Origin of the sequence: Mycobacterium mantenii, assembly GCF_001667865.1 — a bacterium.
Taxonomy (GTDB): Bacteria; Actinomycetota; Actinomycetes; order Mycobacteriales; family Mycobacteriaceae; genus Mycobacterium; species Mycobacterium mantenii_A.
Window position 1 is genome coordinate 1 of record NZ_LZJP01000026.1, and the last position, 57,671, is coordinate 57,671.

The window sequence follows — 57,671 nt, forward strand, 5'->3', positions numbered from 1 at the left end:
GTCGAGCACCGCGCCGTGGAACACCTCGAGCGTGGTGCCGGCGGGATCCTCGAAGGTGATCACCTCTTCGACGCGGCGGGCCTCGGCCTCGTCGGGGGACAGCTGTTTGTACGCCACGCCGGCCCCGTCGAGCGCGGCCTGCACGCGCTGCAGGGCCGGGTGGTCGCGCACTTCCCAGCCGACGGTCAGCACCCGGTCGGTGTCACCGGGCACCACGATGAGGCGGGCCGCGTCGAAGAGGTGATCACCTTCGAGGATCCCGCCGGCACCACGCTCGAGGTGTTCCACGGCGCGGTGCTCGACCACAGCCCGGTCATCACTCCGTTCGGCGCGAGGTTTGTCACCGGCGATCAGGGCATGGGCCACGTGGTGGTGCCGGCCACCGACCCCAACGGCCTGTTCGACTTCTACACCGAAGTGCTGGGGTTCCGCGCCCGCGGCGCCTTCCGGGTGCCGCTGCCGAAAGAGTTTGGGCCCGTTAGGGTTCGGTTCCTGGGCATCAACGAGCGACACCACAGCATGGCGATCGTTCCGGCCGCACACCAGCGCGACCCGCGCCTGGTCCACATCATGGTCGAGGTCGACACCCTGGACGCCGTGGGGCAGGCGCTGGACCGGGTGAACGCCGAGGGATTCCAGCTGTCGTCCACCCTCGGGCGGCACACCAACGACAAGATGGTCTCGTTCTACGTCCGCGCGCCCGGTGACTGGGACATCGAATTCGGTACCGACGGGATGCGGGTCGACGAAACCTATTACACCGCAGAGGAAATCACCGCCGACAGCTACTGGGGCCACCAGTGGGTCGGCGAAATGCCCGCGGCCATGCGGCTGTGACGCCCGAATCGGACGTGACGCCGGTTGCGGCGTCGTCGATCACCTCGTGGGATGACGAGGCCGACGTCGTCATCGCCGGTTACGGCGTCGCCGGTGCGGCCGCGGCGGTCGAAGCGGCCCGGTCCGGCGCCGACGTCCTGGTGCTGGAGCGCACCGGGTCCTGGGGTGGGGCGGCGGCGATGGCCGGTGGTTTCATCTATCTCGGCGGCGGCACGCCCATCCAAAAGGCATGTGGCTTCACCGATTCCGTCGACAACATGGCGGCGTTCCTCAACGTTGCGATGGGCCCCGGCGCCGACGAGGCGCGGATCGCCGATTACTGCGCCGGCAGCCTCGCCCACTTCGAGTGGCTGGTCGGGTGCGGCGTGCCGTTCAAAGCGGAGTTTTTCTCCGAGCCCGGCTGGGAACCGATGGGCGACCAGGGCCTGATGTACAGCGGCGGTGAGAACTCGTTCCCGTTCAACACCATCGCCTCCCCCGCGCCGCGCGGCCACGTCCCGCAGATGCAGAACAAGAAGCAGGGCGAAGCCAGCGCCGGGTACATGCTGATGAAGCCGCTGGTGGACACCGCGACCGCGGCCGGCGCGCGGGCGCTGTACGACGTGCGGGTGCAACGGCTGATCACCGAATCCGACGGCCGGGTGGTCGGGATCCGCGCCCGAAAGTACGCCTCCGAGATGAACATCCGGGCGCGGTCCGGGGTGGTCCTGGCGACCGGCAGCTTCGCCTACAACGACTCCATGGTGGCGCGGTTCGCGCCGCGGATCGCCGGGCGCCCGGCCGCGTCCATCGAGCAGCACGACGGGCAGGCGATCCGGATGGCCCAGGCGCTGGGCGCCGACCTGGCGCACATGGACGCCACCGAGGTCGCGATCTTCATCGACCCGCAACAGCTGGTGCGCGGCATCCTGGTCAACGGGCGCGGCCAGCGCTACGTCGCCGAGGACACGTATCCGGGCCGGATCGGGCAGCTGACCCTCTACCAGCAGGACAACGTCGCCTACCTGATCATCGACGGCGACGCGCAGGAGGAGGCGATGGCCTCCTGGTCGCCGAAGTTCATGCTGCGCCCGGCGACCTGGGTGGCCGACACCGTCGCCGACCTGGAGCGCGACATGGCGCTGCCGCCCGGGTCGCTGCAGGCGACGGTGGCCGCCTACAACGAGGGCGCCGCGCGCGGCGAAGATCCGCTGCTGCACAAGAAGCCGGAGTGGATCAAGCCGATCGGCTCCCCCGTCGGCGCCGTCGACCTGCGGGAGAACACCGGCGGGTTCACCCTGGGCGGGCTGGCCACCACGCTGGACGGCGAGGTGCTGCACGTCAGCGGCGCGCCCATTCCGGGGCTGTTCGCCGCCGGCCGGTGCACCGCCGGCCTGGCCGCCTGGGGTTATGCCAGCGGCGTCTCGCTGGGTGACGGCAGCTTCTACGGCCGCCGCGCCGGACGGTCGGCCGCCAAGGGCTGAGGGGCCAGCGGGCTGGGGACACGCCCCAGAGGGAGGTACCCCCACCCGCTAGCTGTACCTGGACAGGACGTTGGTAGCTAGCGGGCGTAACGCCAGGGCGATTTTCCGGGCGATATCTCGCCATGGCGTTACGGTCGTGAACCGGGATTGGAATCACAACGGGCCATTAGGGTTTGCTGTAAATATGAATCAGGCCACCCGAATCTTTTGATCGAAGGCTTCCAAACAGCCGCGATCACTGTTTACAAACTCTTTACCCGGATCCTCCTCAAGTTGCTGGCCCGTTCACCGCGCGTTAGGTTGGTCGGGTTTGTAGCCGTGGCCAGCGTGGGTCGGCGGTCTTCCTCGCGAGCGACCGCGAAACAACCATTCGCCCTGTGCCGGAAAGGGGTTGCGCATGCGACAGCTTTCGCCGCTGCGGGCGATGTCGATGGGCCTCGAGGCCGCCGCGGGCCTCAACGGCGCGGTCGCCAAGCTGGCCTCCGCCGGCGTCGATGTGGCCACCCTGCCGATCCGGATGGGCGCAAAGGTGCTCTCGGGTGAGGTTTCCCGCTCGACGCTGACCCGGCGGTGCGGACGCGGCGACGGCCGCCTGTGGATCGAAGTGCGCGGGATCAACGGCCTGGATGCGGCGGCACGGGGTCGCGCCGTCGTCGATGCGCTGCGGGCACATCCCGGTGTTACGAATGTCAGCCTGAACCGTCCGCTGTCGCGGGTGGTGGTCGAAATCGACGGCGAGGGATCGTTGGACGAGCTCTGCTCCGTGCTCGATGACACCGAATCGCGCTGGGGCGCAGCCGATTCCACCCGCGCGGACAGCCTTCCCGGCGACGGGCTGCTGTTGGCCGCCCGGGGCGCGATGGTGGCCGTCAATGCCGCCGGGTTCGCGGTCGCGGTCGCGGGGCGGGCGTTGCGGTTGCCGGCGGCGCCGATCGCCGTCGAGGCGGTGTCGGCGATCGCGAATCATCAACCGTGGCTTCGTCGTGCGCTCGAGGTCAGCATCGGTCCCGGCGCGACGGACACGACGCTGTCGCTGACGGCGGCCGCCGCGCATGTCGTCACGTTGTCTCCGGTGAAGTTGTCGGTGGACCTGACCATGCAGGCGTTCAAGGCCGCCGAGTCCCGGGCCGCGGCGCGGGCGTGGGCCCGCTACGAGCCGGAGTTGGCCAGGCATACCGATGAATCGGAGCTGCACCGTTCACCGCGCCCCGTTCCGCCGCCGGCCGGGCCGATCGACCGTCACGCCAAACGCATGGCGTGGGTGCAGATCGGCGGCGTCGGCCTGACCGGGGCCCTCACCCGCAACGTCACGATGGCGTCGAACGCGGCGTTGGCGGCCTCGCCGAAGGCGATGCGCACCACGCACGAGGCGTTCGCCACCACGCTCGGCCGGGGCCTGGCGGATCGGCACGCGGTGCTGCCGCTGCGGCCGGAGAGCCTGCGCCGACTCGACAAGGTCGACGCACTGCTGATCGATCCGCGCGTGCTGTGCAGCGCGGACATGCGGGTGGTGCGCGTCCGCGGCGCCCGCGATGGCGACTTGCTGAGCGCCTGGACCCGTGCCCAAGAACTGCTCGACGACGGCCCGGCCCCGGGCTGGCACCCGATGATCATGGCACCCACCGGCGAGCCCGGCAGCAACGTCGCGGTCGAGGCGCTCATCGCCCCGGCCCCCCACCCGTTGGCGTCGGCGGTGATCACCCAGGCGCGCGACTCCGGGGCGCGCCTGGTGTCGGTCGACACCGACCTGCTGGGCGACTTGCGGCCGGCGTTCGATGCCGTCCGTCCGATCGGCGATCGCGGCATCGACGACGCACTCGCCAGCGCGGTGTCCGAGCTGCAAGAAGAAGGGCATACAGTCGCCGTGCTGTCGTCGGCCGGCGCCCAAGCGCTTTCGGGCGCCGATGTGGCGTTGGGCGTCAGACCGAGCGCCGACGGCGCGCCGCCCTGGCATGCGGATCTGATGCTGGACGACCTGGCCGGGGCGTGGCGGGTGTTGCACGCGTTGCCCGCGGCCAGGAGGGCGAGCCGGCAGGGCATCGCGATATCGGTGGGCGCTTCGGCGCTGGGCGCACTGTTCATGGTGCCCGGGGTGCGCAGGTTGCGCGGGCCCGGCCCGGTGACCCTCGGCGGCGTCGCGGGGCTGCTGTCGGGATACCTGTTGGCGCTCGGCACAATTCGTGCGCAGGTGCCGCGTCCGGCGCCCGCATACGAATGGCACGCGATGTCGGCCGAGCGGGCCCGCGAGGTGCTGGCGGCGCTGCGCGATTCCGCCGAAACCCCTGCTGCAGCAAGCGAATCCGGTCGTTCCACGCTGCTGCCCGCTGGGGTGTGGGAGTTCGCCAAGGCCGCCGTCGCCGAGTTGACCGGTGACCCGTTGACCCCGGTCCTCGCGTTGTGTTCGACGGCCACCGCGGTGCTGGGGTCACCGACCGACGCGGTGCTGGTCGGCACGGTGCTCACCGGAAACGCGATGCTGTCGACCGCCCAGCAGCTTCAGGCCGAAAACCGGCTGAACCGGTTGCTCGCCCAGCAGGCCCCGCCGGCGCGGGTGGTCACGGCGGCGGCGGACGGCACGCGCAACTATCGCGAAGTCGTCATCGAGCAGCTGCGGCCCGGCGATGTGATCGAGGTGCGCAGCGACGAGGTGGTGCCCGCCGACGCCCGGGTGCTCGACGCACACGACCTCGAGGTCGATGAATCGTCGCTTACCGGCGAGTCGCTGTCAGTGCAAAAACAGGTCGAGGCCACACCGGGGGCCGAGCTCGCCGAGCGTCGCTGCATGATCTACGCCGGCACCACCGTGGTGGCCGGCACGGCGCTCGCGTTGGTTACCGCCGTCGGGGCCGACACCCAGACACGTCGCGCGGCCGAACTGGCTTCCGGTGAGCTGCCGACCGTCGGCCTGCATCATCAACTCAGCCAGCTGATGAGACGGGCGTTTCCCTTCAGCGCGGGCGGCGGCATCCTGGTCGGCGCGCTCGGCTTGCTGCGCGCCGGCGGTCTGCGCCAGGCGCTGAGCAGCGCCATCGCGGTCTCGGTGGCGGCCGTCCCGGAGGGCATGCCGCTGATGGCCACGCTGGCCCAGTCCGCGTCGGCCCAACGGCTGGGCGAAGCCGGGGCGCTGGTGCGTGTGCCGCGGGCCGCCGAGGCGCTCGGCCGCGTCGAGGTGGTCTGCTTCGACAAGACCGGGACGCTGAGCGAGAACCGGCTCCGAGTCGCCGAAGTGCATCCGGGGGCCGAGCATTCGCGCGACGACGTCCTGCGATGCGCCGCCCAGGCCGCACCGGCCGACGACGGCAATCCGCACGTCCACGCCACCGATGAGGCCATCATCAAGGCGGCCGACGCGGTGGCGGGTTCCGGTCCGCGACCCGAACCGGACGTCCATCTGCCGTTCCGGTCCGGCCGGGCATTCTCGGCGTCGCTGACGGGCACGCAGTTGACCGTCAAGGGCGCGCCGGAAGTGGTGTTGGCGGCGTGCGGGGACGTCGGCTCGGAGGTGCAGGACGCGGTCGCGGCCCTGACGACGGCCGGACTGCGGACGATCGCGGTGGCCCAGCGCCGCCTGAGCTCATCCCAGGCGCGGTCGTTGCGCAACGACCCCGACCGCATCACCGACCTGTGCGGCACGGGACTGACGCTGACCGGATTCCTGGGGCTCTCGGACACCCCCCGCCCCCAGGCGCCGCGGCTGCTGGCCGACCTGGCCGACCGCGGCGTGGCCATCCGGCTGATCACCGGCGACCACCCCGTCACCGCCACCGCCATCGCCCGCGAGCTCGGTGTGGCGGTGCGCGCCGACCAGGTGATCACCGGGGCCGAATGGAACGCCATGTCGCGCCAGGATCAGCAGCGCGCGGTGTCCGAACGGGTGATCTTCGCCCGGATGTCACCCGAGAACAAGGTGCAGGTGGTCCAGACGCTCGAGCGCGCCGGGCGGGTGTGCGCGATGGTGGGTGACGGCGCCAACGACGCCGCGGCGATCCGGGCGGCAAGCGTCGGCGTCGGCGTGGTCGCGCGCGGCAGCGACTCCGCCCACACTACCGCCGACCTGGTGCTGACCGACGGACGCATCGAGACGCTGGTGGACGCCATCGACGAGGGACGCCGACTGTGGCGCGGAGTGCAGGCGGCCATCGCGGGCCTGCTCGGCGGCAATGCCGGCGAGGTGATCTTCTCCGTCGTCGGGACCGCGCTGACCGGGATCTCCCCCCTGAACACCCGCCAGTTGCTGCTGATGAACATGCTGACCGACGCGCTGCCCGCGACGGCGGTTGCCGTCAGCACGCCGGCCGGGCCGGTGCAACGCGCCGGGCGCGGCATCGACGAACACGCGCTGCGCCGTGCCGTGGTGGCGCGCGGGGGAATCACCGCCGCGGCCGCCACGACGGCGTGGGTGATGGCCTCGGTCACCGGGTTACCCCAGCGGGCCTCCACCGTCGCGTTGATCTCACTGATCTCCGTCGAGCTCGGCCAGACCGTGGTCGACTCCCATGCACCTCTGGTGCTGCTCACCGCCGCCGGCTCGTTCGCCGCATTCGCCGCGATGATCACCACCCCGGGAGTCAGCCAGCTGCTCGGCTGCACACCGGTCGGCCCGCTGGGCTGGGCCCAGGGGCTGGGCACCGCCGCGGCCGCGGTCCTCGCCGTCGCCGCCACCAATCGGTTGCGCTCGGGCCGGGATCTGGAGTCACCGCCCAGGGATGGCGACCCGGTACCCGACGAGCCGCCCGGCTCACCCGAGGAGACGCCGCAGCACAACCGCCCCCGGGCGCCGCATACCGCGGTCCTGACGGCACCGGCAAAGGCCGCGCGCGCACTGAAACTGGTGGACCACCACCGGCATCGGGTCTCCGCGGAGGTCGTCAGCGATCGCCCGTGAGCGGGCGAAAAACCATGAGATCGCCGCGGCACTCACCAACACCTTGACGCTGCGCCGGCCCGAGTTTCGCGCGGCGTGTGACAGCGGCCACAGTGATGTGGTAGACAGATATTCCTAATAGGAATATGACAGCCAGATAGGTTTGGCAAGGAGGGCCGATGTCAGGGACCGCGGAATCAGCTACGCCCACCGCAGTCATCGACCGCATCTCGCTGGTCCTGGACGCATTCGACGGACCCGGGCGGCTCACGCTGGCCCAGATCGTCCGGCGCACCGGCCTGCCGCGCTCGTCGGCGCACCGGATGCTCGAACGCCTGGTGCAGCTGCGCTGGCTGCGCCGCAGCGGCCGTGACTACGAGCTGGGCATGCGCCTGGTCGAGCTGGGCTCGCTGGCGGTGCATCAGGACCGCCTGGTACGCGCCGCGGGTCCCCTGCTGCGCGAATTGCACCGCGCCACGGCGCTGGTCGTGCACCTCGCGGTCCTGGACGGATCCGACGTGCTGTACCTCGACAAGGTCGGCGACTCGGCCCCGATACCCACGCGAATCGGCGGCCGGCAGCCCGCGCACTGCACCGCCATCGGAAAAGCGATCCTCGCCTACCGCGACGAGGATTCGCCGGTGGACCTGGCGGTCCGCAAAACCAAGTACTCGATCGCCACCGGCGCGCAGCTGGCCGTCGAATTATCCCGGGTGCGCGCGCACGGCGTCGCCTTCGAACGCGAGGAATCGCTGCCCGGATTCGGTTGTGTAGCAGCGCCCATCGGGGGGCCCGGCGAGGGACAGAAAGTCGTAGCCGCGGTGTCGGTGTGCGGTCCGATGAACCGGATGACGTTCGATCAGCGATTGATCGCACCGCTCCGGATGACGGCGATGGGCATCTGGCGCAACATCGAGGACGGCCCGCAACGAGTCGCCCCGACCTTGCAGCCCTTGCGTCCGCTGATCCCCCAGCGTCACCTTTCGAGGCCGGCTCTGCAGTACGCCTGAGCCTCGATACCTCTCCTGATCGAGACGCTGTCAGCCGCCTTCCGCTGGTTCACAAGATTGAAAACTGGCCCTGGCTATAGTCTTTCGTGAACGTCGCCCCGATGCACGCTCGATCGGCGCGGGGCTCCGGTGTTCGCGCCGTTCCCCTCGGCCATCGGACTACCCAACCCGGTAGACGGCGCCTCCCGGTAGACGGGACTTACTCGTTCCGAACGCGAGACAGCGCCATACCCTTTGCCTATGGCCAACGGTGAGATATTTGTCGTCGACCGTGTCATCACGCGCCCCGGTTGTGCCAGGGAATTTGTGGACACCTACCTCAGCGAATACGCCCCAGCCGCGCGCGACCGAGGTATGACGCTGCGTGACATCCTGGTCAGCCCGCCGATCTGGTTCGACGATCAATCCAACACCGTGACCGTTACGTGGTCACTACCCAGCCTTCAGGCGTGGTGGGAGATGACGTGGCAGGGCCGGCCGGACCCCACCCTCGGGCCATGGTGGGAAGGCATCGGCGACCTCGTCGAGACGCGCAGCCGCAGTGTGGCCGCCGCGGCCAACGACGTCGATCTGCTCTGCGATGTATAACGTGACCCGGCTGCTCGACGTCGTCGAGCAGGATCGTGACCGCGTGCTGAGCGCTGTGCGCGCCGCCGCCGCAAGCACCGCGGCGCAACGCCGACTCGTCGCGCCGACGCTGCCGGGTGCACGCAACGGCGGCGATGTTTTGGTGCACCTGCGCTTCGAGGTGGAAAGCCAATGGCGTTCCGCTGAGCCCGATTTCGCGGCACTGCTGGATGATCCCGCGATCACCGCCATCAACGGCGCGTGCTATTCGGGCGCGGCTTCCGGTAGCGGCGCGACCGGCACCGTCTATCGCGCGCTGTTGCTGTGTGTGCGTCCCGGCACCGACTGCGACACCGTCGCCCGCTTCGAAGATGAGCTGCGTTCGATGCCGCGGTATATCAAGACGATCACCGCCTGGCAGCTGAGCCGTGTCGAGCAAGCGGTCGGGGCGCAGGGGTGGACCCACGTGTTCGAACAGGAATTCACCGACGTCGACGGGCTCACGGGCGCGTACTTGATGCACCCGATCCACTGGGCCGTTGTGGACCGCTGGTTCGATCCCGAGTGCCCCGAAGTCATTGTCCGAAATCCGGTGTGCCACAGCTTCTGCGCGATCACCGAACCGGTGCTGAGCTGAATCCTGCTAGATTCCCGCCGGCAGGATGTTCGGGTTGGCGGTCGTCGGTGGCTCCAGCGCGGGTAGCTCGCCTTCGCCGTTCAGTGTGTGGACTTGCAACTGCTGTGACCACGGATAGTGCAGGCTGAACGCGACCAAGCCGGTGCGCTCGGCCGCGGGAAGGTGACACATTGCCAGCACTGTTTCGGCCAGGTATTCCACCGGCTCGGTCGGAAACGAGTCGGGAATCAACTGGGCTGCGCCGGGGGTCCGAACCGCCGTCGATGGACCCACGCAGTTGACCGCGATGTTGGCGTCTAGCAGTTCCGCCGCGACACCCTGGGTGAAGCGGTGCAGCGCGGCCTTCACGGACGCGTAGATCACGTCGCCCGAAGCCTTGTTGTAGTCCCGGTAGGGCCTCACCGGCGCCACCCCGGTCACCGACCCGATGTTCACGATCCAGCCCGCGCCTTGCTTGCGCATATGGGGCACTGCGGCTTTCGTCAGGACAAAAGGCGTGCGCAGGTAGTGCTCCACCGTACGGTCGAACGTCTCCAGACTCATCTGCTCGATCACCGAGTAGTCGGCGAAGCCCGCATTGTTGACCAGGATGTCGATACGGCCGGTGCGGTCGAGCACCTGGTCGATCAGACCGTCACGGGCACCGCTGTCTTCGAGGTCGACGGCCAGCCCGAACGCCGATCCCCCTGCGTTCTCGATCAGGGCAATCGTCTCGTCGATCGTTCCCGGCAGCACCGTATCCAGCCCCGCCCGGGTGGACCGCGAGGGTGTGTGGCTTCGCGCCGTCGCCGCCACCGTGGCGCCCTCGGCAGCCAGCCGCTGCGCGATCGCCCGGCCAATCCCCCGGCTGCTGCCGGTGACCAACGCCGTTCTACCGGACAATAATTGGGTCATCGCAACTCGAAGTGCTCTTCGATCGGCGCTCGGTGTTCATGCCAGAGGTCCACCAGCCGGTACGGGGTGGCCACTACGACCCGCCCCGAACCGGAGCGGTAATAAGTGTGCGCGTTCGGGGTGTGACACCACACCGTGTCGGCCATCGCCTCGTCGATGGCGGCCACGTAGTCGGCGTAAGCCTGCCGCGTGACCTCCATCGTCGTCGCACCGCGCAGCGCCATCAGTTGCAAGCATTCAATGATGTAGTGCGACAGCACTTCCATCGAGAAATTGGCCCCTGCGCCGTGACCGGGGCTGTAGTTCGGGGCTGAGGTGATGAACAGGTTGGGAAAGCCCGGCACGGTGCCGCCGCGGTAGGCACGGGGGCTGTCACCCCACTCGTCGGTGAGCTTGCGCCCGCCGCGACCGCGGATATCGATGGTAGACAAGAAATCAAGGTGATAGCCGGTGGCATAGATGATCACGTCGAGATCGATCTGCCTACCGTCCTGCGTGACAATACCTTTGGCGTTGACCTCGGCCGGCTCACTGGCTTCCACATCGACGTGCTCGCGGGTCAGAGCCTTGTAGTAGCCACCCGGATCACGGATGATCCGTTTGCCGTAGGGCGCAAAATCCGGCGTCACCTTCTTCGCAAGTTCAGTTCCCGAACCGAAGGTTGTGTCGATGTAGTCCATACACATACGCAACAGCACGTCGTTCGCGGGCGAGATCGAGAGATGCGTTTCCGCCCACTCCGGGTCACGCAGGATGACGGGATAGTTGTTGTCCGCCGTGCCCCAATAGGACTTCAGCCTGTTCCATTTGGCGTAATGCGGGACGTGACGGCCGAGGTAACGGCGGTACTCGGGAACGTCGTCGGTCAGCCGCTTGCGCGGCGCCACCCAGTGGGGCTGGCGCTGAAACACTGTGAGGTGCTCGACTTCGTCCACACATGCGTCAACGATTTGCACCGCTGTGCAACCAGCACCGATGATCGCCACTCGCTTGCCCGCGAGATCTAGAGACGCATCCCATCGTGCGGAGTGAATGCTGGTGCCTGCGAATGCCTCCCGGCCCGGTAGCTCGGGCCACCGCGGCCGGTTGAGGTAGCCTGCGGCGGTGATCACCACCCGCGATTGCGTGACGTCGTGCTTACCGTCGCGGTCAACCGAGTGGATCTGCCAGCAGCCACGGTCCTCGTCCCACCACAGGGCCGTCACCTCGGTGCCGAATCGCATGTGCTCTCGCAGTCCGTACTTGTCGGCCAACGCAACCAGGTAGGCCTGGTACTCGGCGCCCTGCGGGTAGTAGCTCGTCCACTCGGGATTCACCTCGCGCGACAACGAGTAGTACGCCGAGGGTGTGTCGACCCCGATGCCGGGGTAGGTCGTGGTCAACCACGTCCCACCGACTTCGTCGTTGCGATCTATGACTTCGTAGCCAACCCCGGCTTCGGCGGCCGCGAGCGCGGCGATGATGCCCGCGATGCCCGCACCGATGATGACCACATTCGTCGTTTCGGGGATCGGGACCGTTCGCGGCAGCGTCGCTTGTGAGAGTTGAAAGCCGCCCTGCTCGAGCAGCAGCGGAACGAATTCGTCGTCCACCTCCGAGCCCAGCGCCAGCGGAAGCAAGCGCCTGAACAGCTCGGGGTCATCGACGGGCGGAGCACTCGCCTGCCGGCTCTCGACCAGGGCGGCAACCAGGGCACTCACCAATTCCTCCGCGGTGTCGTCATCGGTGACGCCGGCCCGCTCGGGGGGATCGGGGACGTGGGAGATCTTAGGCCCGAACTTGTCGATCACAGACGAGTCGCCGGTCAGCTGAGCCAGGACTGCGACCAGCACGCCGGGGTCGGCCTGACCGAGGTTGGCCCGCAGTTCCTCGAGATCGAGCGCGTCCGAGCCGGGGGGCGACGTCGATTCGGTGGCGGAGGTCATGGCACTGAGTATCGGAGCGGGTCGGCGGCTCGGGCACCGCTTTGTCTACTCAGCGGGAGGTGAGAAGTCCCAAATCGGTGGCCGTGTTCCACTGACCGGGCATCCCGGTGTCTGCAGGGCAACACCGGGAGTTGACTGATGCCATGAGCACCGACATCACGCTGTCCGAGCTGCAGGAGTTTATCGCCGGGTTTTGGTACCACTACGACGAGGCGCACTACGACGAGCTGGCAGCACGCTACGCCGAGAACGTGCGCTACGTGACCCGAAGCGATTCGGGCACAAGCCCATTCGAGGAACTGATGTCGCCCGAATTGCATGGCCGCGCCGCCGTCATGGAATGGATGTCCGAACACCGCAAACAAAGTCCGTATCCGCTGCGCCACCACGCCACCAACGTTCACCGCACGGGTACCGATGGTGACATCACCCATGCGCGGTTCTATATCTTCGTCAATCAGACCGCAAACTTCGTGCCCTTCGCGGTGTCCAGCGGCGTAGCAACTGTCGGCGTGCGCCGTGGCGCCGACAGGCTGGAGTTCACCGAGATGGACATTGTTCTCGACACGACCAACTCGGTCTTGCTGTCGGAGCTCACCGCCGACAGCGCCACCGTGTCGTAACCGGTGAGCGCCCACGACATATTCTGCGGCGGCGTCGCGGTGATCACCGGCGCCGGCGCAGGCATCGGTGCCGCACTGGCTCGACACGCCAGCCGGTTGGGGATGAAGGTGGTGCTGGCCGACATCGACGCCGACGCGATCGCCGCACTGCGCGACGAACTGTGCGGCGCGGGGGGCTCCGCACTGGACGTGGTGTGCGATGTCCGCGAATACGACGCCGTGCGGGCGCTGGCAGAAATGACCTACCGCGACGTCGGTGCCGTGCGGCTGCTGGTGAACAACGCGGGGGTCGAACAGTTCGGCTACCTGTGGGACACACCCATCGTCAACTGGCAGCGCGTCATTGACGTGAATATCAGCGGCGTCTTCCACGGCGTGCGAACCTTTCTGCCCAGAATGATGGCCACCGACGAGCAGGCGTGGGTGTGGAACCTGTCGTCGGTCGGCGGGGTGGTGTCGATTCCGTTGCAGGCGCCCTACATCGTGAGTAAGCACGCGGTACTGGCGTTGACCGAATGTCTACATCTTGACGTGCAGTCGGCCGGGCACGACCATCACATTCACGTGCAGGCTGTGCTGCCTGGCGCGGTGGTGTCCAACATTTTCGAGTCGGCGGGCGGCGTCGGCGCCGACGCGAGCGACCGCGCCGCGGCGGAGTCTCAGCGATCGGCGATGCTCGACATCAAGTCCGACGCCATGGATCCGCTCACCGCCGCCGAAGTGGTGTTCGAGCAGGCCGCCGAAGGGCGGTTCTATCTCCTCACACAACCGGAATTCGTGGGGAATGCGATGCTCGAACGAGCGAACGTGCTTGCGGCACAACGGCCACCGATGCTACGCACCAAACGCCGCTTCGATCCCGCAGACCAATGAGCGTGCCGGCTCTTGACCCCGATGCCGCTGCGAGGGTGGCGTCCTTAGGCCCCGTCCTTCCGATGCGGCAACGAGGCCTGGCAGCGGTGCGCGACTCCCTTGAGTCGATGCCGCTGCCCCCGATGCCCGAGATGGCCGGAGTGACCGATCGCGTCATAACCGGCCCTGACGGCGAACTTCCGCTGCGCATCTACCGTCCGACCCGAGACGTCGATGCGCCGGTATTGGTCTATTTCCACGGTGGTGGCATGGTGCTGGGGTCCAACCGTTCCTTCGAGCCGCTGGCCCGCAATCTCGCACAGTCGTCCGGTGCAACCGTCGTCGCCGTCGAATACCGCCTGGCACCGGAGGCCCCGGCCCCAGCACAATTCGACGACGCGTACATCGCGACCGAATGGGTCGCCGCGAAGGCAGCCGAATTGCAGCTGGATCCAACCCGACTAGGGGTGATCGGTGACAGCGCGGGTGGCACGCTGGCCGCGGGCGTCGCCTTGGCTGCCCGTGACCGAGGCGGCCCGACATTGTTCTGCCAGGTGTTGTTGTACCCGGGTGTGGATCGAGACATGACGGTGCCGTCGCTCGCGATGTTGGAATCGGCGCCCATGCTGAGCCTCGACGACATCCAGTACATGCACGAACTGGCCGATGCGGGAACCGGCCCGCCCGATCATCCGTATCTCGTGCCGGCGTACGCCACCAACCTGTCCCACCTCCCGCAGGCCATCGTGGCGACCGCCGCGGTCGATCCGATCCGCGACTGGGGAGAGCGGTACGCGGAGCGGTTGCGGGATGCCGGTGTGCAGACCACCGTTACCCGTTATCCCGGTGTGTATCACGGCTTTCTGATGCGTTCAGAATCGGTGGCGCGTGGCGGCCTCGCGCTGGCCGAGATCGGCGCGCTGCTGAGGGCGAAATTCGCGAATCCACTCCCGTTTTGAGGACCGGTCCGGGAACAACGCGCTGGCGTGCCCGAGCCGCGCCGAGGCCCGTTAAGCGGAACTTTCCTCCCAATCACCGGACATAGGGTGCTCGTTGCCGTCCTAACACGGCCAGGATCGATCGCACCAACGTGGCCGAGTGCCGTCGGAGAAGGAGATCTCGATGCTGACTGACTCGATGCTGACTGACGAGCGGCGGATGGAGTTGTCCGACGTCCTGCGCCCCGCCGCACCGCCCCGGGAAATCAGCGATGTCTACACCGACGATCAGCGGGAGCGACTCCTGGACGTCGTACGCACCGAAGGCCCGTGGAAGCTGATCATCGCGCAACACTTCGCATCGGCCGACGAACTGATCGCCACCATGAGCGGTGCCTTCCCCGAGGGGTTCACGCCGTCGCTGGACCTCTTCCTCACCCCGACCTTCCGCGGCTACCTGGCCAACTACGGCGCGGCGCTCTACCCGCAACTCCATGATTGCTTCTACAACGAACGATTCCTGGAGATGGCCAAAAGCTACTGGAACGCCGAGTACGCCAAACCACAGCTGATGCTGTTCAACATCAACGGGCCGTGCGCCAATCGCGATCCGGGGCACCTGGATTCGCCAAGTTTCCGCGGCGTGCGGCACGAAAATGCGCCGACCTGGCTCACCAGTGTCATGGGCAAGTCCGGGCTTTTCAAGGATTACCTGATCAAGATGGCGCAGGTGATCACCTGGTTTTCGCTGGATGGCGGAAGTGGATTCACCTACTGGCCCGACGGGCCACTCAAGGCTCCCAAGCGAGTCCTGCCGCCGATCAGCAACCGCGGCGTTGTGGTGCAGAACGAGATGATGGTGCACCGCGGCGAGGCGAATGGGCCTCTAGAGCAACAGATTCCGCCGGGATTGGCGTTCGACACCGTTTTCGCCGGCGATCCTGATGACCGCAACCACTGGCTATTGAAGAACGGGGCGAATGTGATCGCCCGCCACCACACGGACGAGCTGCGGTTCCTGGTGCACTGGTCGGCCGAGGTCTTCGCCGATCTCGACGAGCTGAAGAAGAACATGGAGGGTTCGGACGACCTGACCACCGAGCGGGCCATCGACATGATGGTCGACGACCTGAACAGCAGGGGGATCAGGCTCGACATCCCCAGTGAGCCGCTGCACGACGCGGCTTTCATCGGTGCGCTCAACGCCGCTTACGATCTGGGCGGACCCGCGGTTTACCCCGAAGCGGCGCCGATCAGCGCCTTCCAGCTCGCATGACCGAGACGCTGCTATGCGGCATCGCCGATGAGCGTTGGCGCACATGACTGATACCCACGAACGTCTGACGGAGTCGGTGCGGCGACTCATCGACGTCACCATTCGCAGCGAGGCCGACGAACGAGCTGTCGCGAAAGCGTTGGCTCTCGTCGACCAAACCGTCGAGTTATTGAGCACGCGGCTCATGCCGGGGTCGTTTGGTGTGCGCACCAATGCCGAAGGCGAAAACGTCGTTTGGGGCAATGTGGCCGTCGGGCTGCGTAACCCGATCGCCCCGCCCCTGATCATCCGGCGCGACGAGGCGGGCGGCGTGCACACCGATGTGCATCTCGGCGCCGGCTACGAGGGACCGCCCGGCCACGTCCACGGTGGCATGTGCGCTCTGATCCTGGACCATGTTCTGGGCGCGACGGCACATCAGCCCGGCAAACCGGCTTACACCGGCACCATCACCGTGCGCTATCTGCGCCCCACGCCGTTGGGCGCACTGCGAGCCGAGGCCCGGGTGGAGCGGGTCGACGGCAGCAAGACGTATGCCACCGGCCAACTCAGCAACGTTGACGGTGTCACAGTGGAGGCCGAGGGCGTATTCATCACGCCGCGGGAACACCTCGCGCTGGGCGAACGCCCACCTCTGGGCGACACCACCCGCTGACGAGGCCAACCGCGTTGCCGGCGGGTCAATGCGGCAAAATCGGGGCATAACAACGAAGCGTCGGTCCCGGCCCCTGGGTTCGGTTTCGGCACGACCACCCACGTCAGGGAGCGCGTCAGACATGGTTGCCCGCCTGCTCGCCATTTTGGGGGCTGCATCGGTCACCCTGCTGGCGGCGGTGCCGATCGCCTATGCCGACACGACCGACCAGAAATTCCTGGCCGCCCTCGAGGAGCAGGGCATCATCGACCAATCCTCGGCCGGACACGCGATCGAAGCCGCTCACTACGTCTGCGCGAGGCTCGACGCCGGCGACACGCCCATGGAGGTGATGCAAGAAGTGCTGAACAGCAGCGGTTTACCCGAGTTTCACACCGGCTTCTTCGTCGCCCAGAGCATCTATTCCTACTGCCCGCGGCACAAGGATGAGATCCCCAGGGGATAGCCGGATCCCGTGAATCACCCTGATGCGCCGTCTGATTCGTCGACGACGGATAAATCTCCATGGCGCACCGCGTCCAGGATCGACGCGCTCAGCGCCGAGCACACCAGGAAGACACCCCGGCTCCCCGGCGTCACGATCTTGTGCGCATCGGCGCGCTCGGCGCACCGGGCCGTCGCCTCGGCGTTCCACTGCACACTGGTCTGATTCCAGCTGCTCTTGCGGGCCAGCACGCGCGCCCCACAGTTCCGGCACGCGACCGGCACCATGGGCATCTCGTCGAGTCGATTGTCCTCGCGCACCGAGGATTCCAGCATCGTCAGGCCCGGGCCGCCATGTTGGCCTCGACCTCTTTCATCCACGCCTCATAGGGCCGGGTGGTGTCGAGCTCGAATTCGAAGCGGTCCACCATGTCCGGTTGCACGTCGGCGGCATCGACGTAGAACTGCTGATACCAGCGCCGCAGCTGGTAGACCGGGCCGTCCTCCTCGACCAGCAGCGGGTTGTCGATGCGCGCCTTGTGCCGCCAGATCTCGACGTCCTGCTCGAAACCGAGCTTGACGTAGTCACCCAAGGTGATCGCGGTTTGCATGGCCTGGTCATCAGGCAGCGCGCCGGATTTCTTCACGATGATCCCGTATTGCAGCACAAAGGAATTCGAGTCGATCGGATAGTGACAATTGATGAGGACGGTGTTGGCGTCGCCGTGCTCGTAGTGATAGGTCAAGTCGTCGATCATGAACGATGGGCCGTAATAGGACGCCACCGATGTGGTTCCGAGCATTTCGGAACCCACGCTGCCGCCCATGTCGGGCCGGCTTCCGCCGTTCATGTACTGCGTCGCCACATGCCCCTCGAAGATGTTCTTGAAGTAGGTGGGTAGTGAGCCGTGGATGTAGAAGAAGTGCGCCATATCCACCACGTTGTCGATGATTTCGCGGCAGTTGCTGTTGACGACGGTGGTGTACCAATGCCATTCGGTCCACTGGTCGCTGGTGGCGCCCTCGATGCGCGGGATCGTCACCTCCGGTGGCGGCGGCTTGCGCTCCGGGTCGTTCCACACGAACAACATGCCGTCCTGCTCCAGCGTCGTCCACGCTTGGGTGCGGGCCAGTTTGGGGGCGCGACGGCTGTAGGGCACCTGCTTGCAACGACCGTCGCCGCCCCAGCGCCAGTCGTGGAACGGGCAGGCGATCTCGTCGCCCTTGACCTCACCCTGGGACAGGTCGCCGCCCATGTGCCGGCAGTAGCCATCGAGCACGTTGATGCTGCCGTCGCCGCCGCGGAAGACGACGAGCTTCTGCCCGAAGGCGTTGATCGAGTGAGGTTTGCCGTCACCGAAATCCCGGGTCAGCCCCAGGCAGTGCCAGCCGCGGGCGAATCGCGTCGGCGCGGCCTGCGCTTCAATGAACCGAATCTGGTCGGCCTCGGTGTGCGACGTCATGGGCCTGATTCAACTCCCCCGAGACCGGTCCGCGGGGCGGCTTGTTCCACTCATCAGGACGGCTCTTCCTGCGTCGCGGTGGCGCGGCCTACCGTTTTGAATGTGACGACGCACAGCGCGACGATTCCCGCCGGACTTCCCGTGGCCGACACCGCCGTCGATCTGCTTGTCGTCGGCTCCGGTACCGGCATGGCCGCGGCGCTGGCCGCCCACGAATTGGGTCTGTCGGTGCTGATCGTGGAGAAATCGTCGTACGTGGGCGGTTCGACCGCCCGCTCCGGCGGTGCGCTGTGGCTGCCGGCCAGCCCGGTGCTGACCGAGGCGAATTCCTGCGACACCGCGGAGCGCGCCGGCGCCTACCTGAATGCGGTGGTCGCGGGGTCGGCCCCCGAGCAGCGCTCCACGGGGTTCGTGGCGCACGTGTCCGCGACGGTGGACATGCTGCGCCGCACGACGCCGCTGCGGCTGTTCTGGGCCCGTGATTATTCCGACTACCACCCCGAGGCACCGGGCGGCAGCGCGGCCGGGCGCACCTGCGAATGCCGGCCCTTCGACACCTCGCTGCTCGGCGCGTACCGCACCCGGTTACAGCCCGGTTTGATGGAGGTGACGGTCCCGATGCCCACGACGGGCGCCGACTACCGGTGGATGAACCTGGTGGCCAGGATGCCGCGCAAGGGCATTCCCGTCTACGGCAAGCGCCTGGCGCAGGGCGTGGGCGGCCGCATGGTGGGCCGGCGCTACGCCGCGGGCGGTCAGGGTTTGATGGCCGGGCTGTTCACCGGGGTGCTGCGCGCCGGTATCCCGGTGTGGACCGGCACCGCGCTGGCGCGCCTCGCCGGCGACGGCGAACGGGTGACCGGCGCGGTCGTCGAGCACGGCGGCCGCGAGGTGACGGTCACCGCGCGGCGCGGCGTGGTGCTGGCCACCGGCGGTTTCGACCACAGCATGGACATGCGCTGGAAGTTTCAGTCGGAGTCGTTGGGCGCCAACCTGAGTCTGGGCGCTACCGCCAATACCGGCGACGGGATACGCGCGGGCCAGGAAATCGGCGCCGACATCGACCTGATGGATCAGGCATGGTGGTTCCCCGCCATCGCGCCGCTGCCCGGCAAGACGCCCGCGGTGATGCTGGCCGAGCGCTCGCTGCCGGGCTGCGTGATCGTGGACCAGAACGGGCGCCGGTTCGCCAACGAAGCCGCGGATTACATGTCGTTCGGGCAGCGGGTGCTCGAGCTGGAACGCTCCGGCAGCCCGGTCGAGGCGATGTGGATCATCTTCGATCAGCGGTATCGCAACAGCTATGTCTTTGGCGCCGAACTCTTTCCGCGGATGCGCATCCCGCAGGCGTGGTACGACGCCGGTATCGCGGCGCGCGCAGACAACCTCGGCGACCTGGGCGCACGGATCGGTGTCCCGGTTTCGGAGTTCTTCGCGACGATGACTCGTTTCAACCAGAATGCCGCCGCCGGCGAGGATCCCGACTTCGGCCGGGGTCGCAGCGCCTACGACCGCTACTACGGAGACCCGACCATCAAGCCGAACCCGAACCTGCGCCCGTTGGTCAACGGCCCGTTCTACGCGGTGAAAATGGTGCTGTCCGATCTGGGCACCTGCGGTGGGCTGAAGACCGACGAGCGGGGGCGGGTGCTGCGCGAAGACGGTCGGGCGATCGCTGGGCTGTACGCGATCGGCAACACCGCCGCCAATGCGTTCGGGACGACGTATCCGGGCGCCGGCGCGACGATCGCGCAGGGCCTGGTGTACGGCTACATCGCGGCGCGGGACGCGGCGGCGAACTAGCGGCGAGTTAGTCGGCTTCGGGACTAGCGGGATCTATGACGTGTCATGCCGCCCCCGGACTGTGGTCTTCGTCGTCGTCTCCGTCGCGGAGCAGCTTCTCGGGGTGATGGAAGGTGTTGATTCGCGGTTGGCCTCGGTCCAGGTGCGGGGGCGGGATCCATTCGGTGTCGCCCCTGGCGTTCTTGCGGGTGGTCCAGCCGCCCGGTTGCAGGAGGCGGTGTTGCGGTCCGCAGGCGAAGGTCAAATCGTTGACGTCGGTGGCATGGCACTTGGCGTAATCGGTGACGTGATGGACCTCGCAGTAATAGCCGGGCACGGTGCAGCCCGGAGCCGAACAGCCGCGATCCTTGGCGTACAACACAATTCGCTGCCCGGGTGAGGCGAGCCGCTTGGTGTGGTAGAGCGCCAGCGCCTTGCCCTTGTCGAAGATCGCCAGGTAGTGACGGGCGTGGCGGGCCAGGCGGATCACGTCGCTCATCGGCAGGATGGTGCCGCCGCCGGTCAGCCCCCGGCCGGCCGCGGCCTCCAGTTCGTTGAGCGTGGTGGTGACGACGATGGAGGCCGGCAAGCCGTTGTGCTGCCCCAACTTTCCAGAGGCCAGCAGTGCGCGCAACGCGGCCAGCAGTCCGTCGTGGTTGCGTCGGGCCGCGGATCGCGGATCGTGTTCGATCGCCTCTTGGCTGGGAGCCCCATCCACACATGGGGTGTCGTCCAGGGGATTGCACATGCCCGGTGCCGCGAGTTTGGCCAGCACGGCTTCGAACGTAGCGCGTGCTTCGGGCGTGAGCCAGCCACGCAACGCCGACATGCCGTCGGGCTGCTGGTTGCCCAACGTCAGGCCGCGTTGACGAGCCCGGTCCTCTTCGGTGAAGGCGCCGTCGGGGTTCAGGCAATCGGCCAGGACGTCGGCCAGCTTGCCGAGTTGCTCGGGACGATATCGGGTTCCTTCCAAGGCGAGCTTTGCCTCGGCCTGCTCGCGGGTGGGCGCGTCGATCCAGCCGGGCAACTGGTGATAGAACTTGCGGATCACCGCCAACTGACCAGAGCCGAGCTCTCCCGCGCGCTGTCTGGCTGCGGTGGCGGCCAGTGCAGGCGCGATGGGCTCGCCGGTCAGGCCGTGGCGTGGGCCTAGATCGCGCGCCTCTTTGACGCGCCGGGAGGCTTCGGCACGGCTGATCAAGGTCCGCTCGGCCAGCGCGTGGGACAGCTTGCCGCCGAGCTCCGCTGGGGTAGCTTGCCGGGCAACGTGGTTGATCAGCTGATGCTCGGCTACCGGCAGCCGTCGGCGCACTTTCTCACAGCGCTCCAAGAGCGCCAGGCATTCTCGGGGTGTCAGCGCGTCGAAACTCAGGTCCGCTACGCCGTCGACCGCGTCATCGAGCGCATCGAAGGCCGCAGTGATCGCGTCCCGATCGATGATTCCGCCCGAACTCATACCCCGAAACTAGCCGCACCCACCGACAGGGACCCTCGCATATTGACCGCTGAAGCCACAGTGGCACAAGTGATTTCGCTATGCGTTTTCGATATCCGTAATCGCTCGGGTAGGGGATCCGCAGGCCGGCGGCACGCGAAACCCGTCACCCCCGTCAGAACTAGTCAGCTTCCCGCTTTGCCTGAACCTGTTTCTCGACTTCGCGCCAATAACCCGGCCTAGGCCGCGGCTTCCCGAGACCGCCCGTCGCGGCGCTCTGCAGGATGGCGTCGGCCTCGTCGATCTCCTTGATCATCTCGAGGGCGAACTCGCGCTCGGCGGCGTAGTACTTGGCCGCCCAACGCAGCGCGAGCACCGAGTACGCCCACGCGGGTTCCGCCTCGGCCCCCTCGGCGTCCTCGACGGCCTTGCGGTGCTTGGCTTCCGAAGACGCCACATGCTCCTGCAGTAATTCCTTGAGCCGGGCCGGGTTACTCAGATGGCCGAACGTAACCCGCAGCAGCACACTGTGCTTGAGCACCGGCGGGTCCACGGGCGCGTGGTTGGTCCACTCGGTGACGGCATCCATCCCGGCCGGGGTGATCTTGTAGAGCCGGCGGCTGCGGGTGCCCTCGTCGCGTTCGACGCGCGACGTCACCAGCCCCAGCGACTCCAGCTTCTTCAGCTCGGTGTAGATCTGGCTGTAGGACGGGCTCCAGTAGTAGAGGTCGACGCTCCAGTCGATCCACTTTTTGAGGTCGTAGCCCGAGACTTCCTCTTCGTAGGACATCATGCCCAGCAGCGCCCAACTGGTGGCGGCGAGCGCCGCGCTGGTCAGCTTTTGGCTGGCAGGGTCCGTTTCGGAGTCCATGTTGCCAGGTTAACAACACCGACCCCTAGATTGGAGGGCATGGACCGCTGGCTGGGACGCCCGTGAAATTCGCCTTCCCCGTTCCGCACCTGCTGCGCCTCAAGGCGATTACGCAGCCTTGGGAAGCCGCCGTCACCGGGCCCGAACAGCGACGGATGATGCAATGCGCCGACCGGTGGGGCTACGACATGATCGCGGTACCCGAGCATCTCATCATCCCCACCGACCAGGTCGAGTTGTCCGGGCCGCACTATCTGCACTCGACGACCGCGCAGGCGTTCATCGCCGGCGCCACCGATCGGGTGGCCATCAACTCCTGCGTCACCATCTTGCCGCTGCAGCACCCCATCGTGCTGGCCAAAGCGCTGGCCACCGCGGACTGGATGAGCGGGGGCCGGATGATGGTGACGTTCGGGGTGGGTTGGCTGGCCCGCGAGTTCGAGCTGCTGGGAGTGCCGTTCGGGGAACGCGGCCGCATCGCCGACGAGTACCTGGCCGCAATCGTGGAATTGTGGACCAGCGACACACCCCGGTTCGAGGGCCGGTATGTGTCGTTCGCCGACATCGCCTTCGAGCCGAAACCCGTTCAGAAGCCGCATCTTCCGATCTGGATCGGCGGTGACGCCGACGCCGCCCTGCGCCGGGCAGCAACGTTCGGGTCCGGGTGGTGGCCGTTTCTCACACCGCCCGAACGGATCGCGGAGAAACTCGACTACATCAAGTCCCAACCGTCTTATGACGGCCGGGAATTCGAGGTGATGCACGGGCTGGGCACCAACCGGGTCGGCGAAGGACACGTGGCCCGCGACGCGGGCGACCGGCCGGGCATGGGCGAGGGAGAAATCGTCGACCGGTTGAACTGGCTCGCCGAGCAGGGTGTGACCGTGACCGCGGTTCCCGTCCCCGCCGTGGGCGGCGCCGACGAATACCTCGACTACGCGCAGTGGGTGATCGAAGAAATCAAACCGCAGGTGTCCTAGCGGATTTCCAACCCGCGCCTGCGCACCCAGTACACCGCGGCGATGCTGCCGGCGATCCACACGCTCATGGCGATGGCGAGGTGGACGAAGCTTTTCGTGTCGCGCCCGAACACCGGCCAGATCAGGGCGGGCGCCTGCTGCCACAACACGCGGTGCTCCACACCGTTCATCGGATCGGCCACGTAGTACAGCGCGTAGGGCAGCGTCAGGGCCAGCACCCAACTGCGGGTGCGGCGCAGATCCCCGCGCTGACGCCAGCGCCGCAGCAGCGGCTCGACACCGACCGGGTGCAGCACCGAGATGACGTTGCCGACCCCCAGCCAGGACACGATGGGCACCGCGACGGTCGGGATCGTAATGCCCAGCCGCGCAGGCGTTTCCAGCCACAGCGTCAACGCGACGGCGGCTCCCAGGGTGGGCAGCCCGACGATGGCGAGCAGGGCGAGGTTCTTGATCAGCAGGATTCGCCAGAACGGCACCCCGTCCGACAGACCCCGAAGGATGCGGTAGTGGTCGGCGCCCAGGAAGTTGGTGGTGGTGACGTCGGCGAGGACCCACGAGGAGAAGTAGGTGCCCACCAGGATCACCCAATCGGGGTGGTGGTGGCCCACCGGGGTCAGCGGCTGCACCAGCAGCCAGCCGGCGGCGAAGATCACGTTGGCCACCACACCCATCAGCCAGGTGCGCGGCCGGGTGAACGACCACCGGATCTCGGCGACGACCGCCGGGAGCAGATCCTTCTCGAAGTCCTTGGCGGCGCGCTGGGCCGCGGCGGGACGAGGGGCCGACGCGCGCACCGCGGTGCGCAGGGCGGCGCTGACCCGCGGATGCGCCGACGCCCCCGACTCCCCCGCCTCCCCCGGCTGCTCCGGGCGACCGCTTCCGCGCGAGACGATCATCCGACGCGGTCCCTCGCTCTCGTATCGGTCAACGGCTCGTCCGCACTGTACGCAGGGCAGGATAGCGGGCATGGAGCGAAAGCGTGTCGTCGTCGCCGGGCTCGGGGACGCGGGCGTCCTCGCGGCGATCCGGCTGTCCCGGCATGCCGACGTCGTCGGGATTTCGGCCAAACCCGCGCTGGTGAGCGGCCAGGAACTCGGTGTCCGGCTCTCGCGTCCGCACGATTGGGCCCGCGACTACTGGATTCCGTTCGACCGGTTCCGCCGCCTCGACGGCGTTCGCACCGCGCAGGCCACGCTGACCGGGGTGGACCTGGCCGCCCAAACCGTCTTCGGCCGAACCGAAGACGGCGCGACCATCACCGAGGGATACGACGCGCTGGTCATCTCGACCGGCGTCAGCAACGGCTTCTGGCGCCAGCCGACCCTGCAGTCGGCCGCCGAGATCGAAGCGGGGCTGCGCGCCGCGCACGACCGGCTGGCCGCGGCCGGGTCGGTGATCGTGGTGGGCGGCGGCGCCGCGGCGGTCAGCAGCGCGCTCAACATGGCAACCACCTGGCCGGACAAGCGAATCGACCTGTACTTCCCCGGCGAGTCCGCCCTCGAGGGGCACCATCCGCGGATATGGCAGCGGATCCGCGCTCGACTTTCCGAGCTGGGCGTCGGCCTGCACCCCGGACACCGCGCCGTCCTCGCGGAAGACTTCACCGGCGACGAACTCACCGGCGAACCGGTCCGATGGAGCACCGGACAACCGCAGGCCGACGCCGACGCCGTGCTCTGGGCGATCGGGCGGGTGCGGCCCAACACCGAGTGGCTGCCGCCGGAGTTGCTCGACGAGCGCGGATTTGTGCGGGTCACCCAGGAACTGCGGGTCCCCGGTCACCGGGGTGTGTTCGCGGTCGGCGACGTCGCGGCGACCGATCCGTTGCGCAGCTCGGCCCGTAACCGCGGCGACGCCCTGGTGGCCCGTAACGTCCTCGCCGACTTCGCCGGCCGACCGCTACGCGCGTACAAGGCGCCGACGCGGCGGTGGGGTTCGTTAGTGGGTATACAGCCCAACGGGCTGGAAGTCTTCCTGCCCACCGGCCATGCCTTCCGCTTCCCGTCCTGGTCGGTCGAACGCGTGGTGATGCCGTGGATCGTGCGTTGGGGCATGTATCGGGGGGTGCGCCACAACAACCCGCTCGGGTAAGGGGGATTTCTTGGCGATCAGCGGCTGTTGAGCAGCAGCATGAGCCCGTAATCCATGTGGATCTGTTGATGGCAGTGCAGCAGCGAAAGGCCGTCTTGGTCGGCTACGAAATCGACCTCCATGCTCTGGTAGCCGCCGAGCATGGCGACGTCCTTGCGGACACCGGCGGTGGGCGTCCCGGCGAACCGGGTGATTTCGAACGTGTGCCGGTGCAGGTGCATGGGGTGCAGGTCGTCGCTGGCGTTGCGGAACCGCAGCCGGTAGCGCTTGCCGCGCTCGATATCGAGCACGGGCTTGTTGGTGTCCATCGCGAACGGCGCGCCGTTGATCGTCCAGACGTTGAAACCGTTGTCGGCGGCGTTGCGTTTCTCGATCAACAGGTCGAGGGTGTGATCGGGCGGCGCGACATCCGCCGGCCCGGCGGCGCCGAACGGCCGGTAGTCCCACATGAACGGCGGGGGCGGCACCCATTGCGGATCGCCTGCGCGCCCGGCGTATTCGACGACCATCCCCATTCCGCGACCGCGGTCATCGTCGGACAGATCGCCCAACACCCAGACACCCGGATTGGTCATGGTCACGACGGCCGAGATCCGTTCGCCGGCGCCGAGCCACAACACCGGCACGGTGGCCCGCGTGGGCACCGGGTTGCCGTCCAGCGCGACAACGTCGAAAGTGTGCCCGGGCAGCGCCAGACTGCGTGTTTCGGTGGCGCTGCCGTTGAGCACGTGCAACAGCACCCGCTGACCGGTGCGCACGCGCAGGGGATCGCCGTGGCCCAGTGTGCGTCCGTTGATCGCGAAGGCCCCGTATCCGACCTCGTTACCGGGTGACTCGCCCCGACCCAGCGAGGCGGCCATGGACGACTCGCCCCTCTCCTTGAGATCTGGCTCCTGCTCACCGGCCAGAAAATCGCCGGCCATGTCGCCGCCGCGGCTGAACTTGGGCTCAAACTCCTTGAGCGTCAAGAAGACTTCCTGGTCGTAAGCGCCCGCATTCTCGGCGGGCTCGATGTAGACCGGACCCACCAGACCGCTGTACTGGCCACGGGACAGGTCCGCGCGCGGGACGACATGGGTGTGATAAAAGCGGAAGCCCGCCGGGCCGGGGACGAAGGAAACCCTGCGCATGCCGTGTGCGGGGATGTCGGGGGTCCCCTCCTCGGCGGAGCCGTCGACGTCCACGCCGACGTGCTGCCCGTGCCAATGCAACTGCTCCGGGGCATCGGTGTCGTTGAAGACGTCCACCCAGGTGCGCCGGCCCTCGGTGAACCGCAGCAGCGGGCCTGGAAATTGGCCGTTGTAGGTCAGGGTCGACACCACCCGGCCCGGGGCCAATTCGACCTTCGCCGAGCCGATCCGCAGCGTGTAATCGGCTTTGCCGCCGGGTGGGCCGGGGGGCGAGGGGCGCGAACATGCGGCACCCGCCCCGGCGGCTGCGCTTCCCGCCGCCGTCAACGCGGCCCATGTGCAGAACTGACGCCGATTGAGGGCCATGATCACCGCCCGCCCGCGCGGGCCGCCAGCAGGGGCAGGAAGAAGTCGACGCGCTGGCTCAATTCGCTTGCCACACGCCGGAATTCGGGGTAGCCGGCGCTCGACGGGTCGGGCACGCTCCAATGCGTCGTGGTGGCCAGATCGTGGTCGCGCGCGTACTCGCGCACCTTGTCGCACAACGTGATCACGCAGTCGAAGCGGCGCCGGGAAACCGCGGCCAACGGCTGGGGCCGGGTGCCGCCGAGATCGATGCCGTATTCGTCGCGCATGACCCGCAGGGCGTTGGCGTGGAGCTCGGCTTTCGGGTGGCTGCCCGCGCTCGCCGTCCGGATGCGGCCCTGGCCCCGTTGCTTCAGCAGCGCCGCGGCCATGGGTGAGCGCGCACTGTTGCCGGTGCACAAGAACAACACCGACCGGGTTGCCGTCGGCGCGGGCGGCGCGGGCGCCAGCGCCGGATGCAACGCGGCGGCGGCCTCGCCGAATGCCTTGGCGCACTTCGTCAGGTCCAGCCGGTAATAGGTGTCGCGGCCGTCGAAGTTGCTGCGCCGCGCGTCGACGAGTCCGGCCGAACGCAACAGCCGCAGGTGATAGGAGACCAGGTTCTGCGGCTCCCCGACGGCGGCGGCGAGTTCCCGCACCCGGTGGTCCCCGGATGCCAGCGAGGTCAGCAGCGCCCACCGCAACGGATGCGACGCCATCTGCATCAGCGGCGGGACGGCCGCGCGACCTGCTGCGGGCATACTTCCGCACAATACATCAAACAGATTTGATAGGTTAGGCGCTGCGCAGGGTGACACCGCGCCTGTCCGACTTGCCAGGAGACGAAAGTGTCCGAAAGCACCCCGATCCACACCCCGGCCGCCGGCGACGAATTGCGCCGCAGTCTCGGGGTTTTCGACGCGGTGGTGATCGGGCTGGGGTCGATGATCGGGGCGGGGATTTTCGCGGCGCTGGGACCCGCCGCGCATGCCGCCGGCTCGGGACTGCTGCTGGGCCTGGCGCTGGCGGCGGTGGTGGCCTACTGCAACGCCACGTCCTCCGCGCGACTGGCGGGGCGCTACCCCGCATCGGGCGGCACCTACGTCTATGGCCGAAAGCGGTTGGGCGACTTCTGGGGATACCTGGCCGGGTGGGGCTTCGTCGTCGGCAAGACCGCGTCGTGCGCGGCGATGGCCCTGACCATCGGCTACTACGCCTGGCCGGCGCAAGCGCACGCGGTGGCCGTGGCGGCGGTGGTTGCGCTCACCGCGGTGAACTACGCCGGCGTGCAGAAGTCGGCCTGGCTGACCCGCATCATCGTCGCCGCGGTGCTGGCCGTGCTGGCCGCGGTGATCGTCGCCGCGTTCACCTCCACGGCGGCCGGCACCGATTCGCTCCGCCCGACCGGCGCGACCATCGGGGGTGTCGTCCAGGCCGCGGGTCTGCTGTTCTTCGCCTTCGCCGGCTATGCGCGCGTCGCCACGCTGGGCGAGGAGGTGCGCGACCCGTCCCGCACCATTCCACGCGCGATACCGTTGGCCCTCACCATCACCCTGGCCGTCTACGCACTGGTGGCCGTGGCCGCCCTCTCGGTGCTCGGGCCGGCCCGCCTCGCCCGCAGCGCCGCCCCGCTCGTCGACACGGCCCGCGCGGCGGGAACGGCCTGGCTGGTCCCCGCAGTCCAGGTGGGCGCGGTGGTCGCCGCGGTGGGCTCCCTGCTCGCCCTGATCCTCGGCGTCTCGCGCACCACGCTGGCCATGGCGCGGGACCGCCATCTGCCCCACGCGCTGGCCGCCGTGCACCCCCGGTTCCAGGTGCCCCACCGCGCCGAACTGCTGATCGGCGTCTGCGTCGCGATCCTGGCCGCCACCACCGACCTTCGCGGCGCCATCGGGTTTTCCTCCTTCGCCGTGCTGATCTACTACGCCATCGCCAACGCCTCCGCGTTCACCCTGGGCCCCGACGAAGGGCGCCCGCACCGGGCCATCCCGGTGATCGGGCTGCTCGGCTGCGTGATGCTGGCGTTCGCGATGCCGCTGCCCTCGGTGCTGTCCGGTGCGGCGGTGCTGGGCATCGGCGTCGCCGCCTACCTGATTCGGTGGGCCATTTCGCGATGATGTTGCGGCGCAACCCAAGCCACGCCTGACGTCGACGAACACCGTCGGCGCCGGGCATGCCGCGCCGCCGGGCAAATTGCGGCCACAGGATTCCCCGCGTTCCGAACGGGGAAGACTGACCGGATGTGCGACCCGGGAACCGACGCCTTCGACAAGCTGGTGTCGCTGCTGAACTATCCGATGTACGTCGTCACCACGCAGGCCCACGGCACCCCGGCCGGCTGCCTGGTGGGCTTCGCCAGCCAGACCAGCATCCATCCGCCCCGATTCCTCGTCGGGCTGTCCCGGCGCAACCACACCTTCCGGATCGCCAGCGACGCCACCCACCTGGCCGTGCACGTGTTCGACCACGAACACCTCGACGTGGTGGAGCTTTTCGGCAGCCAGACCAGCGACACGGTCAACAAGTTCGACCGCTGTTCCTGGCATCGCGGCCCCGAACAGATGCCCATCCTCGACGATGCCGCCGCCTGGTTCGTCGGCGAGATCGGAGAACGTTTCTCGCTGGGTGACCACGTCGGGCACCTGCTCGCACCCGTGGGCGGCAGTCCGCCGAAGGAACTGGAGACCTGGGTGTCCTTCGGCGACGTGCGCCAGCTGCAGCCCGGCCACGAGGCCTAGCGCGTGAACGAATCGCCCCGGATCAGCGCCGTCCCCAGCATCATCGAACTCGCACCCTTCTACGCCGATCCCCCGGATGGTGTGCGCGCCAACATGATCTTCAGCGCCGACGGTGCCGCCGCGTTCGGCGGCCGCGCCGGTCCGCTGTCGTGCCCCACCGATCAACGGCTCCTGCAAATCCTGCGCGGCCTCGCCGACGTCGTGCTGGTCGGCGCCGGCACCGCGCGCGCCGAGAACTACGGCCCGGTCGCGCTCAGCGATGCGGCGCGGGCCAGACGCCAGCACGAGGGGCGAGCCGAACCACCGCCGATCGCCGTGGTGAGCCGCAGCGGTCAGCTACCGGAGCGCCTGTTCGGCAAACCCGACCAGCCGCCGATCCTGGTGACCTGCGCGCGAACCGCGGCACGATACGACCCCGACGACGACCGCCAACACCTCCTGGTGGCCGGGGAAGGCTCGGTGGACGTCTCGCGCGCCGTCGCGATGCTGCGCGAGCTCGGCATGCGCCGCATCCTGTGCGAGGGCGGACCGACGCTGCTCGACGAGCTGGTGCAAGCCGACGCCATCACCGAGCTGTGCGTGACGATCGCGCCCAAACTCGCGGCCAGTCAACCGGTGGGCCACCGGCCGCCTGCCCCGCTGGCCGCCCCGGTCGCGCTGCAGCTCGATCACGCGTTGGTCTGCGACGGCTATCTGTATTTGAAGTACCGCCGTTGAGTCCGGCCAATTCCCAATTCAGCGCGGCCCCATCATTCCGCCGGGCCCCATCATGCCGGGTCCCATCATGCCGCCCGACCCCATGCACCCGGGGCCCATCATTCCTCGCATCATCGCCGGCATGCCGTCGCGCACGAACCCGGTCACCTCACGGGCATGGGCACGGATAACCTCGGCGAGCGCGGGATCATCGGAGGTTTCCTCGGCGATGACGCCCGCGGGCGTAAGTGTCAACTGCCGGCGGTAACCACCGGCGTTGCGGAACAGCGTGGGCAGGCTCTGGCTCATGCACATCACCTCCGTGCCCTGATCCAAATGCGCATACATGCTCGACACATGCGCATGCAGTTGCGCGGTGAGATCGGAAGCAGCTGACTGGGTTGTGGTGCGGACACCGCCGGGGATCTCCTCAACCGTGCGGGTGATCTCCGTGTGCCGGTTGAACATGTCCATGTACAGACGCATGTCGGCATGACCGGCGCCCATCATGCCCCCGCAGTCGGCCAGGCGGATCCGAAACGCGGGCCCGGCACCGACCCGCAACGCGTAGCCGATGCCCACCGCCGCGCTAGCACTTAGCGCCGCGAGCGCGGTCCGCCGGGTGAATCCGGTCATCGTGACCTCCTGGAAAACAGCTGAGACGCCCAGGCGGGTGCTGCCGTCGTGCTCCTCGGCGCCGTGCTATCAGTGCACCACTGCTCATCGTCCGCCTCAATTCCTGACGACGCGTCGCCAACGCCGAATATGGTGCGAGAGATTGATGCGTTATGTTGCGGCCTGGCTACGCCTGACGCGGCCCTCAAACTCATCGTGACCCGCGCGCGGCCGTGCGCGGACCGCGCTCGACATGCAGCCGACGGCGCCTGTTCCTATGATGAAAATGCCCGGTTTGACATTTGATCCGATCGCCCCCGGTGACGTCACCTTCAGTTGATCGCTGTCCCCTTCCTCGATGCACACAGAAAAGGATCACCGGCCAGGTGAGCAGTTCAGACGACGACCATGACTTCCGTAATCTGGCGGTGAACCGATTGCGCCCCAGCGAAATTCAATGGGCGCTGAACCACGATGCGGTGCATGGGATCGCCTACGCGTTCAGGAATCCCGTCGCGGTCGCCGACTCCCTCGAGGATCCCGACGACGACCGAAAGACCTACCTGGTGCGGGTCAAGCGCGAGGACCTGGCCATCGCGCTGGAAAAGATCAACGAATGGATTTTCGACAATCCCGGCCCGTCCGGAATGCAGGCGTACGGATTCGTCCGTGCGCTGTCCCGAGAAGGGCTCACCGAACGCGCCACCGGTGATGACGACAACCATTAATCGCGCGCCGTCGAATTAGCTGGCTTTCGCTATTCGCCGTGCCTCGCGGTCGCGAAAACCTTAGCCTTATGCCTGCATGCCACCGTGAACGCGGATCCGGCGCCGGCACTGGCCGGGTGCCGGAGGACGCCGGTCGTTGGTTTGCGGCGCACGGCTGGCGATGAGGAGTCTTGGATGGGTGACGCGACCGCGGATTCGCGGGAGGGTACGCAATTCGGGCCGTATCGGCTGCGGAGGTTGGTCGGTCGCGGCGGCATGGGCGACGTCTACGAGGCCGAGGACACGGTGCGCGAGCGGATCGTGGCCCTGAAACTGATGTCGCGGACCCTGTCCAACGATCCGGTATTCCGCTCGCGGATGCAGCGCGAGGCCCGTACCGCCGGGCGGCTGCATGAGCCGCACGTCGTACCCATCCACGACTTCGGTGAGATCGACGGCCAGCTCTACGTCGACATGCGGCTGATCGACGGCAAAGACCTGGCCAGCATGCTGAAACGCTTCGGACCGATATCCCCGCCGCGGGCGATAGCGATTGTCCGCCAGATCGGTTCGGCGCTCGATGCCGCCCACGCGGCCGGGATCCTGCATCGCGACGTGAAGCCGGAGAACATTCTGGTGAGCGCCGACGACTTCGCCTACCTGGTCGATTTCGGCATCGCCAGCGCGACTTCCGACGAAAAACTCACCCAGATCGGCACCACCGTCGGCACCGCCAAATACATGGCCCCGGAGCGGTTCGGCGACTCCGAAGTAACGGCCCAGGCCGACATCTACGCTCTGGCCTGTGTGCTGTACGAGTGCCTGACCGGCTCGCCGCCCTACACGGGCGACCAGCTGAGCGTGATGGGCGCGCACGTGCGCCAGCCGATCCCGCGACCGAGCGCGGCGCGGCCCAGCATCCCGGCGGCCTTCGACGGGGTCATCGCCCGGGGCATGGCCAAGGACCCCGCAGACCGCTTTCTCACCTGCGGTGACCTGTCGGCCGCGGCCTATGGGGCGTTGGCCGCGCCCGATCAGGACCGGGCCACCGACATCCTGGAGCGCAGTCAGGTGGCAGCGCCACCGGCCGCGTTCGCGGGCCAGGCGGTCGGCGCCCAGGCCGCCGGCGGCCAGTCCGTCGGCGGGTTCGCACCCGCTCCCCCAGCGCCGCAACAACAGCCGGTCGGTCCCTGGCCCACGCCGCCGGCCACGCTGTTGGCTTCCGGCGCACCGGGGTTGCAGCCGACGGCGTGGGGTGGTCCGCCGGTTTGGACGAACGCCGGCGGCGCGGCGCCCCCGCCCTGGGGCCAGCCGCCGCGGGCCGGCCGCAAGCCCTGGCTCTGGGTCGGAGTCGCCGCCACCCTCGCGGTGGCCCTCATCGGGGTGCTCCTCGGCGTCGTCCGCCCCTGGGAATCGAAGTCCCGGCCGGCACCGGTCCCGCCCCCACCGCCGCCGGACGCGGTCGCGCTGCGGGTCCTCGACGACGGTGTGTTCGTGGGCAGTTCGGCGGCCCAGGCCACGATCGACATCTTCAACGAACCCATCTGCCCGCCGTGCGGCAGCTTCATCAGGTCGAACGCCGCCGACATCGACACCGCGGTGAACAACAAGAAGCTCGCCGTGCGCTATCACCTGCTCAACTTCCTCGACGACAAGTCGCACAGCCAGGACTACTCGACGCGCGCGGTGGCGGCCACCTACTGCGTAGCCGCGCAGAACGACCCCAAGCTCTACGCCGCCTTCTATTCCGGCCTGTTCGCCAGCAACTTTCAGCCACAAGAGGGCGCCGCCGAGGACCGCACCGACGGCGAGCTCGCGCAATTGGCCAAGACGGTCGGCGCCGACGCGGGCGTCATCACCTGCATCAAGTCCGGCGATGACCTCGGCACGGCGAAAACCAAAGCGGCGAACGGCTACTCGACGCTGTCGGCGGACAACGCCAACTCCACCCCGTTCGTGTGGGACGGCAGCACGGCGGTGAACTACCAGAACCCGGCCTGGCTGACGAAACTCACCGGATAACAAGCGGTGTCAGCGATGAGCGACGCGCAGGGCTCGCGGTCGGGGTCGACGTTCGGGCCGTACCGGCTGAAGCGGCTGCTCGGCCGCGGCGGAATGGGCGAGGTCTACGAAGCCGAGCACACCGTCAAGCAGTGGACCGTCGCGGTGAAGCTGATGTCGCACACCGTCAGCCAGGATCCGTTGTTCCGCAAGCGAATGGAGCGCGAGGCCCGCATCACCGGCAGGCTGCTGGAGCCGCACGTGGTGCCGATCCACGACTACGGCGAAATCGACGGCCAACTGTTCTTGGAGATGCGTCTCATCGAGGGTGTCGACCTGGACAGCTTGCTCGAACGGGAGGGACCGCTGCCCGCGCCGCGGGCGGTGGCCATCATCCACCAGGTCGCGTCGGCTCTGGACGCCGCGCACGCCGCCGGGGTGACCCATCGTGACGTCAAGCCGCAGAACATCCTGATCACCGGCGACGACTTCGCCTATCTGGTGGACTTCGGTATCGCCAGCGCCAAGACCGACGAGAAACTCACCCAACTGGGCACCGCGGTGGGAACCTTGAAATACATGGCGCCCGAACGCTTTTCGAGTGACTCATCGAACAGCGACGTCACTTCCCGCGCCGATGTGTACGCGCTGTCCTGTGTGCTCTACGAATGCCTGACCGGGACCCCGCCGTACACCGCCGACAGCACCGGCGCGCTGGTCACCGCGCACATGATGCAGCCCATCCCCAAACCCAGCGCGCACGGCGTGAGCCCGGCCTTCGACGCGGTGATCGCGGCGGGGATGGCCAAAGACCCCGCCGAGCGCTATCCCACCGCCGGTGCCCTGGCCGACGCCGCGCACAAGGCGCTGACCAGCCCCGAGCGCGAGCGCGCCGACACGATCCTGGAACGCAGCGACACCGCGGACGCCGACCTCCCGATCAGCCCGCCCGCACCGCCGCGACGCAAGCACACCCGGTGGCCGGTGGTGGCCGCCGCGGCCGTCGTCACCGTCGCGATCGCCGCCGTCGGCGTCTGGCTGGTGCTCAAACCGACCAGCCAGCCGCCGCACCGGACCGGTTCGGGCAAGACCGCGCCGCCGTCGGCCGCCGCCCCCACCGGCGACCAGGCGCGGCTGATCAGCCTGCTCCCGCCGGGTTACCTGCCCGGCACCTGCACGCCGGCCACTCCCGAGTCGGGCAGCGTCTGGGTGCACGCGGTGGCGATGGTGACCTGCGGACAGAACACCCAGCCCGGCGGCCCGACCCGGGCCACCTACGGGCTGTTCGGAACACCCGACCGGCTGAAGAAGGCCTTCACCGACGACGTCGGCAACGTCAGCCTGGTGAACTGCCCCGGCGAGGGACGCTCACCCGTCAGCTGGCACTATGACGAGACCCCCAACGACATGGCCGGCCTGATCGCGTGCGGCACCTACAACAACCACCCGAACGTGATCTGGTCCAACGACGCGAGACTCATGCTCAGCGACGTCACCGGGGACCCGGGCACCGTCGAGGACCTGCACACGTGGTGGGACGCCTACGGCTGACCCGTCCGGACTAGTCCGTCACCGGTTCCGAATCCTCTTCGCGCTCAGCGTCTTCCACGGTCAGCGGCAACGCCAGCTCCTCCAGCGGGCGCTGCTCGGCGGCGATGCCGAGCCACAGTTCGACCAGGCCCGCCGCCGCCATCACCACCGCGCCGATGAGGAACGACCAGACGACCTCGCTGCGCATGCCGGAGTTGATCAGCTGACCGAACAGCAGCGGGCCGGTGATGCCGCCGATCGCGGTGCCCATCGCGTAGAAGAACGCGATCGCCAGCGCCCTGGTCTCCATCGGGAAGATCTCGCTGACCGTCAGGTACGCCGCGCTGGCGCCCGCCGACGCCAGGAAGAACGCGACGATCAGCACGCCGATGAAGGCCCACACACCGCCGGCCTGGGTGAGGAACACCACCGCCAGCGCCACCACCGCGACGCCGGAACCGATGTAGGTCAGCGTGATCATCGGTTTGCGGCCGACGGTGTCGAACAGATGCCCGAGGACCAGCGGGCCGGCGAAATTGCTCAGCGCCCACAGCACGAAGAACACCGGCACCATCCCGGACGGCACGGCGTAGAAGTTGTGCAGCAGCGTGCCGAGGTTGAACGTGACGCCGTTGTAGAGGAACGCCTGCCCGATGAACAGCGCCAGTCCGAGCACCGCGCGGCGCGGGTAGAGCTTGAACGCCACGGCGGCGATCTCCCGGAACGAGATCGCCGTGCGCTGGCGAATCCGCAGCGCCTTGCCCTGCGGCTCGGGCAGCGGCTCGCCGGTCTCCTGCCGGACCGCCTCTTCGATCTCGCCGACGATCTGCTCCGCCTCGTCGTCGCGGCCGTGGATGAACAACCAGCGCGGGCTCTCCGGGACGTTGCGCCGGACGAGCAGCACGAAGATGCCGAGGATGGCGCCGATGCCGAAGGCGAGCCGCCAGCCGATGTTCGGCGGGAAGTTCGACGTGTTCAACAGGATCAGCGCGCCGCCCGCACCGGCGGCCGAGCCCAGCCAATAGGTTCCGTTGATCACCAGGTCGACCCGACCGCGCACCCGCGCCGGGATCAGCTCGTCGATGGCCGAATTGATGGCCGCGTATTCGCCCCCGATGCCCGCGCCGGTGAAGAAGCGGGTCAGGAAGAAATACCACGGGGCGAACGCGAACGCGGTCGCGACGGTGGCCACCAGATAGATCGCCAGGGTGAGGATGAACAGGTTCCGCCGGCCGAACCGGTCCGTCAGGTGACCGAAGAACAGCGCCCCCGAACACGCGCCGGCGATGTAGATCGCGGCCGCCATGCCGATCTGCGCGGCGTCCAGCGCGATGCCACTGTTGTGCTCCATGAGCCGGGCCGACACGTTGCCCACCATCGTGACCTCGAGCCCGTCGAGCACCCACACCCCGCCCAGGCCGACGACCACCCGCCAGTGAAACCGCGACCACGGCAGCCGGTCCAGCCGCGCCGGCACATGCGTCGAGATGGTCTTGGTCTGCGCGCTCGCACTCATGCGGTCTCCGTTCGGCGGTTGACAGAGATTTACCCACTCAGCGGGCGTCACCCACGATCGGACCGGGACTCCTCGGGAGTCCAGGCCTGCGGTTGGCCGGGGTGGCCGGGGAAGAGAAAGTCGATGAAGGCCGCGGCCGTGGGCTGGGGTTCGTGGTTGGCCAGCCCCGGGCGCTCGTTGGCTTCGATGAAGGCGTACTCGGCGCCGGTGACGTCGGGCACCAACAGGTCGATGCCGGTGACCGGGATGCCGATCGCCTCGGCCGCCGTCACCGCGACGCGGCACAGTTCGCTGTTCACGTGCGCGGTGACGTCATGGATGGTGCCCCCCTGATGCAGGTTGGCGGTGCGGCGAACCCGCAGGCGGGTGCCCTGCGGCAGCACGTCGTCCAGGCTCCAGCCGGCTTCGGCGATCGTCGACTCCGTGAGGTCGTCGAGCGGGATGCGGGACTCACCGCCGGTGGCCGCCGAGCGGCGCCGGCTCTCGGCCGCGATCAGGTCCCGCACGCTGTGCTCGCCCGTGCCGATGACCTCGGGAGGCATTCGCAGCGCGGCCGCGACGACGCGGCCGTCGATCACCACCAGCCGAAGGTCGTCGCCCTCCACCCGCTGCTCGATCAGCACGTCCGGGTATTGCTGGCGGGCCCGGGCCAGGGCGGCGCTGAGGTCGTCGGGCCCGTTGTCCGGGACGACCCCGACGGTGATGCCCTTGCCCTGCTCGCCGCGCGTCGGTTTGACGACGACCTCGCCGACCTCCTTGAGGAAGGCGAAATCGCTCTCGTCGAAGGTGGCCAGCCGGGCCCGCGGCACCGTGATGCCCGCCTCGGAGACCAGGCGCCGCGTCAACCGCTTATCGTCGCAGCGGCACATCGCCACCGCCGAGGTGTACTCGGACAGCGATTCCCGGGTGATGACGCTGCGGCCGCCGTGCGTCAGCCGCATCTCGCCGGTCTCGGCGTCGAGCACCTCGACCCAGATCCCCCGGCGAAGCGCCTCGTCGGCGATGATCCGGGCGTAGGGATTGAGGTCGTCGACCGTCTCGGGCGGCGGGCTGAACAACGGTTCGTTGATCGCGTTCTTGCGCTTGATCGCCAGCACCGGCACGCGACGGAAACCCAGCTTCTCGTACAGGCCGATGGCGGCCGCATTGTCGTGCGCCACCGACAGATCCATGTAGGCGCGACCCGCGCTGCGGAAGTGCTCGGCCAGGGCCCTGGTGAGGGCGCCACCCACGCCGGGCAGCCCGGCGGCCGGATCGACCGCCAGGGTCCACAGGCTCGATCCTTCCTCCGGGTCGTTGAACAGCAACTCGTGATCGACGCCGGTGACGGTGCCGACCACGGCGCCGTCCTCGTCGCGCACCGCGAGCAGGTACTTCACCGCGGGCACGTTCTGGTGGTTGTCCCAGATCACGTCCACCCCGGCCGGGACCATGCCGCAGCGCACGTAGACGCGATTCATGGCGTCGGCATCGATCGGGTCGTTGAGGGTGCGCACCGTCACGCCCAGCGGCGCCGGCGCCAGGTTCTTCGTCTCCGGCGTGAAACGCAGCCGATAGGTGTGGCTGGGGTCGATGAACAGCTCGGTGGGTGCCTCGGCGACCACCACGTGGGATTCGCGGGCGTAGATGCAGATGTCGCGCCGCCCGGGTCCCTCGCGGCGCAACGCCTCGACCAGTTCATGGGAATTGGCGAAGGTCTGCCCGAAAATCAGTCGGCCCCAACCCAGCTCGAGCTCGACATCTTTGGCCATCGCGTCGACCAGTTCGGGCGGCGAGGCGTCGTGCAGACCGAGCGTGATCGCCTCGGTGTGGTCGCCGGAGGGGTCGACCATGGTCATGCAACCGGGCCCGTCACACCGTGACGCTGTAACCAGAGCTCGAGCAGCGCGATCTGCCAGAGCTCGTTGCCGCGCAGCGGGGTCAGCTTGCCGTTGGGGTTGGCCAGCAGCGCGTCGACCGCGTCGGTGTTGAACAGGCCGCGTTCCTTGGCGGTGGGTGCGTAGAGGGCGTCGCGGACCATGTCGAGGTACGGGCCTTCGAGGTGGGTCAGCGCCGGGACCGGGAAGTAACCCTTGGGGCGGTCGATGACCTCCGACGGAATCACCCGTCGCGCAGCCTGTTTCAGGACGCCCTTGCCTTCGTGCGCGATCTTGTATTCCGGCGGGCAGGTCGCGGCCAGCTCGACCAGCTCGTGGTCGAGGAACGGCACCCGGCCCTCCAGCCCCCACGCCATCGTCATGTTGTCGACCCGCTTCACCGGGTCGTCGATCAGCATCACCGTCGTGTCGAGCCGCAGCGCGCGGTCGATGCCGGTTTCGGCGCCGGCCTGCGCGAAGTGCTCGGTGACGAACCGCAGGCTGGGGTCGCCGGGCGCGACGATGCCCGAGCCGACCAGCGCCTGAACCCCGGCCGCGTCGCGGTCGAAGAAGGCGCCGCGGTACTGGGCGACCGCCCCGTCCAGGGTGGCGGCGGCGGGATCACCCATCGGCGGATACCAGTGGTAGCCGGCGAACACCTCGTCGGCGCCCTGGCCGGACTGCACGACCTTCACGTGCCGCGCCACTTCCTGGCTGAGCAGGTAGAAGGCGACGCAATCGTGGCTGACCATCGGCTCGCTCATCGCGCCGATGGCCCCGTCGAGCGCGGGCAGCATCCGGTCGGTCTCGATGCGGATCTGGTGGTGGTCGGTCTCGAAGCGCTCGGCCACGATGTCGGAGTACTGGAACTCGTCGCCCTTGACGCCGCCCGCCGACTCGAAGCCGATGGAGAAGGTCGACAGCCCGTGCTGGCCGGCTTCGGCGAGCAGACCCACGATCAGGCTGGAGTCCACGCCGCCGGACAGCAGGCAACCGACCGGCACGTCGGCGACCAGGCGGCGCTTGACCGCCAGTCGCAGCGTGGACAGCACGGCATCTTCCCAGTCGCGTTCCGACCAGTCCGCGCGGTCCGAGTGCCGGGTGAAGTCGGGCGCCCAGTAGGTGGTGACGGTGCGTTTGCCGTCGGGCTCGATGGCCACCAGCGAGGCGGGCGGCACCTTGCGGACCCCGCGCAGGATGGTGTTCGGCGCGGGCACCACCGAGTGGAAGCTCATGTAGTGGTGCAGGGCGACCGGGTCGATCCGGGTGTCCACGCCGCCGCCGGCCAGCAGGGCGGGCAGCGTCGACGAAAACCGGATCCGGTGGCTGTCCTCGGTCAGGTACAGCGGTTTGATGCCGAGCCGGTCCCGGCCGAGCAACACCCGCCCGCTGTCGCGTTCGACGATCGCGAATGCGAACATGCCGAACAGATGGCTGACGAAGTCGTCGCCCCACCGGTGGTAGGCCTTGATCAGCACCTCGGTGTCGCTGTGTGAGAAGAAGCGGTAGCCGTACCCGCTGAGTTCGGAGCGCAGCTCCTTGTAGTTGTAGATGCAGCCGTTCCAGGCGATGGACAGACCCAGCTCGGAGTCGACCATCGGCTGGGCGCCGGCTTCGGTCAGGTCGATGATTTTCAGACGACGATGGCCCAGCGCGACCCGGCCCTGCGACCAGGCGCCGCCCGCATCGGGGCCCCGCGGTGTCAGCACAGCGGCCATCGCTGAGACCGCCGCTACATCGGGCGCCCGCCCGTCGAGCCGGACCTCCCCGGTGACTCCGCACACGTCCTCGACCCTACCGTTGCCCGAACCGAAGCGCGCGTGACCTTCGCGAAAAGTGCTGCAACGGGCCACCTACCGCCGCGATCAACGCGTGTTGATCACCGTGATCGACGGAGGTGTGAATTGGATCGCACGGTCGACGCACCCGGGGGCCCGTCATGCCTTGGCGGGCGGCTCGTCCGCGCCGGGCGCCGCGTTGAACCGTTCGTGCGGGGCCAGTTCCCGCCGGCGTTCCGCGCGGATCAGCTGCCGGAGCCGTTCGGAATACGTCTGCACCGAGCCGGCGGTCAGCATCTCGTCGTGGGTGCAGTCCACCGGGTACGTCAGAACGTCGCCCGAGGCATACGGCTCCCAGTATCGGGCCAGCAGCGAACCGCGATCGCTTTGATCCCGCACCGCGGAGAAGACGCTGATGTCACCGTCGAACAGCCCGGGTTCGTGAAGCCGGTAGAGCTCGATGTTGTCGCCGAGATTTCGGACCAGCAGGTCGACGAGCCATCGGTGCCGGGAACCGTCCGCGACGCCCGATTCGCGCAGGAGTTCCGCCAGCTGCTCATCGGTGGGCGGGCCGGTGCGCCCGTCGGTGCTGGTTTGGGTGCTGATGTGATAGCCCCGCAGGACGTCGTCGAGGACGTGCTGCTCGCCCAGCGCGTGCTCCGACAGGGCGATGCCGTCGCCGATGCTGGGTTGGGCGTCGAGCAGGATCAGGCGCCCGATCACGCAGCCGCGTCGCTGCAGCTCGATGGCGATCTCGTGGGCGACGACCCCGCCGAACGACCAGCCCAGGATGTTGTAGGGCCCGCCGGGATAGACGTCCTGGATCCGGTCGGCGTAGTTCTCGGCCAATTCGCGGATAGACCGCGGCGCGGGCTCGTCGGGCCGCCGGGTTTGCTGGATGCCGAAAATCGCGCAGTCCAGATACTTCCCGAGCACCTGATACGGCCAGCTCACCCCGCCGGCCGGGTGGATGCAGAACAGCGGCACGCCGGGCCCGTCGTGCAGGGTCTGCACGGGCACCACCTCGTCGGCATCCGTCGCCCCGGTGTGCAGCCGCCGGCTCAACCCGCTGACGGTGGGCGCCTCGAACAGGGTCCGAACAGCCAACTCAACGCCGAGGCTGGCGTTGATCGCGGCGGTCAGGCGCATCGCGGAGATGCTGTCGCCGCCCAGATCGAAGAACGAGTCGTCGACGCCAACGCGCTCGACACCGAGCACCCGCGCATAGCTGGCGGCCAGGGCCTCTTCGAGGGCGGTGGACGGGGCCCGGTAGTCGCCCCCGGCGTATTGCGCTGCCGGCAGGGCTCGGATGTCGAGTTTGCCGTTGGTGGTCAACGGCAGCGCGTCGAGCGCCACCACCGCCGCCGGTACCATGTAGCCCGGCAGCCGCCCGGCCAGCGCGGTGCGCGCCTCGCCCGGGTCGGCCGTCCCGGTGATGTAGCCCACCAGGCGCTTGACGCCGGGGTGGTCCTCGCGGGCGATCACCACGGCCTGGTCGACGTCGTCGAGTGCGGCCAGCGCTGCCTGGATTTCGCCGAGTTCGATGCGGTAGCCGCGGAGTTTGACCTGCTCGTCGGCGCGGCCGAAGTACTGCAGCTGACCGTCGCCGCCCCAGCGCACCAGGTCGCCGGTGCGGTACATCCGCGTTCCGGCCCCGCCGAACGGGCAGGCCACGAACCGCGACGCCGTCAGCCCGGCCCGGCCGACATACCCCGCGGCCACGCCGTCGCCCGCCACATACAACTCACCGACGACACCGGCGGGCACCGGCCGCAGCCATTCGTCGAGGACGAACAGGGCCGCGCCGTCGACCGGCGACCCGATCGGCGGTGTCCCGGATCCCGGTGTCAGCGGCGCGCTGATCGCCACGCACATGGTGGTCTCGGTCGGGCCGTAGGCGTTGACCATGACCCGTCCGGGCGCCCACCGGTCCACCACCTCGGTCGGGCAGGCCTCGCCCGCCATCACCAGCGACACCGAATCCAGCCCCTCGTGCGAGAGCATCGCCACCGCCGACGGGGTCTGGGTCAACACGGTGACCCCCTCGTCGACCAGCAGGGTGTGGAAGTCCTGCGGTGAACGCGCCACCGACTCGGGCACCACGACCAGTCGCCCGCCGCGCAGCAGCGCGCCGAAGATCTCCCAGACCGACACGTCGAAGGCGTACGAGTGACTCTGCGTCCACACGCCGACCCGCGGCAGGCCCGCGTCCAGCGACTCCAGCAGCTGGGTCACGTTGCGGTGGGTGATCGCAACACCTTTGGGGACACCGGTGGTGCCCGAGGTGTAGATGACGTAGGCGAAGCCCTCGGCCGGGGGTGCCGGCAGCGGCGTGACGGGGCGGTCCCCGATCCGCGGGTCCTCGATATCGATCACCGTCAGGTCGGAGCCACTCAGCCGCGACCGCAGACCCTCGGTGGTGACGGCGGCGATCGGTGCGGCGTCGTCGAGCATGAAGCGGATCCGGGTGCCCGGTGCCGCCGGGTCGATCGGCAGGTAGGCCGCCCCGGTCTTGAGCACCGCCAGCATCGCGACGATCGCCTGCGCCGACCGCGAGAACAGCAGCGCCACCGACTCTCCCGGGCGCGCGCCCTGCTCGGCGAGCAGGTGCGCCAGCCGGGTGGCGGCCTGGTCGAGTTCCCGGTAGGTCATCGACATGCCGCTCCAGCTGATCGCCACCGCGTCGGGCCGGTTGGCGACCTGCGCGTCGAACATCGCGGGTATCGACGGCGGCGCGGGCCGCGGCCGGCCCAGCACCGCGCGGTTGCCGATCTCGTCCAGACGGGCGCGCTCCGGCGCGCCGAGCAGGTCCACCGACGAGAGCGGCCGACCCGGATCGGCGGTCATCGCGAGCAGCACCCGCTCCAGCCGGTCGCTGAGCGCCTCGACGGTTGGCGTGTCGAACACGCCGGTGTCGTATTCCACCCGCAGGCCGAGTTCCTCGCCGGACAGGGCGGCTTGCATCGTCAGCGGGTAGTGGTTGCGCTCGAACATGTTGACGTCGGAGATCGTCAGTTCGTAGTCGACCGCCATCGCCGAGGTGTCCAGCGGGTAGTTCTCGTAGGCGAACAGGGTGTCGAACAGCCGCTCCTGGCCGGTGATCCGGTGGATCTCGCTGAGCGCCAGGTGCTGATGGTCGAGCGTGTCGGCGTGCCCGCGCTGCAGCTCGGTGAGCAGCTCGGTCGTGGTGGTCGCCGCCGTCATGCGGGCCCGCACCGGGACGGTGTTGATCATCAGGCCCACCATCGATTCGGCGCCGGCGACCTCGGCCGGCCGGCCCGACACCGTGGTGCCGAAGGCGACGTCTTGCTGTCCGGTCAGCCAGGCCAGCAGCTGCGCCCACGCGGCCTGTAGCACGGTGCTGACCGTGGTACGGCTGGTGCGGGCCAGCTCGCTGACCGCCCGGGTGGTCTCCTCGGACAGCGCGAACGACTGGACGCCGCGACCGCCGAGCTCCAGCTGTTGCGGCGGCCCGACCAGCGTCGGGGTGTCGAAGCCGTCCAGCACCTCGCCCCAGGCCGCGCGGGCGGCGTCCCGGTCGCGGTCGGCCAGCCAGTCGACGAACCGGCGATACGGCGCGGGTGCGGGCAGTCGCTGCCCGGTGTAGGCCGCGAACGTCTCGTTCAGCAGGATCGGCACCGACCAGCCGTCGAGCACGATGTGATGGATGGTCAGCACCAGCCGGTGCCGGTCGTCGCCCATGCGGACCAGCGCGGCGCGGACGGCCGGCTGGTCGGCCAGGTCGTAGACCGCGGCGCGCTCGGAGGCGCACAGCCGCTCGAGCTGTTCTTCGGGCCGGCTGCCGTTGGTCTTGAGCTCGAGGCAACGCCAGGCCATGGCCGGATCCGCCGGGATGACCTGGACCGGCTCGTCGAACTCGTCGCAGAATCGGGCCACCAGGTGCGGGTGCCGGCCGATCACGGTGTGCATCGCATCGCGCAGCCGGTCCGCGTCCAGCGGGCCGGTCAGGCTGAGGTCCAGCTGGACGACGTACAGGTGGTCCTCCAGCTGGCCCCCGTTGCCCCGCGTGGTGTCGGCGTGGAAGAGCAGCCCCTCCTGCAGGGGGGTCAGCGGCAGCACGTCGGCGATCCGCTGCCGCCGTTCGAGCTGGTCGATCTGCTGCTGGTCCAGGCGGGCCGGGATGATGTCCGACGGGGTCAGCCCGCCGCCGCCGTGGCGGACGTGCGCGCAGATGCCGGCCAGGGCCTCGAACCACAACCGGCTCAGCCGGGCGACCTGCTCGCGGTCCAGCGCCGAGGCGGCCCACGTCCAGTTGGCGTGCAGCTGCGGGCCGTCCGCGGTGTCCATGGTGCCGGCGTTGAGGTCCACGGTGTGCATCAGTGGCATGGGCACCGCCGTGCTGATGGCGGTGGCCGACGAGCCGTCGGGGCTGATTCGCCACAGCTCGTCGGAGAGCTCGGCCGCCGCGCCGCCCAGCCGGCCCAGATAGTTGAACCCGATCGTCGGGTCGGCGCCGTCCAGATCGACCTCGGTGTTCAGGTAGCGCAGCAAGCCGTAGGTCAGCGGATCCGGCAGCGCGCGCAGTTGCTCCTTGGCGTCCTTCACCAGGGCGCCCAGCATCGGTGCGCCGGCCGTGACCTGCGCCCAGGAAACGCCTTGCACCGCAAGGGCCACCGGGTATTTGGTGGTGAACCAGCCCACGGTGCGCGACAGGTCCACCCCGGCGGCCAGCTCCTCGTGGCGGCCGTGGCCCTCCACGTCGATGCCGATCGGCGAGCCGACCGCGATGTCGGGGCCCAGGAACTCGGCCCAGGCCAGGGCGAAGCCGACCAGCAGGATGTCGTTGACCCCTGCGTGGAATGCGGCCGGTGCCTCCCCCAGCAGCGTGCGGGTGGTCTCGGCGTCCAGCGTCACCGACATGTTCTCGGCGGTCTCGTAGGTGTCGGCCTCGGGCCGCACCGCCTGCAGGGCCGGCGGCGTCGCGGCGATCCGCCGCCAGGCGTCGGCCTGCTCGAGCACGGCCGGCGACTGGGCGTGCTCGGCGAGCAGCGTGGCCCACCGGGCGAACGATGTTCCGCCCGCGGGCAGCGCGATCGGTTGCCCGTGATGGTGCTGGCCCCAGGCGATGTTGAGGTCTTCCAGCAGCACCCGCCAGGACACGCCGTCGACCGCCAGGTGGTGAACGATCAGCATCAGCTCGCGGGTGGCGGCCACCCACAGCGCGCTCAGCATCACCCCGGCGGTCGGGTTCAGCCGCGACCGCGCCTCGATGATCGCGGCGTCGGACAGCTCGTCGACCGAGTGCACGCGCTGGGCCGCATCGACCGACCCCGGCTCGGGCACCTGAAGCGACCATTCGCCGGCGGCATCGTCGACCCGCAGCCGCAGCATGGCGTGCCGGTCCAGCAGGGCCTGCAACACCGTCACGACGTCGGCCTCGGTGACGCCGGCGGGGGCCTGCAGCACCATCGTCTGGTTGAACTGGTCGACCGGGCCGTCGACGCTGCGCAGCCAGCGAATGATCGGGGTGGCGGAGATTTCGCCGACGCCCTCGTCGGCCACGCCGTACTCGCCGTCGGTCACGCCGGCCACCCGGGCCAGCCGGGCCACGGTCTGCTCGGTGAAGATGTCGCGCGTCCGCAGCACCAGGCCGGCCGCTCGCGCGCGGGTCACCACCTGCATCGAGGAAATGCTGTCGCCGCCGAGGTCGAAGAAGGAGTCGTCGATGCCGACCCGGTCGACGCCCAGGACCTGCGCGTAGATGCCGGCCAGGGTCTCCTCGACGGGCGTGCCGGGGGCGCGATACCGGTCGACGTCGCGGTATTCGGGCGCCGGCAGGGCCCGCGCGTCGAGCTTGCCGTTGGGCGTCAGCGGCAGGGCCTCGATCGCCACGACGGCGGCCGGGACCATGTAGGCGGGCAGGCGATCGGCCAGCCGGGCGCGGACCTCGACCGGGTCCGCTCCCCCGGTGATGTAGCCGACCAGGCGCTTGTCCCCGGGCCGGTCCTCGCGGGCGATCACCGCGCCCTGCTCGACACCGTCCACGGCCGTCAGCGCCGAACGCACCTCGCCGAGCTCGATGCGGTAGCCGCGGATCTTGACCTGCTCGTCGGCGCGGCCCAGGTACTGCAGCTGACCGTCGGCAGCCCAGCGCACCAGGTCGCCGGTGCGATACATCCGCGAGCCGGGCGCCCCGAACGGGCAGGCCACGAACCGCGACGCGGTCAGGCCGGCCCGGCGCCAATAACCGACGCCGACGCCGCCGCCCGCGACATACAGCTCGCCGACCACGCCGTGCGGCACCGGCCGCAGGGACTCGTCCAGGACGAACACCCCCGCCGCGGGCACCGGCGAGCCGATGGGCACCGTGGGCGATCCCGCCCGCAGCGGGGCGCTGACCGCCGCGTACACCGTCGCCTCGGTCGGGCCGTAGGCGTTGATCATCACGCGGCCGGGCGCCCAGCGGTCGACCAGCTCGGTCGGGCAGGCCTCGCCGGCCACCACCAGGGCCGCGGACTGAAGCCCCTCGGGCGACAGCACGTCCGCCGCGGACGGCGTCTGACTGATGACGGTGACCTCTTCGGCGACCAGCAGCGCGTGGAAATCGTCCGGCGACCGGACCACCGAGTCGGGGATCACCACCAGGCGCCCGCCCTGCAGCAGCGCGCCGAAGATCTCCCACACCGAGACGTCGAAGGCCAGCGAGTGCCATTGCGACCACACGCCCTCGCGCGGCAGACCGGAGTCTCCGGACGCCAGCAGCGCGGCGACGTTGCGATGCGTGACGGCAACGCCTTTGGGGACACCGGTGGTGCCCGAGGTGTAGATCAGGTACGCGATGTCGTCGGCGTCCGGCGTCGGCAACGCGGTGGACGGTTGGGTGTCGACGGCCGGATCGTCGACGTCGATGACGACGACGTGGTGTCCGTACAATCGCTCGGCCAGCTCGGCGGTGCTGATCGCGGCCATCGGCGCGGCGTCGGCGAGCATGAACCCGATCCGCTCCGCCGGCAGCCCCGGGTCGATCGGCAGGTACGCGGCCCCCGTCTTGAGCACCGCCAGGATGGCCACGATCGCCTCGGCCGACCGTCCGAACAGCAGCGCGACCCGCTCGCCGCGGCCGACGCCGAAGCCGGTCAGGCGGTGGGCCAGCCGGTTGGCGGCCTCGTCGAGTTCGCGGTAGGTCCACGCGCGGTCGTCGCAGCGCAGCGCCACCGCGTCCGGGGTGCGCGCGACCTGCTCGGCGAACAACGCCGGGACCGACGCGTCGGTGGCCGGGGGCGCGGTCAGCGCGGCGCGGTTGCCCAGGGCGTCCAGCCGGGCGTGCTCACGCCGGTCGAGCAGGTCGACCGTCGACAGCGCGCGGGTCGGATCGGCCGTCATCGCCTCCAGGACGCGCTGCAGCCGGTCGATCAGCGTGCGGATGGTGTCCGCGTCGAAGACGTCGGTGCGGAATTCGACCCGCCCGCCGATCCCGGCGGGCTCGTTGTCCTCGGCCCAGCGTTCGGCCAGCGAGAAGGTCAGATCCATGCGGGCGACCTGGGTGTCCAGCGGGATCGATGTGACCTGCACGTCGCCCAGGGCCAGCGCGGCGCCGGGGTCGCTGTCCTGGCCGGCGAAGTTCTGCCAGGCCAGCATGACCTGGATCAGGGGGTGATGGGTCAGGCTGCGGGTCGGGTTGACCTTCTCTACCAGCACCTCGAACGGCACGTCCTGGTGCTCGAAGGCCTCCAGGCTGCGCGTGCGCACCCGGGTCAGCAGCTCGGTGAAGCTGGGGTCGCCGGCGAGGTCGACGCGCAGCACCAGGGTGTTGACGAAGAACCCGACCAGCTCGTCGAGCGCGGGGTCGCGTCGCCCGGCGATCGGGAAGCCGACGGCCACGTCGGTGCTGGCGCTGATCTTGGACAGCAGCACGGCCAGGGCGGCCTGCACCACCATGAAGCTGGTGGAGTTGTACTCGCGGGCCAGCCCGGCGACCTGCTGTTGCAGGTCGGCCGGCCAATCCACCTCGACCGCGGCACCGCGCTGGTCGGCGATCGGCGGGTAGGGCCGGTCGGTCGGCAGCTGCAACCGCTCGGGCATGCCGGCCAACGCGTCCTGCCAGTAGGCCAGCTGCGCGGCGATGCGGCTGCCGCTGTCGGCGATCTCGCCGAACTGGGCGCGCTGCCACAGCGTGTAGTCGACGTACTGCACGGCCAGCGGCTCCCAGTCCGGAGCCCGCCCGGCGCAGCGGCTGGCATACGCCACGCCCAGGTCGCGCACCAGCGGCCGCAGCGACCAGCCGTCGGCGGCGATGTGGTGCACCACGGCCACCAGCACGTACTCGTCGTCGGCGATGCGGAACAGCGAGGCGCGCAACGGGATCTGGGTGGCCAGGTCGAAGGTCTCGCCGGCGGCGGCGTCGATGGCCTCACGCAGCCGGCTCGCCGACCAGCCGCGGGCGTTCACGGTCCGCCAGCTCAGATCGGCTTGCTCGACCGGGATCACCACCTGCTGGGGTGTTTCCTCGGTCGCGGCGAACACCGTGCGCAGGCTCTCGTGGCGGGCCACCACGTCGGCCAGCGCCGCGCCGAGCGCCGGGACGTCGAGGCGTCCGTGCATCCGCAACGCCGCCGCCATGTTGTAGACCGGGGACGGTCCCTGCAGCTGGTCGAGGAACCACAGCCGGCTCTGGGCGAAGGACAGCGGGATCACGGCCGGCCGCTCGCCCGCCACCAGCGGGTCCAGCCGGCCGGTGTCCTCGCCGATGCGCGGGGCCAGCTGGGCGACGGTGGGCGACTCGAAGATGACGCGCACCGGGACGCCGACGTCCATGGCGCTGTTGACCGCCGCGATCACCCGCATCGCCGAGATGCTGTCGCCGCCGAGGTCGAAGAAGGAGTCGTCGACCCCGACGCGCTCGACGCCGAGCACGTGGGCGTAGATGCCGGCCAGGATCTCCTCGGTGGGGGTGGTCGGCGAGCGATACCCGGCGGCGGAGTACTCCGGTGCGGGCAGGGCGCGGATGTCGAGTTTGCCGTTGAGGGTCATCGGCAGCGCGTCGAGCACCACCACCGCCACCGGCACCATGTAGGCCGGCAGGCGCTCGGCCAGCTGTGCGCGCGCCTCGGCGGGGTCCGCGGTGCCGGTGAGGTAGCCGACCAGGCGTAAGTCGGCGGGCCTGTCCTCGCGGGCGATGACGACCGCCTCGTCGACGCCGTCGAGCGCGGCCAGGGCCGAGCGCACCTCGCCGACCTCGATGCGGTAGCCGCGGATCTTGACCTGCTCGTCGGCGCGGCCGAAGTACTGCAGCTGCCCGTCGGGACCCCAGCACACCAGGTCCCCGGTGCGGTACATGCGCGTTCCGGGCTCACCGAAGGGGCAGGCGACGAATCGGGTCGCGGTCAGCCCGGCCCGGCGCGCGTAGCCGTAGCCGACGCCGCGGCCGGCGACGTAGAGTTCGCCGACCACTCCGGCCGGCACCTGGCGCAGCCACCCGTCCAGGACGAACAACGCCGCTCCGGGCACCGCCGAGCCTATCGGCGGCGCGCCCGAGCCGGCGGCCAGCGGTGTGCTCATCGACGAGAAGATCGTGGCTTCGGTCGGGCCGTAGACGTTGACCATCGTCCGTCCGGGCGCCCAGCGGTCGACCAGCTCGGGCGGGCAGGGCTCGGCGCCGATCACCAGCGCGGCGGATTCCAGGCCCTGCGGTGACAGCATGCGCACCGCCGACGGGGTCTGGCTCAGCACGGTGACCTTCTCGGCGGCCAGCAGGGCGTGGAATTCCATGGGTGAGCGGGCCACCGAGTCGGGCACCACGACCAGCCGCCCGCCGTGCAGCAGGGCGCCCCAGATCTCCCACACCGAGAAGTCGAAGGCGTACGAGTGGAACTGGGTCCACACCTGGTCGGCCGAGAACTCGACGCCGACGGCCTGCGCGTCGAATAGCCGGGTCACATTGTGGTGGCTGACCGCCACGCCCTTGGGCACACCGGTGGTCCCCGAGGTGTAGATGATGTGCGCGACGTGTTCCGGCGCCGGCGCGGGCACGGGCGTGCCCGGCTGGCGCGCCACGGCGCGGTCGTCGATGTCGATGACGATCAGGTCGTGGGCGTCCAGCTTGTCCGCCAGCGTCGCGACGGTGACCGCCGCCATCGGCGCGGTGTCGGTGAGCATGAAATCGATGCGCGCCGCCGGCAGCGCCGGGTCGATCGGCAGGTAGGCCGCACCGGTTTTCAGCACCGCCAGGATGGCCACTATCGCGTCGGCCGACCTGCCGAACAGCAGGGCCACGGACTCGCCCGGCCCGACCCCGCGGCCGATCAGCAAGTGCGCCAACCGGTTCGACCTCTCGTCGAGCTCCCGGTAGGACATGGAGCGGCCCTCGAAGGTCACCGCGGCGGCCCGCGGGCTGCGCGCCGCCTGCGCGGCGAACAACGCCGGGATCGACATGGCTTTTGAGGGCGTGCTCGGTTGGGTCAGCACGGCCCGGTCACCCCAGCCGTCCAGCCGGTCGTGTTCGGCGGCGTCGAGCACGTCGATCGACGACAGCCGCCGCGCCGGGTCGGTGGTCATGACGGTCAGCAGCAGCCGCAACCGCTCGACCAGCGTTCCGATTCGTGCCGCGTCGAAGACGTCGGTGTCGTATTCGACCTGGAGGCGCAGTTCCTTGCCGGGCTGGGCCTGCACCGTCAGCGGGTAGTGGGTGGACTCGCGGCTGGTGATGTCGGTGACGGCCAGCTCCTGGTCGGCCGACAGCGCGCTGGCGTCGATCGGATAGTTCTCGTACGCGAACAGGGTGTCGAACAGCTGGTCCTGGCCGGTGATGCGGTGAATCTCGTTGAGCGCCAGGTGCTGATGGTCGAGCGTGTGGTTGTAGGCGCCCCGCAGTTGGTCGAGCAGTTCGGCGGTGGTGGTGGTCGCGGTGATGTTCGCCCGGACCGGCACGGTGTTGATCAGCAGGCCCACCATGGTGTCCGCGCCGGCGACCTCGGCGGGACGGCCCGACACGGTGGTGCCGAAGACGACATCGCCGTGGCCGGTCAGGCCGCACAGCAGTTGCGCGAACGCGGCCTGCAGCACCGTGTTGACGGTGGTGTGGCAGGAGCGGGCCAGGTCGGCGATGGCCTGGCTGAGCTCGGCCGGCAGCGTGTACGACTCGACGCTTTGCGCTCCGAGCTCGGTCCGGTCCTGGGGGCCGACCAGGGTGGGGGTGTCGAAGCCGGCGAACACCTCGGCCCAGGCCGCGCGGGCGGCGTCGACGTCGCGCTCGGCCAGCCAGTCGACGAAGCCGCGGTAGGGTGCCGCCGCCGGCAGGCGCTGCCCGTAGTAGGCGGCGAAGATCTCTCCGAGCAGGATCGGCATCGACCAGCCGTCGAGCACGATGTGGTGGTTGGTCAGCACCAGGCGGTATCGGTCTGCGGCGGTGCGGGCCAGCGCCACCCGGAAGGCGGGCTGCTCGGCGAGGTCGCCGCACACCGCGGCGCGCTCGGCGGCGCACAGCCCCCGAACCCGCGCGTCCGCGTCGGGGTCGCCGTCCAGTTCGAGGTACTGCCAGGCCGCCGCGGGGTCGGCCGGGATGATCTGGACCGGCTCGTCGTACTGGTCGCAGAACCGTGCCACCAGGTTGGGATGCCGGCCGATCATCGTCTGCACCGCGTCGCGCAGGCGGTCGGGGTCGAGCGGGCCGGTGATGCTGATGTCCAGCTGTCCCGCGTAGAGGTCGTCGGTCGCCTGCGCGGTGTTGGCGTGGAAGAGCAGCCCCTGCTGGACCGGGGTGAGCGCCAGCACGTCGGCGATGTGGTGTTGCCGCGCAAGCTGATCGAGCTGGTGTTGGTTCAGGCGGGCGGGCGCGATGTCCGACGGCGTCAGGCCGCCGCCCCCGTCGCGCACGTGGGCGCAGATACCGGCCAGGGCCTCGAACCACAGCCGGCCCAGCCGGGTGACCTGCTCGTCGTCCAGGGCCGAGGGCGCCCAGGTCCAGTTGGCGTGTAGCTGTGGTCCGGCGTCGGTGTCGATGGTGACGGCGTTCAGCTCGACGGTGTGCATCAGCGGCATGGATATGGCGGTCGCCGCGCGGGTGACCGGCCAGCCGTCCGGGTCCGGCCGCCACATGTCGTCGGTGAGCTCGGCCGCACCGCCCTGGCGTCCCAGGTAGTTGAACCCGATCACCGGGTCGGCGCCCTCGAGGTCGACGTCGGTGTTCAGGTAGCGCAGCAGCCCGTAGGTCAGCGGGTCCGGCAGGGCGCGCAGCTGCTCCTTGGCGTCTTTGAGCACCGCGCCGAGCGCCGTGCCGCCGGCGATCACCTGCGCCCAGGAAACACCTTGCACCGCAAGGGACACCGGGTATTTGGTGGTGAACCAGCCCACGGTGTGGGACAGGTCGACGTCGCGGCCCAGCCCCTCGTGGCGGCCGTGGCCCTCGACGTCGATGCCGATCGGTGCGGCGGGGCCGCCGGCGAATTCCGCGCACGCCAGCCCGAACGCGATCAACAGGATGTCTTGCACCCCAGCGTGATACGCCGCCGGCACGTCACCGAGCAGCATGCCGGTGGTTTCCTCGTCGAGTTCCATCGACAGGTGCCCGGCGGTGGCGAAGGTGTCCACCTCGGGGCGCAGCGCGGGAAATGCGGGCGGCGCCGCCGCGACCTGCCGCCAGGCTTCGGCCTGCCCAACCACGTCCGGGTGGTGCGCGTGTTCGGCCAGCCGCGAGGACCACCGGGCGAACGAGGTGCCGGCGGTGGGCAGCGTCACGGGCTGCCCGCCGTGATGCTGCGCCCAAGCGATGTTCAAGTCCTGCAACAGGATTCGCCAGGAAACACCGTCGACGGCCAGGTGGTGAACGATCACCACCAGCTGGCGGGTCGCGCTCGCCCACACCGCGCTGAGCATCACACCGGCGGCCGGGTTCAGCAGTGACCGCGCCTGGATGACCGCCGCGTCGGACAGTTCGTCCACGGCGTGCAGGCAGGTGCGGGCATCCACCGATCCCGGCTCGGGCACCGTCAGCGACCAGCCGGCGGCGGGATCCTTGTCGACGATCAGCCGCAGCATGGCATGGCGGTCCAGCAGGGCCTGTAGCACCGCGACGACGTCGGCATCGGTGGCGGCGGCGGGGGCCTGCACCAGCATGGCCTGGTTGAACTGATCGACTTGGCCGCCGGCGTTTTCCACGTCCTGCAGCCAGCGGATGATCGGGGTGGCCTGCACCGGGCCGAGGCCCTCGTCGGCCACGGCGGCTTCGGCGTCGGCCACTTCGGCCACCCGGGCCAGCCGGGCCACGGTCTGCTCGACGAAGATGTCGCGCGTCTTGCACACCAGGCCCGCCGCCCGTGCGCGGGTCACCACCTGCATCGACGAAATGCTGTCGCCACCGAGGTCGAAGAAGGAGTCGTCGACGCCGACGCGCTCGAGGCCGAGCACCTGGGCGTAGATTCCGGCCAGGATTTCTTCGATTGCGTTGTCGGGGGCGCGATACCGGTCGGCGTCCTGATAGTCCGGTGCGGGCAGGGCGCGGGTGTCGAGCTTGCCGTTGGCGGTGAGCGGCAGGGCCTGCATCACGATCACAGCGGTCGGGATCATGTAGCCCGGCAGCCGCTCGGCCAGCGCGGCGCGCACCGCGGCCGGGTCGGCGGTGCCGGTGACGTACCCGACGAGGCGCCTGTCCCCGGGGCGGTCCTCCCGGGCCACCACGACCGCCTGCTCGACGCCGTCCACCCACGCCAGCGCCGTGCGCACCTCGCCGAGTTCGATGCGGTAGCCGCGGATCTTGACCTGCTCGTCGGCGCGGCCCAGGTAGTCCAGCTGCCCGTCGGCGCGCCAGCGCACCAGGTCACCGGTGCGATACATGCGCGCACCCGGCTCGCCGAAGGGGCAGGCCACGAAACGCGATGCGGTCAAGCCGGACCGCCGCCAGTAGCCGCAGGCGACGCCGGCGCCGGCCACATAGAGCTCGCCGACCACGCCCGGGGGCACCGGCCGCAGCGACTCGTCGAGCACGAACGACGCCGCGCCCGGCACCGGGGAGCCGATCGGCACCACACCGGGCGCCCCCGCCTCCAGCGGCGCGCTGATAGCGGCGTAGACGGTGGCTTCGGTCGGGCCGTAGGCGTTGATCATCGCCCGTCCCGGCGCCCACCGGTCGACCAGTTCGGACGGGCAGGCCTCACCGGCCACCACCAGGGTGACCCCCTGAAGGCCCGCCGGCGGGAGCGCGCCGGCCGCGGACGGGGTTTGGCTGAGCACGCTGACCTGTTCGGCCACCAGCAATGCGTGCAGATCTTCGGGTGAACGGGCCACCGATTCGGGCACCACGACCAGTCGGCCGCCATGCAGCAGGGCGCCGAAGATCTCCCAAACCGAGACATCGAAGGCCAGCGAATGCCATTGCGACCACACGCCCTCGCGCGGCAGTCCCGAGTCGCCGGCCGCCAGCAGCTGGGTGACGTTGCGGTGCGTCACCGCAACGCCTTTGGGGACACCGGTGGTGCCCGAGGTGTAGATCAGGTAGGCGAGGTCGTCCGGTCCCGGCGCCGGCAGTGCGGTGGCCGGCTGGGTGTCGATGGCGGGGGCCTCGATATCACCGACGTCGACGACCTCGACGTCGGTACCGTCGAACCGGTCGGCCAGATCGGCGGTGGTGACCGCCGCGACCGGGGCGGCGTCGGTGAGCACGAAGCCGATCCGCGACTCGGGCAGTGCCGGGTCGATCGGCAGGTAGGCCGCCCCGGATTTGAGCACCGCGAGGATGGCCACGATCGCCTCGGCGGAGCGCGAAAAGAGCAGCGCCACAGTCCGTCCCGGGCCCGCGCCACGGGCGGTCAGCAGATGCGCCAGCCGGTTCGACGCCTCGTCCAGCTCACGATAGGTCAGCGAGCGGCCGTCGCACACCAGCGCCACGGCATCGGGGGTGCGGGCTACCTGCGCGGCGAACAGCGTCGGGATCGACTCGGTGCGCGTTGCCGATCCGCTCAGCGCGGCCCGGTTTCCGATCTCGTCCAGCCACGCGTGTTCGCTCTCGTCGAGCAGATCGACCGACGAAACCGCTTGTGCGGGATCGGCGGTCATCGCATCCAGCACCCGCTCCAATCGGTCGATCAGCGCCTCGATGGTGTCCTCGTCGAACACGTCGGTGCGGAATTCGAGGGTTCCGCCGATCCCGGCGGGCTCGTTGCTCTCGGCCCAGCGCTCGCCCAGCGAGAAGGTCAGGTCCATGCGGGCGGTCTGGGTGTCCACCGGCATCGGCGTGACGTCGACGTCGCCCAGGGACAGCCCCGCGGCCGGGCCGCCGTCCTGGCCGGCGAAGTTCTGCCAGGCCAGCATCACCTGCACCAGCGGGTGGTGGGTCAGGCTGCGGGTCGGGTTGAGCCGCTCGACGAGCACCTCGAAGGGCACGTCCTGGTGCTCGTAGGCGGCCAGGCTGCGCGTGCGCACCCGGTCCAGCACCTCGGCGAAGGTCGGGTCACCGGCGACGTCGACCCGCAGCACCAGGGTGTTGACGAAGAAGCCCACCAGCTCATCGAGAGCGGGGTCGCGTCGCCCGGCGATCGGAAAGCCCACCGCCACATCGGGATTGGCGCTGAGCTTGGACAACAGCACCGTCAGCGCGGTCTGGATCACCATGAAGCTGGTGGCGTTGTGTTTTTGGGCGACATCGCGGACCCGCCGCTGCAGCTCGGTGGGCCAGTCGATTTCGACGGTGGCGCCGCGCTGGTCGGCCACCATCGGGTAGGGCCGGTCGGTGGGCAGCTGCACCCGCTCGGGCATGCCGGCCAGCGCGTCCTGCCAGTAGGCCAGCTGGGCGGCGATGCGGCTGTCGCCGTCGGTCAGGTCACCGAATTGCGCGCGCTGCCACAGCGTGTAGTCGACGTACTGCACCGGCAACGGCGCCCAGTCGGGGGCCCGCCCGGCACAGCGGCTGGCGTAGGCCACCCCCAGATCACGCACCAGCGGCGTGATGGACATGCCGTCGGCGGCGATGTGGTGCACGACCGCCACCAGCACATGCTGGTCGTCGGCCACATGGAAAAGCTCTGCCCGCAAAGGGATTTGGGTGGCCAGGTCGAAGGTGTAGCGGGCCGTGTCGCCGATCGCCTCCTCCAAGTGGGTTGCCGACCAGCCGCTGGCGTCGACAACCTCCCAGCCGAAATCGGCCGCCTCCGCCGGTAAGACGACCTGCTGGGGTGTTCCCTCGGGCGCGGCGAACAGGGTGCGCAGGCTCTCGTGCCGGGCCACCACATCGCCCAGGGCGGCCCCGAGCGCCTCGGCGTCGAGTCGGCCGTCCAGCCGCAGCGCGGCCGACATGTTGTAGACCGGCGAGGGCCCCTGCAATTGGTCCAGGAACCACAACCGATTCTGCGCGAACGACAGCGGCACCACCGCGGGCCGCTCCCCCGCGATCAACGGCTCCAGCCCGCTTCCGCCCTCGCCGATCCGGGGCGCCAACTGGGCCACCGTGGGCGACTCGAACACGACGCGCACCGCCAGATCGGCACCCAGGCTCGCGTTGATCGCGGCGATCAGACGCATCGCCGAGATGCTGTCCCCGCCGAGATCGAAGAACGAGTCGTCGACCCCGACCCGCTCCACGTCGAGGATCTCGGCGTAGATGCCGGCCAGGATCTCTTCGGTGGGGGTCTCGGGGGCGCGGTACTCACCGGCGACGTAGTCGGGTGCCGGCAGGGCGCGGGTGTCCAGTTTGCCGTTGGCGGTCAACGGAAGTGCGTCGAGCGCCATCACCGCGGCGGGGACCATGTAGGCGGGCAGCCGTTCGGCCAGTGCGGTGCGCGCCGACGTCGCGTCGGCGCTGCCGGTCAGGTAGCCGACCAGGCGCTTATCGCCGGGGCGGTCCTCGCGCGCGATGACCACGGCCTGCTCGACGCCGTCGAGTCCGGCCAGCGCGGTTTGGATTTCGCCGAGTTCGATGCGGTAGCCGCGAACCTTGACCTGCTCGTCGGCGCGGCCGAAGTACTGCAGCTGCCCGTCGGCGGTCCAGCGCACCAGGTCGCCGGTCCGGTACATCCGCGTTCCGGCCCCGCCGAACGGGCAGGCCACAAACCGCGATGCGGTCAGCCCGGGCCGACTGAGATATCCCGCGGCCACACCGGATCCGGCCACATACAGCTCCCCGACCACACCTTCGGGCACCGGACGCAACGACTCGTCGAGTACGAACAGCGCCGCCCCGGGCACCGGGGACCCGATCGGCACCGGCCCGTGGGCCGCCGACCCC

The 57,671-nt window shown here is 69.3% G+C and carries 34 protein-coding genes and 2 pseudogenes (1 of these 36 running past the window's edge); 21 read left to right on the top strand and 15 right to left on the bottom strand.

The window, feature by feature from the left end:
- A pseudogene (locus A5688_RS26645) lies at positions 1-288 on the bottom strand (hypothetical protein); the annotation flags it as partial.
- Here A5688_RS26645 and A5688_RS03815 point away from each other — a divergent pair.
- From A5688_RS03815 to A5688_RS03840, 6 genes and pseudogenes are all read left to right on the top strand, one after another.
- Positions 220-837 (top strand): annotated as a pseudogene (locus A5688_RS03815) (VOC family protein); the annotation flags it as partial. The pseudogenes A5688_RS26645 and A5688_RS03815 sit on opposite strands and share 69 nt — an antisense overlap.
- Positions 834-2,300, top strand: a complete 1,467-nt coding sequence (locus tag A5688_RS03820; RefSeq protein ID WP_120312463.1) for an FAD-dependent oxidoreductase — start codon at positions 834-836, stop codon at positions 2,298-2,300. The pseudogene A5688_RS03815 and the gene A5688_RS03820, both read left to right, overlap by 4 nt.
- Positions 2,301-2,697: 397 nt before the next feature.
- A complete protein-coding gene (locus A5688_RS03825) occupies positions 2,698-7,185 on the top strand; it encodes an HAD-IC family P-type ATPase (protein WP_067909836.1) in 4,488 nt (1,495 codons plus the stop codon).
- Positions 7,186-7,343: 158 nt separating this feature from the next.
- Positions 7,344-8,174 carry an IclR family transcriptional regulator gene (locus A5688_RS03830; protein WP_067909838.1) on the top strand — a complete coding sequence of 277 codons (831 nt, stop codon included), beginning with the start codon at positions 7,344-7,346 and terminating at the stop codon, positions 8,172-8,174.
- Positions 8,175-8,414: 240 nt separating this feature from the next.
- Positions 8,415-8,762 carry a hypothetical protein gene (locus A5688_RS03835; RefSeq protein WP_067835994.1) on the top strand — a complete coding sequence of 116 codons (348 nt, stop codon included), beginning with the start codon at positions 8,415-8,417 and terminating at the stop codon, positions 8,760-8,762.
- The gene (locus A5688_RS03840; protein ID WP_067909840.1) at positions 8,755-9,378 is read left to right on the top strand and encodes a Dabb family protein; all 624 of its coding nucleotides are present in this window, start codon (positions 8,755-8,757) and stop codon (positions 9,376-9,378) included. The genes A5688_RS03835 and A5688_RS03840 overlap by 8 nt, the downstream gene beginning before the upstream one ends.
- A 6-nt stretch (positions 9,379-9,384) precedes the next feature.
- Here A5688_RS03840 and A5688_RS03845 read toward each other — a convergent pair whose 3' ends face one another.
- Both A5688_RS03845 and A5688_RS03850 read right to left on the bottom strand, forming a co-directional pair.
- Positions 9,385-10,272, bottom strand: coding sequence for an SDR family NAD(P)-dependent oxidoreductase (locus tag A5688_RS03845; RefSeq protein WP_067909842.1), 888 nt, complete (start codon positions 10,270-10,272; stop codon positions 9,385-9,387).
- Positions 10,269-12,197, bottom strand: coding sequence for a flavin-containing monooxygenase (locus tag A5688_RS03850; RefSeq protein WP_067909845.1), 1,929 nt, complete (start codon positions 12,195-12,197; stop codon positions 10,269-10,271). Before A5688_RS03850 ends, A5688_RS03845 begins: the two co-directional genes overlap by 4 nt.
- 143 nt (positions 12,198-12,340) lie before the next feature.
- On the opposite strand from A5688_RS03850, the gene A5688_RS03855 reads away from it, so the two are divergent.
- The 6 genes from A5688_RS03855 to A5688_RS27635 all read left to right on the top strand — a co-directional run bounded on the left by A5688_RS03855 (position 12,341) and on the right by A5688_RS27635 (position 16,986).
- Positions 12,341-12,820 (top strand): nuclear transport factor 2 family protein, encoded by a 480-nt coding sequence (locus tag A5688_RS03855; RefSeq protein WP_067909848.1) that lies wholly within the window; start codon positions 12,341-12,343, stop codon positions 12,818-12,820.
- Between the two features lie 3 nt (positions 12,821-12,823).
- Positions 12,824-13,693, top strand: coding sequence for an SDR family NAD(P)-dependent oxidoreductase (locus tag A5688_RS03860; RefSeq protein ID WP_067909851.1), 870 nt, complete (start codon positions 12,824-12,826; stop codon positions 13,691-13,693).
- The gene (locus A5688_RS03865) at positions 13,690-14,631 is read left to right on the top strand and encodes an alpha/beta hydrolase (RefSeq protein ID WP_067909854.1); all 942 of its coding nucleotides are present in this window, start codon (positions 13,690-13,692) and stop codon (positions 14,629-14,631) included. The genes A5688_RS03860 and A5688_RS03865 overlap by 4 nt, the downstream gene beginning before the upstream one ends.
- 178 nt (positions 14,632-14,809) lie before the next feature.
- Complete coding sequence (locus tag A5688_RS03870) at positions 14,810-15,886, top strand: hypothetical protein (RefSeq protein ID WP_067909866.1); 1,077 nt, start codon at positions 14,810-14,812, stop codon at positions 15,884-15,886.
- A 43-nt stretch (positions 15,887-15,929) separates the two neighbouring features.
- Positions 15,930-16,541 carry a PaaI family thioesterase gene (locus tag A5688_RS03875; RefSeq protein WP_067909857.1) on the top strand — a complete coding sequence of 204 codons (612 nt, stop codon included), beginning with the start codon at positions 15,930-15,932 and terminating at the stop codon, positions 16,539-16,541.
- A 121-nt stretch (positions 16,542-16,662) separates the two neighbouring features.
- Positions 16,663-16,986 carry a DUF732 domain-containing protein gene (locus A5688_RS27635; protein WP_067835978.1) on the top strand — a complete coding sequence of 108 codons (324 nt, stop codon included), beginning with the start codon at positions 16,663-16,665 and terminating at the stop codon, positions 16,984-16,986.
- A 14-nt stretch (positions 16,987-17,000) separates the two neighbouring features.
- Here A5688_RS27635 and A5688_RS03885 read toward each other — a convergent pair whose 3' ends face one another.
- Both A5688_RS03885 and A5688_RS03890 read right to left on the bottom strand, forming a co-directional pair.
- Entirely contained in the window at positions 17,001-17,300 is a 300-nt protein-coding gene (locus tag A5688_RS03885; RefSeq protein WP_067909859.1) for a ferredoxin, read from the bottom strand.
- 2 nt (positions 17,301-17,302) lie between these two features.
- Entirely contained in the window at positions 17,303-18,427 is a 1,125-nt protein-coding gene (locus tag A5688_RS03890) for a Rieske 2Fe-2S domain-containing protein (protein ID WP_067909863.1), read from the bottom strand.
- A 102-nt stretch (positions 18,428-18,529) separates the two neighbouring features.
- Between A5688_RS03890 and A5688_RS03895 the strand changes: the two genes are divergently transcribed.
- Positions 18,530-20,230 (top strand): 3-ketosteroid-delta-1-dehydrogenase, encoded by a 1,701-nt coding sequence (locus A5688_RS03895; RefSeq protein ID WP_082955064.1) that lies wholly within the window; start codon positions 18,530-18,532, stop codon positions 20,228-20,230.
- A 43-nt stretch (positions 20,231-20,273) separates the two neighbouring features.
- Here the strand turns inward: A5688_RS03895 and A5688_RS03900 are convergent, their stop codons facing one another.
- The gene (locus A5688_RS03900; protein WP_068268056.1) at positions 20,274-21,665 is read right to left on the bottom strand and encodes an HNH endonuclease signature motif containing protein; all 1,392 of its coding nucleotides are present in this window, start codon (positions 21,663-21,665) and stop codon (positions 20,274-20,276) included.
- A 160-nt stretch (positions 21,666-21,825) separates the two neighbouring features.
- Positions 21,826-22,515 (bottom strand): PadR family transcriptional regulator, encoded by a 690-nt coding sequence (locus A5688_RS03905; RefSeq protein ID WP_067835970.1) that lies wholly within the window; start codon positions 22,513-22,515, stop codon positions 21,826-21,828.
- 62 nt (positions 22,516-22,577) lie between these two features.
- Here A5688_RS03905 and A5688_RS03910 point away from each other — a divergent pair, with 62 nt between their 5' ends.
- Entirely contained in the window at positions 22,578-23,495 is a 918-nt protein-coding gene (locus A5688_RS03910; RefSeq protein ID WP_067914701.1) for a TIGR03619 family F420-dependent LLM class oxidoreductase, read from the top strand.
- Here the strand turns inward: A5688_RS03910 and A5688_RS03915 are convergent.
- Positions 23,492-24,394, bottom strand: coding sequence for a hypothetical protein (locus tag A5688_RS03915; RefSeq protein WP_207546591.1), 903 nt, complete (start codon positions 24,392-24,394; stop codon positions 23,492-23,494). The genes A5688_RS03910 and A5688_RS03915 overlap by 4 nt on opposite strands.
- 70 nt (positions 24,395-24,464) lie before the next feature.
- Between A5688_RS03915 and A5688_RS03920 the strand changes: the two genes are divergently transcribed.
- A complete protein-coding gene (locus A5688_RS03920) occupies positions 24,465-25,589 on the top strand; it encodes an NAD(P)/FAD-dependent oxidoreductase (protein WP_067914699.1) in 1,125 nt (374 codons plus the stop codon).
- A 17-nt stretch (positions 25,590-25,606) separates the two neighbouring features.
- On the opposite strand, the gene A5688_RS03925 is transcribed toward A5688_RS03920, so the two are convergent.
- Both A5688_RS03925 and A5688_RS03930 read right to left on the bottom strand, forming a co-directional pair.
- Positions 25,607-27,085, bottom strand: coding sequence for a multicopper oxidase family protein (locus A5688_RS03925; RefSeq protein WP_120312464.1), 1,479 nt, complete (start codon positions 27,083-27,085; stop codon positions 25,607-25,609).
- A 2-nt stretch (positions 27,086-27,087) separates the two neighbouring features.
- On the bottom strand, positions 27,088-27,825 hold the full coding sequence (locus A5688_RS03930) for a metalloregulator ArsR/SmtB family transcription factor (RefSeq protein WP_067914696.1): 738 nt from the start codon (positions 27,823-27,825) through the stop codon (positions 27,088-27,090).
- A gap of 183 nt (positions 27,826-28,008) precedes the next feature.
- On the opposite strand from A5688_RS03930, the gene A5688_RS03935 reads away from it, so the two are divergent.
- The 3 genes from A5688_RS03935 to A5688_RS03945 all read left to right on the top strand — a co-directional run bounded on the left by A5688_RS03935 (position 28,009) and on the right by A5688_RS03945 (position 30,519).
- Positions 28,009-29,181, top strand: a complete 1,173-nt coding sequence (locus tag A5688_RS03935; RefSeq protein WP_242660411.1) for an APC family permease — start codon at positions 28,009-28,011, stop codon at positions 29,179-29,181.
- Positions 29,182-29,304: 123 nt separating this feature from the next.
- Complete coding sequence (locus A5688_RS03940) at positions 29,305-29,802, top strand: flavin reductase family protein (RefSeq protein ID WP_067914694.1); 498 nt, start codon at positions 29,305-29,307, stop codon at positions 29,800-29,802.
- A gap of 3 nt (positions 29,803-29,805) precedes the next feature.
- The gene (locus A5688_RS03945; RefSeq protein WP_067914692.1) at positions 29,806-30,519 is read left to right on the top strand and encodes a pyrimidine reductase family protein; all 714 of its coding nucleotides are present in this window, start codon (positions 29,806-29,808) and stop codon (positions 30,517-30,519) included.
- 18 nt (positions 30,520-30,537) lie between these two features.
- On the opposite strand, the gene A5688_RS03950 is transcribed toward A5688_RS03945, so the two are convergent.
- A complete protein-coding gene (locus A5688_RS03950; protein ID WP_067835954.1) occupies positions 30,538-31,134 on the bottom strand; it encodes a hypothetical protein in 597 nt (198 codons plus the stop codon).
- Between the two features lie 365 nt (positions 31,135-31,499).
- On the opposite strand from A5688_RS03950, the gene A5688_RS03955 reads away from it, so the two are divergent.
- From A5688_RS03955 to A5688_RS03965, 3 genes are all read left to right on the top strand, one after another.
- The gene (locus A5688_RS03955; protein ID WP_067835952.1) at positions 31,500-31,841 is read left to right on the top strand and encodes a hypothetical protein; all 342 of its coding nucleotides are present in this window, start codon (positions 31,500-31,502) and stop codon (positions 31,839-31,841) included.
- 174 nt (positions 31,842-32,015) lie between these two features.
- Complete coding sequence (locus tag A5688_RS03960; protein WP_067914690.1) at positions 32,016-33,842, top strand: serine/threonine protein kinase PknE; 1,827 nt, start codon at positions 32,016-32,018, stop codon at positions 33,840-33,842.
- A gap of 15 nt (positions 33,843-33,857) precedes the next feature.
- Positions 33,858-35,372, top strand: a complete 1,515-nt coding sequence (locus A5688_RS03965; RefSeq protein ID WP_067914688.1) for a serine/threonine-protein kinase — start codon at positions 33,858-33,860, stop codon at positions 35,370-35,372.
- A 10-nt stretch (positions 35,373-35,382) separates the two neighbouring features.
- On the opposite strand, the gene A5688_RS03970 is transcribed toward A5688_RS03965, so the two are convergent.
- The 4 genes from A5688_RS03970 to A5688_RS03985 all read right to left on the bottom strand — a co-directional run.
- Positions 35,383-36,867 (bottom strand): MFS transporter, encoded by a 1,485-nt coding sequence (locus tag A5688_RS03970; protein WP_067835946.1) that lies wholly within the window; start codon positions 36,865-36,867, stop codon positions 35,383-35,385.
- Between the two features lie 47 nt (positions 36,868-36,914).
- A complete protein-coding gene (gene ngg / locus A5688_RS03975) occupies positions 36,915-38,705 on the bottom strand; it encodes an N-acetylglutaminylglutamine synthetase (RefSeq protein WP_067914685.1) in 1,791 nt (596 codons plus the stop codon).
- Entirely contained in the window at positions 38,702-40,507 is a 1,806-nt protein-coding gene (locus A5688_RS03980) for an N-acetylglutaminylglutamine amidotransferase (protein ID WP_067914703.1), read from the bottom strand. The genes ngg and A5688_RS03980 overlap by 4 nt, the downstream gene beginning before the upstream one ends.
- 153 nt (positions 40,508-40,660) lie before the next feature.
- Positions 40,661-57,671 carry part of the coding region annotated (locus A5688_RS03985) for a non-ribosomal peptide synthase/polyketide synthase (protein ID WP_120312465.1) on the bottom strand (this coding region is incomplete at its 5' end). The annotated region continues 3,017 nt past the right edge of the window, so 17,011 of the 20,028 annotated nt are shown.

Excerpts from the sequence above, each read along its gene's own strand:
- A5688_RS03920 (WP_067914699.1), top strand. The coding sequence starts at position 24,465 with ATGGAGCGAAAGCGTGTCGTCGTCGCCGGGCTCGGGGACGCGGGCGTC.
- A5688_RS03900 (WP_068268056.1), bottom strand. The coding sequence starts at position 21,665 with ATGAGTTCGGGCGGAATCATCGATCGGGACGCGATCACTGCGGCCTTC.
- A5688_RS03825 (WP_067909836.1), top strand. The coding sequence starts at position 2,698 with ATGCGACAGCTTTCGCCGCTGCGGGCGATGTCGATGGGCCTCGAGGCC.
- A5688_RS03845 (WP_067909842.1), bottom strand. The coding sequence starts at position 10,272 with ATGACCCAATTATTGTCCGGTAGAACGGCGTTGGTCACCGGCAGCAGC.
- A5688_RS03835 (WP_067835994.1), top strand. The coding sequence starts at position 8,415 with ATGGCCAACGGTGAGATATTTGTCGTCGACCGTGTCATCACGCGCCCC.
- A5688_RS03850 (WP_067909845.1), bottom strand. The coding sequence starts at position 12,197 with ATGACCTCCGCCACCGAATCGACGTCGCCCCCCGGCTCGGACGCGCTC.
- A5688_RS27635 (WP_067835978.1), top strand. The coding sequence starts at position 16,663 with ATGGTTGCCCGCCTGCTCGCCATTTTGGGGGCTGCATCGGTCACCCTG.
- A5688_RS03840 (WP_067909840.1), top strand. The coding sequence starts at position 8,755 with ATGTATAACGTGACCCGGCTGCTCGACGTCGTCGAGCAGGATCGTGAC.
- A5688_RS03830 (WP_067909838.1), top strand. The coding sequence starts at position 7,344 with ATGTCAGGGACCGCGGAATCAGCTACGCCCACCGCAGTCATCGACCGC.
- A5688_RS03960 (WP_067914690.1), top strand. The coding sequence starts at position 32,016 with ATGGGTGACGCGACCGCGGATTCGCGGGAGGGTACGCAATTCGGGCCG.
- A5688_RS03865 (WP_067909854.1), top strand. The coding sequence starts at position 13,690 with ATGAGCGTGCCGGCTCTTGACCCCGATGCCGCTGCGAGGGTGGCGTCC.
- A5688_RS03875 (WP_067909857.1), top strand. The coding sequence starts at position 15,930 with ATGACTGATACCCACGAACGTCTGACGGAGTCGGTGCGGCGACTCATC.
- A5688_RS03890 (WP_067909863.1), bottom strand. The coding sequence starts at position 18,427 with ATGACGTCGCACACCGAGGCCGACCAGATTCGGTTCATTGAAGCGCAG.
- A5688_RS03885 (WP_067909859.1), bottom strand. The coding sequence starts at position 17,300 with ATGCTGGAATCCTCGGTGCGCGAGGACAATCGACTCGACGAGATGCCC.
- A5688_RS03925 (WP_120312464.1), bottom strand. The coding sequence starts at position 27,085 with ATGGCCCTCAATCGGCGTCAGTTCTGCACATGGGCCGCGTTGACGGCG.
- A5688_RS03950 (WP_067835954.1), bottom strand. The coding sequence starts at position 31,134 with ATGACCGGATTCACCCGGCGGACCGCGCTCGCGGCGCTAAGTGCTAGC.
- A5688_RS03905 (WP_067835970.1), bottom strand. The coding sequence starts at position 22,515 with ATGGACTCCGAAACGGACCCTGCCAGCCAAAAGCTGACCAGCGCGGCG.
- A5688_RS03965 (WP_067914688.1), top strand. The coding sequence starts at position 33,858 with ATGAGCGACGCGCAGGGCTCGCGGTCGGGGTCGACGTTCGGGCCGTAC.
- A5688_RS03855 (WP_067909848.1), top strand. The coding sequence starts at position 12,341 with ATGAGCACCGACATCACGCTGTCCGAGCTGCAGGAGTTTATCGCCGGG.
- A5688_RS03870 (WP_067909866.1), top strand. The coding sequence starts at position 14,810 with ATGCTGACTGACGAGCGGCGGATGGAGTTGTCCGACGTCCTGCGCCCC.
- A5688_RS03930 (WP_067914696.1), bottom strand. The coding sequence starts at position 27,825 with ATGCCCGCAGCAGGTCGCGCGGCCGTCCCGCCGCTGATGCAGATGGCG.
- ngg (WP_067914685.1), bottom strand. The coding sequence starts at position 38,705 with ATGACCATGGTCGACCCCTCCGGCGACCACACCGAGGCGATCACGCTC.
- A5688_RS03915 (WP_207546591.1), bottom strand. The coding sequence starts at position 24,394 with ATGATCGTCTCGCGCGGAAGCGGTCGCCCGGAGCAGCCGGGGGAGGCG.
- A5688_RS03935 (WP_242660411.1), top strand. The coding sequence starts at position 28,009 with ATGATCGGGGCGGGGATTTTCGCGGCGCTGGGACCCGCCGCGCATGCC.
- A5688_RS03940 (WP_067914694.1), top strand. The coding sequence starts at position 29,305 with ATGTGCGACCCGGGAACCGACGCCTTCGACAAGCTGGTGTCGCTGCTG.
- A5688_RS03970 (WP_067835946.1), bottom strand. The coding sequence starts at position 36,867 with ATGAGTGCGAGCGCGCAGACCAAGACCATCTCGACGCATGTGCCGGCG.